Here is a 56,424-nt window from a genome sequence, read left to right as displayed (position 1 = left end):
TCCGGCATCCGGGACGGCTGGGTCGCCGGCGTCGTGGTGGCGGCGGGAGACAAGACCCTGCGTCCCTACCGGTACAACGTCGTCGACCGGACGTTCGAGTCGGTTGCCGGCCGCGACGTCGCGATCTCCGCGATCAACGGCAGCGGCTGGGCGGTCGGTTACCACACCGGTGCGCCGGGAGGATCCGTGCTGTTCGCCGGACCGCGAGAGACGAGACTGCCCGCCGTCCCCGGTGCCGGTGAGCCCGACACCCGCGCGGTGGTGATCAGCGACGACGGCCGGACCGTCGCCGGCGACGGGCGGAACGCCGCCCACCGGACCCAGCCCGTGCTGTGGCACTGCGACGTGGAAACGATGGCGGGCACCGCGGGACACCGGTAGCAGGTGATGAGACCGGACCGGTGGCCGGCGCGCCCGCTCGGGGGGAGGAGCGCGCCGGACCGCGGCTATGGCGCCGGGTTGGCGGCGAGGCGGGCGATGCTGCCCGGCATCGCGTACATGTGGGCGAAGGCCCGGGCCTGCTCGCCGGTCCAGGCCGACGAGCCGTGGCCGTAGACGATGCCGGCCCGGGTGGCGGCGTCCAGCAGGCTGTGCGGGCTGGACGAGCCGAGCAGGACGATGTTGCCCTTGTGCAGCTTCACCCGGACGGTGCCGGTGACCCGGGTCTGGCTGGAGTCGAGGAAGGCGCGGAAGTCGTCCATGATCGGGTCGAAGTAGACGGCCTCGTGCAGCAGGTCGCCGTACGTGTTGCCGAGCTGCGCCTTGGTGGCCTGCTGCCGGTTCGACAGCACCAGCTTCTCCAGTTCGCGGTGGGCGGCGATGAGGATCAGCATGCCGGGGGCCTCGAACCCGACCCGGGCCAGGTTGCCCACCATGGTGGAGCCCATGTGGATGCCGCGGCCGACGCCGTGGGCGCCACCGAGCACGTTGAGCTCGGAGAGGATCGCGTAGTTCGGGGCGTCGGCGGCGACCAGCGGGGCGCCGTCGACGGTCGCGTCGACCACGACGCCCCTGTCGAAGGTCAGGTGCAGCTCGACGCCGGTCTCCGGAGCCTGGTCGATCGACTTCGTGTACGTCCAGGCGTCCTCGGGGAGGTACTCCCAGGAGCCGTAGGTCTCCTCGCCGCCGATCGAGGTGCCGATCAGGCCCTCGTTGATCGAGTACTTCTTGACCTTCTCGCTGACCGCGAAGCCGCGGCTGCGCAGGAACTCGGCCTCCTCCTCGCGGACCAGGCGCTCGTCCCGGACCGGGGTGATGATCTCCAGGTGCGGGGCCAGGGCGCGGATCACCGCGTCGTACCGGACGTGGTCGGCGCCGGCGCCGGTGGAGCCGTGGGCGACGGCGTCCGCGCCGACCCGCAGGGCGACCTCGACGACCTTCTCCGCCTGGATCAGGCGTTCCGCGCCGACGCACGACGGGTAGGCGCCGTTGCGCAGGTAGTTCGCCTTGATCGCGTAGGTGACGACCCGGTCGTACAGCTCGGCGCGGGCGTCGACGACGTGGTGCTCGACCGCGCCCAGTTCCTCGGCGCGGGCCTTGACCGCCTCCGCCTCACCGCTGTGCAGGCCGCCGGTGTCGATGTTGGCGGTGACCACCTCCCAGCCCTTCTCGCGGAAATCCACGAGGGCGTACGAGGTGTCCAGTCCACCGGAGAAGGCGAGCACGATCTTGCGCTTGGTCATCGGGGAAGTTCCTTTTCGAAGATCGGCACGTACGTCCTGCCGTCCTGGACGACGTGGCCGGGTGGAAGCACGTAGAACTCGCTGCTGCCCGCCTCGATCGCCTTCTGCATCGCCTGCTGGCGGTCGTAGTCGAACGGGTCGAGCAGGAACGCCGGCTCGGGCAGCGCCGCGTCGGCCGGCAGGGTCAGATCGGACTGGTACACGAACGAGCCCGGCGAGGTGTGGAACGGGACCGTGGCGACCAGCACCTTCAGCGCGCCGAACTCGGTGTGCACCTTGAGCGCGCTGTTGTCGTACTGGGTGACGCCGTCGAGCTTCTGCGCGCGGTATGCGGACAGGGCCAGCGCCTTGGCCGCCTTGCCCAGCCCGACGGCCGGCATCAGCGACCAGAGCGACCACCCCACCCAGCGCCCGGGTTCCGCGGACGGCGCCGCGCAGTAGCCGCCGACCGGCACCGGGCCGGTGTAGCCACCGGCCCGCATGTCCTCCTGCACCTTGCGCAGCAGCTGCTTCACGTCGGTGTCGAAGCGGAACGTCGAGCGCTCCACCATGGCCGCGAACTCGTCCTGCGGCAGGCCGGCGATCAGCGCCGCGGCCGGCATCAGGATCAGGTCGACCATCACCCACTGCGGCATCGGGATGCCCCGGTCGCCGAACGCGATGCCGTTGATCACGTTGAACAGGTTGAGGAAGTCGCGCACCGACCAGTCCCGCTCACCGGTGTCGGTGAAGTCGAGCCAGCTCAGCTTGTGCCCGTACGGCTGCTCGTTGAGGTGCGGCCGGATCGTCTCGTTGGAGGCGAGGAAGAACTCCACGCCGAGACCGGCGAGCTTGCCGGTGTGGTCGGCGAAGTTCGGGAAGCGGGTCTCCACCGAGGGTGGGAAGGTCATCGGGTCTCCTCACGGTCGGTGTCCGACCGGCTCCAGTTGCCGAGTTTCTCGGCGAGGTCGGCGCCCGCCGTGGGCCCGCTGTCCCGGGCGACCACGAGGATCGTGTCGTCACCGGCGATGGTGCCGACCACGTCCGCGAGACCCGACCGGTCCAGCGCGCTGGCCAGGAACTGCGCGGCGCCCGGCGGGGTGCGCAGCACGGCGATGTTGCCGCTCGAGTCGACGCCGGTGAGCAGCTCCTTGAGCAGCCGGATCAGCCGGGCCGGGCCCTGGCCGGTGGTTTCGCGCAGCGGCCGCTTGCCGTCCTCCGGGATCAGGTAGGCGCCGCTGACCTTGACCGCGTTCAGCTCCTCCAGGTCCCGGGAGAGGGTGGCCTGGGTGACCTGCACGCCCTCGGCGGCGAGCAGGTCGGCGAGCTCGGTCTGTGAGCGCACGGTCCGGCCCCGGATCAGTTCGACGATCCGGGCGTGCCGGCCTGCACGAGTCACCGCGGAAGTCACTTCTCGTTTACCGCCAGCAACCAGGTGAGCAGCGCCTTCTGTGCGTGCAGGCGGTTCTCCGCCTCGTCGAAGACGACGCTCTGCGGGCCGTCCATCACCTCGTCGGTGATCTCGTCGCCGCGGTGCGCGGGCAGGCAGTGCAGCACGATCGCGTCGGGCGCGGCGACCGCCAGCAGGCCGCTGTTGATCTGGTACGGCCGGAACGGGGTGAGCCGGTCCTTGCCGTCCTCCTCCTGGCCCATCGACGTCCACGTGTCGGTGGCCAGCACGTGCGCCCCGTCGGCAGCCTCGCGGGGATCGCGGAACACCTCGACCGACCCGCCGGTCCACGCCGCGATCTCGGACGCGCGGCCGACCACCGACGGCGACGGATCGAAGCCGGACGGCCCGGCCACCCGGACGTGCATCCCGGCGGTGGCGCCCGCCAGCAGGTAGGAATGCGCCATGTTGTTCGCGGCGTCACCGACGTACGCGATGATTCTGCCCCTGGTCGTCCCGAACCGCTCACGGATGGTGAGCAGATCGGCGAGCAGCTGACACGGGTGGTATCCGTCGGACAGTGCGTTGATCACCGGTACGTCGACGCCCGAGGCCAGCTCGGCCAGCCGCTCGTCACCGTGCGTGCGGTAGACCATCGCCGCGACGTAGCGGGAGACGACCCGGCCGGCGTCGGACAGGCTTTCGCCGCGGCCGAAGTGCGTGTTCTGCGTGTCCACGATGATCGGCTGGCCGCCCAGCTCGGCGATGCCCGCCTCGAACGACAGCCGGGTGCGCAGGCTCGCCTTGTCGAAGAAGACCGCGACCGAGCGCGGGCCGGCCAGCGGGGTGAAGGCGAACCGGCTGGCCTTCATCTCGACGGCCAGGTCGAGCACGTCCGACTGCTCCTGGGGGCTCAGGTCGTCGTCGCGGAGGAAGTGGCGCAGGGTCACCGAATACCGTCCAGGGCAGCGATCAGGGCGTCCGCCTGATCGGAGGAGATGATCAGGGGCGGGGCGAGCCGGATCACGTCCGGCTTGGCGGCGTTCACCAGGAAGCCGGCGTCGAGCAGCCGCGCCGCGATCTCCGCGGCGTTCGGCTGGTTCAGCACGATGCCGAGCAGCAGGCCCGCGCCACGAACCTGCTTGACGAACGGGTGCCGCAGCCCCTCGATGCCTCGCCGCAGCTGCTCGCCGACCCGCTTCACGTGATCGAGCAGGCCCTCGCCGGCGATCGTGCGGACCACGGCGAGCCCGGCCGCGCAGGAGACCGGGTTCCCGCCGAAGGTGGTGCCGTGCGAGCCCGGGGTGAGCAGGTCGGCGGCCGTGCCGAAGGCCAGGCAGGCGCCCAGCGGCAGCCCGCCGCCGAGACCCTTGGCCAGGGTGACCAGGTCGGGCTCGACACCCTCGCCCTGGTGGTGGAACCAGTGGCCGGTGCGGCCGATGCCGGTCTGCACCTCGTCGAGGGTGAGCAGCGCGCCGTTGCGGGTGCAGATCTCCCGGGCCGCGGCCAGGTAACCGGGCGGGGGCACGACCACGCCGTTCTCCCCCTGGATCGGTTCCAGGATGACCATGGCGGTCTCACCGGTGACGGCGGCCGCCAGGGCGGCGACGTCGCCGTACGCGATGTGGGTGACGTCGCCGGGCAGCGGCCGGAACGGGTCCTGTTTCGCCGGCTGGCCGGTCAGGGCGAGCGCACCCATGGTGCGCCCGTGGAACGCGCCGTCGGTCGCCACGATGTGGGTGCGCCCGGTCAGCCGGGAGATCTTGAAGGCGGCCTCGTTGGCCTCGGCGCCGGAGTTGCAGAACAGCACCCGGCCGGTCCGGCCGGCCAACGCCAGCAGCAGCTCGGCCAGGGCCACCGGAGGCTCCGCGATGTACAGGTTGGAGACGTGGCCGACCTGCTGGATCTGCTGCGTGACGGCGGCCACCACGGCGGGGTGGGCGTGGCCGAGCGCGTTGACCGCGATCCCGCCGAGGAAGTCGACATACCGTCGGCCGTCCTCGGCGGTGAGCACCGCGCCCTCACCCTTGACCAGAGCGATCGCCGGGGTGCCGTAGTTGTTCATCATGGACTGCTGCCAGCGTTCGACGAGCGTCGTCATGAGGGGACCACCATGGTACCGAATCCTTCTTCCGTGAAGATTTCGAGCAGCGTCGAGTGGGCGACCCGGCCGTCGACGACGTGTGCCGACGGGACCCCGCCGCGCACCGCGCGCAGGCAGGCCTCCATCTTGGGGACCATCCCGGACTCCAGGCCGGGCAGCAGCCTGGCGAGCGCGTCGGCGTCGATCTCGCTGGTCAACGAGGAAGTGTCCGGCCAGTTGGTGTAAAGGCCGGGCACGTCGGTGAGCACCACGAGCTTGCGGGCGCCGAGTGCGACGGCCAGCGCGGAGGCGGCGGTGTCGGCGTTCACGTTGTGCGCCAGCCCGTCGGCGTCCGGGGCGACCGTGGCGATCACCGGGATCCGGCCGGCCGCGATGAGATCGTCGACCGCGGAGGTGTCCACCCGGTCGACGTCGCCGACCAGGCCGATGTCGACCTGCTCGCCGTCGATCGTGGCGCCCCGGCGGACCGCGGTGAACAGCCGGGCGTCCTCGCCGGACAGGCCCACCGCGTACGGCCCGTGCTGGTTGATCAGGCCGACCAGCTCCCGGCCGACCTGGCCGGTGAGCACCATCCGGACGATCTCCATCGTCTCCGGGGTGGTGACCCGCAGGCCGCCGCGGAACTCCGACTCGATGCCGACCCGCTGGAGCATCCGGTTGATCTGCGGCCCGCCGCCGTGGACCACGACCGGCTTGATCCCCACATGCCGCAGGAAGACCATGTCGGCGGCGAAGGCGCGCTGCAGCTCCGGGTCGATCATGGCGTTGCCGCCGTACTTGATCACGATCGTCGCGCCGTGGAAGCGCTCCAGCCATGGGAGCGCCTCGATCAGGATGCCCGCCTTCTCCAGCGGGGTCATGAGCTGTATGCCGAATTCTCGTGGACGTAGGCGTGCGAGAGATCCGTGGTCCAGATCGTCGCGTTCATCTCACCCTCGTGCAGGTTGATCGTCACCCGGACGTCCCGGCCGGACAGGTCGACCTTCGACCGGTCCTCGGCGGCGGCGCCGTTGCGGCACACCCAGACGCCGTTGATCGCCACGTCGATCCGGTCGGCCTCGAACGCCGCGCTGGTGGTGCCGACCGCGGCCAGGATCCGGCCCCAGTTGGGGTCGTTGCCGAAGAACGCGGTCTTCACCAGGTTGTTGCCGGCCACCGTGCGGCCCACCTGTACGGCGTCGGCCTCGCTGGCCGCGCCGGCCACCTCGATCGCGATGTGCTTGGTGGCGCCCTCGGCGTCGGCGATCAGCTGCTGGGCCAGGTCGTGGCAGACCTCGGTGACCGCGGCGGTCAGCTCGGCGAGTGTCGGCTGCCGGTCCGAGGCGCCACTGGCCAGCAGCAGCACGGTGTCGTTGGTCGACATGCAGCCGTCCGCGTCGATCCGGTCGAAGGTGACCCGGGTGGCCGCGCGCAGCGCCGCATCCAGCGTCTCGTTGTCCGCCGACGCATCCGTGGTAATCACCACGAGCATGGTGGCGAGCGCCGGGGCCAGCATGCCGGCGCCCTTGGCGATACCGCCGACCGACCAGCCGTCGCGCTGGGCCACCGCGTTCTTGGCGACCGTGTCGGTCGTCATGATCGCCTCGGCGGCCCGGGGCCCGCCGTCCGTGGCGAGCGCCTTGACCGCGGCGTTCACCCCCGGCAGCAGCCTGTCCATCGGCAGAAGCTCGCCGATCAGGCCGGTCGAGCAGACCGCGATGTCACCGGGGCCGACCATCATCCGCTTGGTGGTACGCAGCACCGTGGCGGTGTGCTCGGCGGTGGTGTGGGTGTCCCGGAAACCCTGCGATCCGGTGCACGCGTTGGCACCACCGGAGTTCAGCACGACCGCGCGGATCACTCCGCCCTTGACCACCTGCTGGCTCCACAGCACCGGCGCGGCCTTCACCCGGTTGCCGGTGAAGACGGCGGCCGCGGTGTAGTCCGGTCCGTCGTTGACGACGAGGGCGACATCCGGGTTTCCGCTGGTCTTGAGCCCGGCGGCGACGCCGGAGGCGCGGAAGCCCCGGGGGTGGGTGACGGTCACGGTGCAACTCCGAAGACGCTGAGGCCGGCCGTCTCCGGCAGGCCGAACATGATGTTGGCGTTCTGCACCGCCTGGCCGGCGGCCCCCTTGCCGAGGTTGTCCAGCGCGCTGACCACGATGATGCGGCCGGAGTCGACGTCCACCGTGGCCTGCAGGTGGCACGAGTTGGAGCCGGCGGTGGCCGCGGTGTGCGGCCAGACGCCCTCGGGCAGCACGTGCACGAACGGCTCGTCCGCGTAGGCCGCCTGCAGCGCCTCACGCGGGTCCCCGCCGTTGCGTCGTTTCGCGGTCACCGTGGCCAGGATGCCGCGTGGCATCGGCGCCAGGATCGGCGTCATCGACAGCGAGTCGGCACCGGTGGCCTGCTTGATCTCGGCGACGTGCTGGTGCGCGCCGACCTTGTAGGGCGACAGGTCACCCATGATCTCGCTGGCCAGCAGGTGCGCCTTGGCGTTGCGCCCGGCGCCCGAGGTGCCGGAGCTGGCGACCACCACGACGTCGGCCGGGTCGGCCACGCCCGCGGCGATCAGCGGGGCGAGCGCCAGGATGATGGTGGCCGCATAACAACCCGTGTTGGCCACCCGGTTGGCGGCCCGGATCGCCGCGCGTGCGCCGGGCAGCTCCGGCAGGCCGTAGGTCCAGGTGCCGGCATGCCCGCCGCCGTAGTAGCGGGTCCACTGCTCGGCGCTCTCCAGCCGGAAGTCGGCGCCCAGGTCGACGACCTTGACACCGGCCGGCAGCTGTCCCGCGACAGCCGCCGACTGACCGTGCGGCAGGGCGAGAAAGACCAGGTCAGCGTCGCCGAGCGTGGCCGCGTCGGTGCTGCCGAGAGTCAGGTCCAGCCCGGTGAGCTGGGGGTGCACCGACGTCACGTGCTGACCGGCCTGGCTGTGCGCGGTCGCCGCGATCAGGTCGAACTCGGGGTGCCCGGCGAGCAGGCGCAGCAACTCGCCGCCCGCGTAACCACTCGCTCCAGCAACCGCGACCCGGATTCCCATAACTACCTCCGCATGACTATGCAGAGAACCGTATCAACTCGCATTGCGCGGGGCAACCGTGTCGTGCCCGGAGTCACCTTCGCGCGCGAGGCCGCTCCGCTGCGGTGTTTTGCCGTATTCCGCGACGTTCGCGTGGTGGTGCTCCCGCCTCCCGGCATCTCTGCCGGGCCCGACACCGGGCGGGATCCATCGCCCGCAGCCGCGCGGGATCCGACCGCGGCCGTCGGTATCGGCGACGCGTCCGGCCCGGCCGGTCGGGCGCATGGAACCTCAGCCGCCTCATCCCATCACGGCCGGGCTCACTTCGTGTCGATGCGACCCGCCGGGTCGGGCGTGGCCCGGACGGCGTCGACCTCGGTGTGCCACGCCGTGGCGTCGATGCCCAGCGCCGTGCGCAGGAACGCGGTCGAGGCGCGGCGGATCAGCTCCACCCGCCGCGGGCTCTCGTCGGTGGTGTCGGCCGCGCGGTAGCCGTGGATGCCGCCCAGCAGATGCTCCCCGCCGAACACTGTCAGCAGACCCTGCGCCCCCGGACTGAGGTGGTAGACGTCGGTGAACCAGTCCGGCCCGCGCGTCGAGAGCGCCGACTGGTCCGCGTCACCCGCCACGACCAGGGTCGGCGTCTTCAGCGTGTCGAAGTCCGGGTTCATGAACGAGAAGTGCTCCCGGGCGAACGGGGCCAGCTGGTCCCCGCCGAGCCCGGTGGTGGCCAGCAGGACACCGGCGCGGACCCGGTGATCGGTCCGGTCCGCGCCGGGCCGGCCGTCGGCGCCGAGGACGCGGGCGCCGAGGAGCATCCCGGCGGACTGCCCGCCCCAGGAGTGGCCGGCGACGGCGAGACGGTCGTGGGCGACCCGGCCGGCCAGTCCGGGCACCGCCTCGACGATCGGGGCGAGGTCGTCGATGACCCGACTCAGGTCGTCGACCCGGGTCTGCCAGATGGTCGGATGGCGCGGATCGGCCGGGGTCACGCCGAGCGTCGCCGAATCCAGGAAGGTGGGCTGGACGACGACGAAACCGTTCGCCGCCCAGTGGTCGACGAGCGGGTCGTACCAGTCCATCGCGCCGCCGAAACCGTGCGCGAACACGATCACCGGCAGGCCGGTGCCGGCGGCCGGTGCGGAGACCCGCACCTGCAGGTCGTCACCGCGGCCGGGTGCGGGCAGGACGACGGGTTTCAGGGACAGGATCGGCATGGTGGCTCCTTCGGGGGCCGCCCCGGACCGGAGCGGCGTTCCGTTTCACCGTACGGAGCGACGCTCCGTTTCGCAAGGGCGAGGGGAGCATTGCTCCGGTTGGCTGTTCGGCATGGCACAATCGGGGGGTGAGCAAGGAATCGGGAGGCGCGCCGCCGAGACGCCGGGCGGATGTCGAGCGCAACGAGAGCGCGCTGGTCACCGCGGCCGCCGAGGTGTTCGCCACCTCCGGTGTCGACGCCACGGTCCGCGAGGTGGCCGCCGCTGCCGGCGTCGGGATGGGCACGCTCTACCGGCATTTCCCGACCCGGGCGGCCCTGATGGTGGCGGTCTTCCGGCACCAGATCGATGCCTGCGCCGAGGCCGGCCCGACCCTGCTCGCCGCCGCGCCCACCCCGTTCGCCGCCCTGCTCGACTGGGTCCACCTGTTCGTCGACTTCCTCGGCACCAAGCACGGCCTGGCGAAGGTGTGGCAGGGCGACGACGCCGGTTTCACCGAGCTGCACCAGCTCTTTCTCGACCGCCTGGTCCCGGTCCTGTCCGAGCTGCTGGGGGCGGCCACCGCGTCCGGCGAGGTGGTCGCCGACATCCGGCCCTACGAGCTGATCCGTGCCGTCGGCGACCTGGTCGCCTGGACCGTGCAGGACCCCAACTACGACGTCCGCCGCATCGTCACGCTGCTCGTCACCGGCCTGCGCCAGATCCAGCCGGAGCGTTCCGGGCCGTCCGGCTTCGATCTCGTCCAGGTTTAGGGCATCGGCCCAGCCGGGACGGCCGGAATCTCCGGCACTTTCGCGGAGCCGGATAGTTGCTGGCCAGCCCTATGCTGCGGGCATGGACAACCAGGCGCGGAAGCTCTCGACCGGGTCGACCGTCGGCGGGCGCATCTTCGGGGCCGCCTTCGGCCTCGTGTTCGCCGGCGCCGGCGTGTTGTTCGCCGCGGCGGACGTGTTCGCCGATTCGTTCGACCCGTTCCGGGCGATGTCGGACTGCGTGACGTCCGGCGACGTCGCCGGGATTCCGGCCGACGCGCTGCCGTCCGGCGTCACCACCTGCGACTGGCTGCACGAGGGCCTCACCGCCTTCCAGATCGCCGGCCTGCTGGCCGGTGGCCTCTTCGCGCTGGTGGGCCTGCTCATCGTGGTGGCCTCGGTGCGCGGGTCGGCGGCCTGGCTCGACGGGTCGAGGCTGCGGGTCCGGCGAACCTTCGGCACCCGCGTCGTCGACCTGGCGACGGCAGACGTCACCGCCGGCATCGTCACGCACACCGACAGCAGCGACTCCGGGCCGGTGCGGGTGCGGCGGGTGCCCACCCTGGTGGCCCGCGAGCCCGCCACCGGGCGCAAGGTGACCCTCGCGCTGCAGGGCATCAGCCTGGACCGCCTGCCACCGGTCGAGCTCCGGGCGCTCGCCGACGCCATCGTGATCGGCCGGCCGGAGTCGGATGTGGACGCGTTCCGGGTCGCCGAGCAGCTGCGAGCGATGGCGGACGACCCGCTGGAGCTGCATCGGCATTGAGCGGCCGGGTGACCCGTGGGCAGCCGCATCGGCACCCGGCGGGGCTTGCCCCGGTCGGGCAGGATGGCCAGGGTGAGTCGTCGCGTCGTGCCGTTCATCGCCCTGGGCCTTCTCGCCGGCTGTGGTCATGCCGCCGAGACCTCCTCCGGAACGGTGGCGACACCGACGCCCCCGGTATCGACACCCTCGTCCGCCCACCCCGGCTCGCGGTGCCCGGCGGAGGGCGTCCGTCTGGAGCTCGACGAGGGCGACGCCGCGATGGGCCTGCGGGTCCGCGGCATCACCCTGGTCAACTGCGGTTCCCGCACCTATCGGCTGAACGGTTACCCGGTGGTGCGTGCACTCGACGAGGACCGCGCGCCGCTCGACCTTCAGGTCCTGCAGGGGGTCACGGAGATCGTCGGCTCCAGCATGCCGTGGGACGGTCCGCCGCGGCCGGTGACGTTGGGGCCGGGTCAGCGTGCCAGCGCGGCGGTGGCCTGGCGCAACACCTACGACGACATCCGCAAGCCCCCGGTCGATGCGACCTTCCTGCGGATCGAGCCGCTCGCCGGCCGCCCGGCCCAGACCGTCGAGGCGGACCTCGACCTCGGCAGCACCGGCCGTTTCGGGATCAGCCCCTGGGTGGCGGTTCCGGACACCACCGCCGCGCCGGCCTCGTCGCCGCCGGCTCCGGCCCCGTCCGACCCGGTCGCATCCGACATCCCGCTGCCGTGACCCGGCCTCGGAAAGCGTCCGGAAGCGCGCGGATGACGGCGTGCCGATCAGCGGATCCGTGACGCTCGCGATCGTCGCGGTGGTGAGCGGATGCGATGACGGCGCCACCGTCGCCACCGCCGATGCAGCCGAGGCTTGCGGATGATCCGAGCGGAAAAGGCAAGATCAACAACAAAATCCCGATTGCGCCGTACGACGGTCGCCCACCCGCCGCGGCGAAGGAAAAGCGTGCCCGCCGGGCGAAGGGAAAGCGTGCCCGCCGCGGCTAAAACTGAGCGTGCCCGCCGCGGCGAAGACGGAACGTGCCCGTCCCCAAGAAGCAGGGGCGACGGCGAACGAACTCAGATCGCCTGCCCGGAAATAAACGGCAACCATCCCGCATACCACCCCGAGAGCAACGCCAACGCCCCCAGCACGATCCCCAGATTCCGGTTCGACGCGCGCGCCAGCAGCATCGCCGGGATCAGCAGCACGGGGAAGGCCGGCATCAGATGCCGCCCGATCATCGAGATGTGTGTGCTGGTCCCGGCGGCCAGGACGAGCATCGCCGCGGTGTAGACGGTCACCGGCCACGGCACCCGGCCGGCCAGCAGCACCAGCAGCACGATGAATCCGGCGAGGAACAGCGCCGACATCACCCGGATCGGTTTGGCGGCGTTGTCGTCGTCCACGCCGAGCAGGATGTCGCTGACCATCTTCCCGGTGTTGGCGCCGTGGTCCCAGCGTGCCCCGAACGTGTTCGCGTGGATGCTGGTGTATTCGTCGAAGCCGCCGAGGCGCGCCGAGGCGAAGGTCAGGTAGGCGATCAGCCCGGCCGGGGCCAGCACGATCGCGGCCCAGGGTCGCCAGCCGTCGCGCCGGCGGGCGGCGGCGATCAGCGCGGCCAGGCCGACGGTGCCGATCAGGGCCGCGGCGGTGGGGCGGCTCAGGCCGCTGAGGCCGGCGAGCGCACCGGCCAGCAGCCAGCGTCTGGTGAGCACGGCCCACAGCGCCCAGGCGGCGAGGGCGGTGAACAGTGATTCGGTGAACGCGCCGTTCTGCGTCATGGCGGCGGGGGCGACCGCCCAGACGCCGGCCAGCATGAGCCCGGTCCGGTGATCGCGGATCAGCCGGCCGACGGCATAGATGCCCCACGCCGCGGCGATCGCCGAGATCAGGGAGACGATCAGGCACGCGGCGACCGGGTTGACGAACGGCAGGAAGGTCAACGGCCGGGCCAGCCACGGGTAGAGCGGGAAGAACGCCAGCCGCAGCTCGTAGGGCACGCCGTCGGCGTCGACCGCGCCGACCGGGCCGCCCAGACCGCTGCCGGCGATCTTGATATACCAGCGGCCGTCCCAGGAGAGCAGCGCGTCCGCCGCGGAGGTGAAGCTGCGCCACTGGTTGCCGATCGACCCGTCCGGGAAGACCTGGCGGCCGGGGGAGCGGCTGTGCGCCTGGGCGGCGAGCGCGTACATCACCTCGAGGCTGAGCACGCGCAGCACCACGTAGAGCCCGATGGCGGACAACGCCCCGGCTCGCGGACCCGGTTCGGTGCCGGCTGGTGCGCGGGGAGCGCGTTCGGTCACGGCTTCCGCAAGGGAACCGGGTTCAGCCACGGGAGCGCCCCCACAGAGACGGATCGATGGAAATCGTTGTGGAGCGTAACGCAAGCCGGCACCGCCGAGGGCGGGGTTCCCGGAGAAACCCCGCCGTCGCGGGGGATCAGCGCGGGACGGCCTTCTCCACCGCCCACTGCCGCCAGGTGTCCAGTTTGTGTTGCACCGTGGCGAGTTGGTCGCGCACCGGGCCCGGTCCGGTCGAGCCGGGCGTGGTGCGGGCGGCCAGGGCCGAGGACACCGACAGGACCTCGCGCACCGACGGGTCGAGGTGCTCGCTCACCGTCTTCAGATCGTCGTCGGTCAGGTCCTCCAGCTCGCACTCCCGGGCCGAGCAGAGCGCCACCAGCTTGCCGGTGATCTCGTGCGCGTCGCGGAACGGCACGCCACGCCGGACCAGCCAGTCAGCCACCTCGGTGGCCAGCGAGAAGCCGACCGGGGCGGCGGCCGCGAGCCGGTCCACCCGGACGGTCATCGTGGAGATCATCCCGGCCAGGGCGGGGAGCAGCAGCTCCAGGGTGTCGACCGCGTCGAAGGCCGGCTCCTTGTCCTCCTGCATGTCCCGGTCGTAGGTGAGCGGCAGGCCCTTGAGCATGGTCAGCACCGCGACCAGGCCGCCGGTCAGCCGGCCGCTCTTGCCCCGGGCCAGCTCGGCGATGTCCGCGTTCTTCTTCTGCGGCATGATCGAGGAGCCGGTGGCGAACGCGTCGTCCAGCTCGACCCACCCGAACTCGGTGGAGGTCCAGAGGACCACCTCCTCGCCCAGCCGGGACAGGTGCACGCCGATCAGCGCGGTGATGAACAGGAACTCGGCGACGAAGTCCCGGTCGGCGACGGCGTCCATCGAGTTCGGCGCGGGGGCGGCGAAACCCAGCTCCTTGGCGACCGCGGCCGGGTCGAGCGGCAGTGACGAGCCGGCCAGCGCGCCGGAGCCCAGCGGACTGATCGCGGTGCGCACGTCCCAGTCGCGCAGCCGGTCCAGGTCGCGCAGCAGCGGTTGCACGTGGGCGAGCAGCCAGTGCCCGAAGCTGACCGGCTGGGCGTGCTGCACGTGGGTCATCCCGGGGGCCGGGGTGCCGACGTTGCGGGCCGCCTGCTCGGTGAGCGCGTCGGCCAGCTCGATCAGCGCGACGGCCACCCCGCGGGCGTGATCGCGTAGGTAGAGCCGCAGGTCGGTGGCCACCTGGTCGTTGCGGGAGCGACCGGCGCGCAGCTTGCCGCCGAGCGCGCCGAGGCGCTCCAGCAGGCCGCGCTCCAGCGCGGTGTGCACGTCCTCGTCCTCGATCGTGGGGCGGAACTCGCCGGTGGTGCAGGCCTGCTCCAGGTCGTCGAGGGCGGCCAGCATCCGGCCGAGCTCCTCGGCGTCGAGCAGGCCGGCGTTGGCCAGCACGCGGGCGTGGGCCCGGGAGGCGAGCAGGTCGTACGGCGCGAGACGCCAGTCGAACTGGACGCTGACGCTCAACCTGGCCAGGGCCTCGGCCGGGCCGCCGGCGAACCGGGCACCCCAGAGCCGGGTCGGCTCGTCACTCTCCGGCACACCCACTCCTTGATCGTTCGGGACTTACCGCTGACTTTAACGCCTGCATAATAATACCTGAGATCTGATAAAGTTGCATCATGGCTGATCTTGATCTCACCGGCGACGTGGTCGCCCTCACCCGGGTGGTCTGCGACATCCCCTCGGTCAGCGGCGACGAGAAGCGGCTCGCCGACGCCGTCGAGAGCGCCCTGCGCGCGTATGCCCACCTGGAGGTGCTGCGCGACGGTGACGCGGTGGTGGCCCGGACGAGCACCGGCCGCCCCACCCGGGTCGTGCTCGCCGGTCACCTCGACACCGTGCCGATCGCCGGCAATCTGCCCGTCGTCGAGGACGGTGACGTGCTGCGCGGTCGCGGCACCGTGGACATGAAGGCCGGCGTCGCCGTCATGCTGCACCTCGCCGCGACCCTGACCGCGCCGCGCTACGACGTCACCTATGTGTTCTACGATCACGAGGAGGTCGCCGCCCGGCTGAACGGTCTCGGCCGGCTGGTCCGCCACCATCCGGAGTGGCTGGCCGGCGACTTCGCCATCCTCGGCGAGCCCAGCGACGGCACGGTCGAGGGCGGCTGCCAGGGCACCATGCGGGTGAGGATCGCCGTCCCGGGCGTCGCCGCGCACGCCGCCCGCTCCTGGCGGGGCAGCAACGCCATCCACAGTGCCGGCGCCGTGCTCGACATCCTGCGAGCCTACGAGCCGCGGCAGCCGATCGTCGACGGTCTGCAGTATCGGGAGGGCCTGAACGCGGTCAAGATCGAGGGCGGCATCGCCGGCAACGTCATCCCCGACCTGTGCACCATCTTCGTGAACTACCGCTTCGCCCCGGACCGCGACCCCGACGCCGCCGAGACCCACCTCCGCGAGGTCTTCGCCGGCTTCGACCTGGAGGTCACCGACCGCGCACCCGGTGCCCGCCCCGGCCTCGACCAGCCGGCCGCCAAGGAGTTCGTCGACCTAGTCGGCCGCGAACCGCAGGCCAAACTCGGCTGGACCGACGTCTCCCGGTTCGCCGCCCTCGGCATCCCGGCGATCAATTACGGCCCCGGAGATCCGCTGCAGGCCCACACCGACACCGAGTTCGTCCCGATTCCCGAGATCCACACCGCCCTCGAGAACCTGAAAACCTGGCTGACCGCCTAACCCTTATTTCGTACGTCATGAGCACGGTGGCACCACGCCCCGCCCCGTCGCGTGGTGCCACCGTGCTCAGCCCCGCTCAGCAGCGTCCCGCCGCGCCGTGCCACCCGATGCAGCAGCGCCCCGCCGCGTGGTGTCGGCCCTTGCCGCCCCCGTTTGGCGGCTCCTCAGCAAACTGAACCGGTTCCGCCACCAACCGCTGCAAGAACCGAGCAGAGCCTGCCCGATAAGTCGTGAAAGCGAACAGAGCAACCGCGCGGGCGATTAACCGGTTCAGAAAAATTTGTGATTTCTATCACTTTCTCGGCATGACCGGATCTAGCAGCGACTTTCTCAGCGCTCAGTGACCGCACCCGCACGCGCAGCGCCGGATGGGCCGCTTCGCGCGCGGATTCTTGCCAGGGATGCTCGCGGACGGCAGGGAAATCGCCGCCTCTTGCAGCGCCGGCCATGCCACCTGCGTGGACGTCGGCCGCTCAAAAGAGGCCGAGAACACGCTCTCTCGCTCGCTACCGCGCCCCTGTCTGACGGATTGCGCAAGAAGTTGCAGCAAGTTTCCCGGGCGGTGCGGGTCAGGCAGCCGAGGCGTCGGCGGTCAGAGCGCGGTGTGCCGGCGCCATCGCGGTCGAGCTGCGGACCACCAGCTCGGGCCGGAAAAGGTACTCTGACCTGGGCGAGCCATGGCCGTTGATGTCGTACACGAGGGACCGGACGGCGGCCACCGCCATCGCCGCGACCGGCTGGCGCAGGGTGGTCAGCGGCGGGTCGGTGAAGGCCATCAGCGGCGAGTCGTCGAAACCGATCACCGACACGTCGTGCGGGACCCGCATGCCGCGCCGGCGAGCCGCCCGGATCGCGCCCAGCGCCATCATGTCGGAGCCGCAGATGATGCCGGTCGCACCCTTGTTGAGCAGTCGCTCCGCGGCCACCTCGCCACCCTCGACACCGAACAGGGTGAGCTCGACCAGGTCGTCGGCGTCGGCCGCCGGGACACCGAGCTCACGCTGCATGGCGGCCCGGTAGCCGTCGAGTTTGCGCTGCACCGGACTGAACCGGTGGGGACCGGAGATCATCCCGATCCGGCGGTGGCCGAGCGAGGCCAGGTGACCCACCGCCAGGTCGCCGGCGAGCTGCTCGTCGCACGACACGAACGGCGCGTCGATGCCGTCGGTGTGCCCGTTGACCAGCACGATCGGCAGCGGGCGGGCGAGCAGGCGGTGATAGCGCTCGACGTCCATGGTGGTGTCGGCGTGCAGGCCGGAGACGAACACGATGCCGGAGACCTGCCGGTCGAGCAGCATCTCCACGTACTCGTCCTCGGTGACCCCGCCGGGGGACTGGGTGCAGAGCACCGGCGTGTATCCGCTCTGGGCCAGCGTGGACTCGATGACCTGGGCGAACGCCGGGAAGATCGGGTTGTCCAGCTCGGGCACGACCAGGCCGACCAGGCCGGCGCTGCGTTTGCGCAGCCGCTCGGGGCGCTCGTAGCCGAGCACGTCGAGGGCGGTGAGAACCGCCTGCCGGGTTTCCGGGGAGACGCCCGGGCGGTCGTTGATGACGCGAGAGACCGTCGCCTCGCTGACCTGGGCTTGACGGGCGATGTCCGCCATCCGTGCACGCATGTTGTCACTGTAGTGCCGAGCCGTTACCGGCCATCAGCCTGCAAGCCCTTCCATTGACTGCAAGAGCTTGCTAACGTCCCGGCAACAAGGACGACACCTTACCGATCTTGTGGGCGCCGAGCTATGTCCGGGCCCAAGACACCCCTTTTAACGCGCTAATCCGTATCTGACGGGAGTATTTTCATGCGCATCCGCACCGCCGGCGTCATCGCGGCGAGCATGCTCTGCCTGGTCGGCGCCGCCGCCTGTGGCGACAAGAAGACCAGCACCTCGGCCGGCCCCAAGGCCAGCGCCGCCACCGGCGAGCTGATCATCTGGGCCGACGACAAGCGCTCCGCCGCGCTCAAGCCGTTCGCCGACAAGTTCGGCCAGGAGAACGGCGTCACCGTCAAGATCCAGGCGATCTCGAAGGACCAGCAGACCACCTTCCTCACCGCCTCGCAGCAGGGCAGCGGCCCGGACGTGATGGTCGGCGCGCACGACTGGATCGGCAACCTGGTGCAGAACGGCGCCATCGACCCGGTGCAGCTGTCCGACGCGCAGAAGAGTGGCCTGCAGCCGGGCGCGCTCAAGGCGGTCACGTTCAACAGCCAGACCTACGGCGTGCCGTACGCGACCGAGAACATCGGCCTGATCCGCAACACCGACCTCGCGCCGACCGCGCCGGCCACCATCGAGGACGTGGTCGCGCAGGGCAAGAAGCTGGTCGCCGAGAAGAAGGCGTCGGAGGTGCTCTGCCTGCAGTCCGGCCCGACCGGCGACGCGTACCACGCCTACCCGCTGTACGCCTCGGCCGGTGGCTACCTGTTCGGCGCCGCCGGCAACGGCGACCTGGACCCGAAGGACCTGGGCGTCGGCAAGCCCGGCTCGGTCGCCGCGTTCGAGAAGCTGCGCGCCTTGGGCGAGAAGGGTGACGGCGCCCTGAAGCGCTCGATCAGCCCGGACAACTCGGTCGCCACCTTCACCGGCAAGAAGTGCGCCTTCCTGGTCTCCGGCCCGTGGGCGACCGCGGACGCCAAGAAGGCCGGCATCAACTACGACATCACCGCGGTTCCGCCGTTCAAGGGCGGCAAGGACGCCACCCCGTTCCTGGGTGTGCAGACCTTCTACGTCGCGGCGAAGGGCAAGAACAAGGCGCTGGCCCAGGAGTTCGTCACCAACTACGTGACCACCCCGGAGCTGGCCGTCGCGCTCTACCAGGCCGACCCGCGTCCGCCGGCGCTGACCAGCGCCCTGGACCAGGTCAAGGCGAACGACCCGGACGTGGCCAAGTGGGCCGAGGCCGGTAAGAACGCCATTCCGCTGCCGGCGATCCCCGAGATGGCCGCCATCTGGGAGCCGTTCGGCAAGGCCGAGGCCGCCGTCATCGGTGGCGCCGACGCCAAGTCGACGGTCGACGCCGCTGCCAAGACCATCTCGGCCGCGATCACCAAGTAATGACGACGCAGCTCGAAGGGCCCGCCGCGACGCGGGCCCTTCCCGCCCCCGAGGCCGAAGTGGAAAAGAGCAGTTCGCTGCGCAGCCAGAGCATCAAGATCGTGCTGCTGGGCCTGGTCGTGGCAATCGCGGTGTGGGCCGCCTTCCCGCTGGCGGGCGGCGAGCACTGGATCGGGCTGGGCATCCTGGCCGCGACCACCGCCGGGCTGCTCTACCTGTATCTGTCGCCGCGGCACATCCCGGCGAAGTACCTGGTGCCGGGCACCATCTTCCTGATCATCTTCCAGATCTTCCCGGTGCTGTACACGGCCGGTACGGCGTTCACCAACTTCGGTGACGGCCACCGGGGCAACAAGGCTGAGGCGATCACCGCGATCCAGACCGCCTCGGTGACCCGGGTGCCCGGCTCCACCGAATACCAGCTCAAGATCCTGGCCAAGGGTGACCAGCTGGCGTTCCTGATCACCGACCCGAAGACCGGCAAGGTCTCGCTCGGCGACGCCGGCGGGCTCAAGCCGGTCGACGGGGTGCCGGCCGGGTACACCGTGCTCAACGCCGGTGAGGCCAGCGCGCGCAGCAGGGAGATCACCGATTTCGCGGTGCCGACCGCGGCGGGCGCGATCCGCTCGGCGGGGCTCTCCCGGGCGTACGAAGGAAAGGCTGTTCGCGCCTTTGATCCGGCGACCGACAGCATCAGGGACACGACGACCGGCAAGGTGTGGAAGGCCGACGACGGTCAGGGCGCGTTCGTCGCGACCGACGGGGAACGCCTGGCGCAGGGCTGGAAGGTCAACGTCGGGTTCGCCAACTTCACCCGGGTGCTCACCGACGACACCATCCGCTCGTCGTTCGTGGGCACGCTGATCTGGGACTTCCTGTTCGCGATCGGCTCGACCGGCGGCACCTTCCTGCTCGGCATGTTCTGCGCGATCGCGCTGCAGTCGACCCGGATGCGCTTCCGCGGGCTGTACCGGATCCTGATGGTGCTGCCGTACGCCATGCCGTCGTTCGCGATGCTGCTGGTCTGGCGGGACATGTTCAACACCGACTTCGGCCTGATCAACAACGTGCTGGGGATCCACGTCGACTGGCTCGGCACGCCGATCACCGCGCAGCTGGCGGTGCTGCTGGTCCAGCTCTGGCTCGGCTACCCGTACATGTTCCTGGTGACCACCGGCGCGCTGCAGGCGATCCCGGCCGAGCTGACCGACGCCACCAAGGTGGACGGCGCCGGCCCGTTCCAGGCGTTCCGGGCGATCAAGCTGCCGTTGCTGCTGGTCGCGCTGACCCCGCTGCTGATCTCGTCGTTCGCGTTCAACTTCAACAACTTCAACGCGATCTACCTGACCACCGAGGGCGGCCCGTTCCCGGCCGACAATCCGAACAGCGGCGCCACCGACCTGCTGATCACCTACACGTACCGGCTGGCCTTCGGTGGGTCCGGCGCCCAGTACGGCTTCGCCGCGGCCATCTCGATCTTCATCTTCCTGATCGTGGCGGTGGTCTCCGCGGTGAGTTTCCGGCGCACCCGGGCTCAGGAAGAGGTGTACTCATGACCGCGAAATGGTTCAAGGACACCGGCTGGCGGCACCTCGTCGCCGTCCTCGCGGTGGTCTTCTCGCTCGGGCCGATCCTGTTCGTGCTCTCCGCGGCGCTGAACCCGCTGGGCACACTGTCGTCGAGCACGCTGATCCCGAGCGGGGCGTCGCTGGACAACTTCTCCCGGCTGTTCACCGACACGAACTTCCCGCACTGGTTCCTCAACTCGGTGATGATCGCCGGGCTGGCCAGCGCGAGCTCGATCTTCCTGTCCGCGCTCGCGGCGTTCGCGTTCAGCCGGCGACGCTTCTCCGGCCGTCGTACCGGCCTGCTGTTCCTGCTGTTGATCCAGATGTTCCCGCAGTTCCTGGCCGTGGTGGCGCTGTTCCTGATCTTCTCGACGATCACCGACCTGTGGCCCGAAATCGGCTTCAACACCTGGTGGGGCATGATCCTGCTCTATCTGGGCGGCGCGCTGGGCGTGAACACCTGGCTGATGAAGGGCTTCTTCGACACCGTGCCGAAGGAGCTGGACGAGTCGGCCACGGTCGACGGTGCCTCGCACACCGGGATCTTCTTCCGGATCCTGCTGCCGCTGGTCTCGCCGATCATCGCGGTCGCCGGCCTGCTCGCCTTCATCGGCACCATCAACGAGTTCCTGCTGGCCAACCTGTTCCTGCGGGACGGCGCCTCGAAGACCCTGGCGGTCGGCCTGTACGGCCTGGTCCAGGGCTCGGACCGGAACACCAACTTCGGCATGTTCTGCGCCGGCACCCTGCTCACCGCCATCCCGACGGTCGGCGTCTTCATGTATCTGCAGCGCTACATCGTCGAGGGACTCAGCGCGGGCGCGGTCAAGGGATAGTTATCTCCACCGATTGATGACCAGAGAGGCATACTGTGGCAGCGAGTAAGACGCGGTGGGGGACCGCGGTGCTCAGCCTTCTTCTCCCACTTCTGACCGTCCCGGCTGCCGAGGCGTCCGCCGCTTCGAATGAGCCCAGCGCCTCGGTGATCGCCAACTGGGGGTCCGACAAGCCGGCGAGCAACGAGCAGTACTACTTCGTCCTGCCGGACCGGTTCGCCAACGGCGAGAAGTCCAACGACAAGGGCGGCCTCACGGGGGACCGGCTGTCGACCGGGTACGACCCCGCCGACAAGGGCTTCTACCACGGCGGCGACCTCAAGGGCGTGATCGACAAGCTCGATTACATCCAGGGGCTCGGCACCACCGCGATCTGGCTCGCGCCGGTCTTCAAGAACCGTCCGGTGCAGGGCACCGGCGCCGACGTGTCGGCCGGTTACCACGGGTACTGGATCACCGACTTCACCCAGGTGGACCCGCACTTCGGCACCAACGCGGACCTCAAGAAGCTGGTCCAGCTCGCGCACCGGCGGGGGATGAAGATCTTCCTGGACATCATCGTGAACCACACCGCTGATGTCATCAAAAACCGGGAGAACAAGTACTCGTACATCGACAAGGCGACCTCGCCGTACACCGACACCGAGGGCCAGCCGTTCGAGGACAAGAACTACGCGACCGGCAGGAACGGCTTCCCGAAGGTCGACGCGACGTCCTTCCCCTACACGCCGACCGTCGACCCGAAAGACAAGAAGGTCAAGGTTCCGGCGTGGCTGAACGACGTCACGATGTACCACAACCGCGGTGACTCCACCTTCTCCGGCGAGAACAGCGAGTACGGCGACTTCTACGGCCTCGACGACCTGTGGACCGAGCGTCCCGAGGTGGTCAGGGGGATGACCAGGATCTACGCCGACTGGATCGGCGCGACCGGCATCGACGGGTACCGCCTGGACACCGTCAAGCACACCGACCTGGACTTCTGGCCGCAGTTCACGGCCGGGATCAACCAGGCCGCGGCCAAGGCCGGCAAGCCGGGCTTCTTCATGTTCGGCGAGGTGTACAGCGCCGACCAGGAGATCGAGTCGACGTACGTCCGCAAGGGCGGGCTGCCGGCCACCCTGGACTTCTCGTTCCAGGCCGCCGCGCAGGCGTTCGTCACCGGAGGCGGCACCGCGGCCGGGCTCTCCGACGTGTACGCCAAGGACGACCTCTACACCACGCCGACCACCAGCGCGGAGCGGCTGCCGACCTTCCTCGGCAACCACGACATGGGCCGGATCGGCTCGTTCATCGCCGCCGCCTCGACCGCCGACACCCAGCTCAAGCGCGACGAGCTCGCGCACGAGCTGATGTTCCTGACCCGCGGCCAGCCGGTCGTCTACTCCGGTGACGAGCAGGGCTTCACCGGCCCGGGCGGGGACAAGGACGCGCGCCAGGACATGTTCGCCAGCAAGACCGCGGACTACCTGAAGGACGACCTGATCGGCACCGACCGCACGCACGCGGTGGACAACTACGACACCGCGCACCCGCTGTACCGGACGATCGCGTCGCTGGCGAAGCTGCGCAAGGCGAACCCGGCGCTGGTCGACGGCGTGCAGGTGACCCGCTACGCGGCGACCGGGGCCGGTGTCCTCGCCGTCTCCCGGATCGACAGGACGAAGCGGACCGAGTACGTGGTGGCCGCCAACAACGCCACCACCACCCAGACGGTCAGCTTCGCCACCTCCTCGCCCGGGGCCACCTTCACCGGGATCTACGGCGGGGCGGCCCCGGTGGTCGCCGGCGCGGACGGCAAGGTCACCGTCACGGTGCCGGCCCTGTCCACCGTCGTACTGCGCTCCAACGCTCCCGAAGCCGTGCCGGCGGCCGCGCCGACCGTGACCCTGAAGCCGGCCGCCGGCGCCAAGGTCGCGACCCGGACCGAGCTGACCGCCGAGACCACCGGCGACCCGCTCGCCACGGTCACCTTCGCGGCCCAGGTCGGCGACGGACCGTGGAAGCTGCTGGGCACCGCCGACAGGGCGCCCTACCGGGTGTATCACGACCTGGACGGGCTGGCCGGCGGCACCCCGGTGAAGTACAAAGCAGTGGTGCGGGACAGTCGCGGACGACTCGCTTCATCGTCGACGAGCATCACGGTGGCCACGCCGACGCCGGCCTCCACGGTGGGCTACGCGATCGTGCACTACCAGCGGCCGGCCGGCGGCTACGCCGACTACGGCCTCTACACCTGGGGTGACGTGGACCCGTCGATGTCGACCTCGTGGCCGAACGGGCAGCCGTTCGTCGGCGAGGACGCGTACGGCCGGTTCGCCTACGTCAAGCTCGCGCCGAACGCCAAGAGCATGGGCTTCATCGTGGTCGGCAAGGACGGCGTGAAGGACACCGACGCGGACCGGTCGCTGGACCCGACGAAGAACCCGGAGGTCTGGCTCAAACAGGGCGATCCCGCCGTCTACACCACGCCGCCCGCGGTGCAGCAGGACCAGGGCAAGGCGATCATCCACTGGCGCCGGGCCGACGGGAACTACGACGGCTGGGGGCTGCACGTCTGGGACGGCGCCGCGACCGGCACCGACTGGGGCAGCCCGCTCAAGCCCACGAAGATCGACTCGTACGGAGCGACGTTCGAGGTGCCGCTGGCCGACGGCGCCGCCGGGCTCAGCTACATCATCCACAACGGCGACGCCAAGGACCTGCCGACCGATCAGCGCCTCACCTTCGCCGACGCGGGCCACGAGGTGTGGCTGCTCGCCGGGCAGCAGGAACGCCTGCTGCCGCTGGTGAAGACGGCCGGCGGCACCGGATCCACCGATGTCACCAAGGAGTCGGCGGTCTGGATGGACCGCTCGACACTGGCCTGGCAGACCGGTGGCAGCACCGACGGCAAGGTCTACGACCTCGTGTGGTCGCCGACCGGCGGGATCGGCGTGGCGAACGGCGAGCTCACCGGCGACTACAAGACCGTGTCGCTGCACGCGAAGGGGACCGGCCTCACCGAGAGGCAGCGGGACCGGTTCCCGCACCTGTGGCAGTACCGCGCCTTCACCACCGACGCCCGGAACGTGGCGGACATCGTGCGAGGCCAGGTCGTGGTCACCGAGCGGAACACCGACGGCAGACTGCTCGCCGCGACCGGCGTGCAGACCGCGGGCGTGCTCGACGACCTCTACCCGAAGGCGGTCGACGCCGAGCTCGGCTACCTGCACGGCCGGGTCGCGGTCTGGGCGCCGACCGCGAGCAGTGTCGAGCTGGAGACCTACGACAACGCGACGGCGTCCAGCGCGACGCTGGCGACCATGAAACGGGATGACCGGACCGGCGTCTGGTCGCTCCCGGTGGCCCGGGGCGACTACGGCAAGTACTACAGGTTCCGGGTCACCGCGTGGCAGCCGGCCGCGCAGAAGGTGGTCACCGCCTCGGTCACCGACCCGTACTCGGTCGCCCTGTCCACCGACTCGAAGCGGAGCCGGTTCCTGGATCTGAACGACCCGAAGCTGGCCCCGGCCGGATGGGACAGGCTGCGCAAGCCCGCCGCCACGGCGCCGGCGAAGATCCAGATCCAGGAATTGTCGGTACGGGACTTCTCCATCGCCGACTCGTCGGTGCCCGCCGCCGAGCGGGGCACGTACGCGGCGTTCACCGAGGCCCGCGCGGCCGGGGTGCGGCATCTCGCGGATCTCGGCAAGGCCGGGGTCACCCACGTACACCTGCTGCCCGTCTTCGACTTCGCGACGGTGCCGGAGAACCGGGCCGACCAGGCGCAGCCCGGCTGTGACCTGGCCGCGCTGCCGGCCGACTCGGATCAGCAGCAGGCCTGTGTGGCCAAGGTGGCCGGCTCCGACGGCTACAACTGGGGTTACGACCCGCTGCACTACACCGTCCCGGAGGGCAGCTACGCCGTCGACCCGGCGGACCGGACCCGGGAGTTCCGCTCCATGGTGGCCGGGATCAACAACGCCGGCCTGCGCGTGGTGATGGACGTCGTCTACAACCACACGTCGGCGGCCGGCACCGACCCGAACTCGGTGCTCGACCAGATCGTGCCCGGCTACTACCAGCGGCTGCTCGCCGACGGCACGGTGGCCGACTCGACCTGCTGCGCCAACACCGCGCCGGAGAACGCGATGATGGGCAAGCTGGTCGTCGACTCGGTGGTCACCTGGGCCAAGCAGTACAAGGTCGACGGCTTCCGGTTCGACCTGATGGGCCACCACCCGAAGGCGAACATCCTGGCCGTGCGCAAGGCCCTCGACAAGCTCACCCTCAAGCGCGACGGGGTGGACGGCAAGAACATCTACGTCTACGGCGAGGGCTGGAACTTCGGCGAGGTGGCGAACAACGCCCGCTTCGTGCAGGCCACCCAGCAGAACATGGCCGGCACCGGGATCGGCACGTTCAACGACCGGCTCCGGGACGCGGTCCGCGGCGGCGGCCCGTTCGACGACGACCCGCGGATCCAGGGCTTCGCCTCCGGTCTGGCCGACTCGGGCACCGACAACGCCCGGCTGCTGCACTACCAGGACCTGATCAAGGTGGGGCTGACCGGCAACCTGGCCGGCTTCGCCTTCACCGGGAACGACGGCAAGGTCGTCACCGGTAAGGACATCGACTACAACGGCGCGCCGGCGGGCTACACCGCGGCGCCGGACGAGGCGATCACGTACGTCGACGCCCACGACAACGAGATCCTGTACGACGCGCTCGCCTACAAGCTGCCGCAGAGCACCACGGCGGCGGACCGGGCCCGGATGCAGTCGGTGGCGCTGGCCACCACGGTGCTCGGGCAGGGTGTCGGCTTCGTGGCGGCCGGCAGCGAGCGGCTGCGCTCCAAGTCGCTGGACCGCAACTCGTTCAACTCCGGCGACTGGTTCAACGCGATCGAGTGGGACTGCACCAAGGGCAACGGGTTCGGCAAGGGCCTGCCGCCGGCCGCGGACAACCAGGCGAAATGGCAGTACGCCAAGCCGCTGCTCGCCGACCCGGCGCTCAAGCCGGACTGCGCGGCGATCAACCTGGCCGACAACCGGTATCGGGAGCTGCTCCGGATCCGGACGTCGTCGCCGGTCTTCGGCCTGGCGACCGGCAAGCAGGTGCAGCAGCGGGTGGCGTTCCCGCTGTCCGGCAAGACCGAGACGCCCGGCGTGATCACGATGACGCTGGACGCCCGCGGCCTCGGCGGGAAGTGGAAGTCGATCACCGTGGTGTTCAACTCCACGTCGGCGACCGCGACCCAGACGCTGCCCGCCCTGGCCGGTAAGAAGGTCGCGCTGCACCCGGTGCAGCAGGCCTCGGCCGACCCGCTGGTGCGGACCGCGTCGTTCGCCGCGGCGACCGGCACGTTCCGCGTCCCGGCACGTACCGTCTCGGTGTTCGTGCAGAACTGACACTGATGGGCTGCCGGCCCCGCTCACCCGATCAGCCCGGGAGGGCGGGGCCGGTTTCAGTTCTGCAGGACCGGAGCCGACAGCCGGTCCTGGAGCTGGGCGACCGGCTCCGGGCGGCCCAGGTGGTAGCCCTGGACGAACCGGCAGCCCATCACGGTGAGCAGGTTGAGCTGGTCCGCGTCCTCGATGCCCTCGGCGACCACCCGCAGGCCCAGCGTGTGCCCGAGCTGGATGACCGCGTTGACCAGTTCCTGCTGGCGCCCGTTGCCGGCCATCCCGTCGATGAACGAGCGGTCGATCTTGAGCACGTCGACCGGGATGTCGCGGAGATAGCCCAGCGACGAGTAGCCGGTCCCGAAGTCGTCGATCGCGATCTTGACACCGAGCTCGCGCAGTTCCTCCAGCCGGGCGGCGGTCACCGCCAGGTCGCGCATCAGCACCGTCTCGGTCAGCTCCAGCACCAGGCAGCTCGGGGCCAGGCCGGTCGCCGAGAGCGCGTACGCCACCTGGTCGGTCAGGTCGGGCATCTCCAGGTGGGTGGCGGACAGGTTGACGCTCACCCAGGCCGGCGCGGTCGCCGGGTCGTCGGTCTGCCACTGCTTGACCGACCGGCATGCCTCCAGCAGCACCCACCGGTCGATCTCCACGATGATCCCGGTCTCCTCGGCCATCGGGATGAACGAGCCGGGCAGCCGCAGCCCAGGTAGCCGATCAGCAGCTTGCGGCGAACACCCACCTCTCAACGATCGGCCGGAACCCGGATCATCTTTGCGGCGCCGGGGTGGCACGTCGGCGTTGCGCCGCGTCTCCTGCCCGGCGAGCGCGGGAGCCGGGTCAGACCGCGACGGTCTCGCGGTGCTGCGGCCCGGTGGCGGTCGTCCGCCTCCTGGCGCGCAGCCCCAGGCCGATCGCGACCAGCAGGGCGCCGCCGGTGATCACGCCGACCAGCTGTGCGGAGAGGTCGAACAGCTTCAGCGAGCTGGCCAGCAGCACGATGATCAGGGCGGAGCGGACCAGGCCGCCCGGGGCCCGCGAGGAGATCCGCGAGCCGATCAGCACGCCGGGGATCGAGCCGAGCACCACCGCGCCGGCGATGTCCAGGTGCAGGTCGCCGAAGAGGGCGTGCCCCAGCGCGGCCGCGGTGACCAGTGGAACGGCCTGCACCAGGTCGGTGCCGACCAGGTCGTTGGCGCGCAGCTTCGGATAGACGGCGAGCAGCGCCACGATGATCAGCGAGCCGGAGCCGACCGAGGTGAGCCCGACCACCAGGCCGCCCATGATGCCGATCAGCAGGGTGGGCAGCGGCCGCACGGTGATCGCGGCGGGCGGGGCGTCGGCGGTGCGCCGGCTCGCCCAGGCCTTGGCGACCATGCCGGCGGCGGCCAGCAGCAGCGCCGCCCCGAGGGCGATCTTGACGGTGTGCTGGACCGCCCTGTCGTCGCCGAGCAGGCGCAGCAGCAGCACGCCGAGGAAGGCGCTGGGCACGCTGCCGGCGCAGAGCCAGCCGACAAGCTTCCAGTTCACCGTGCCGCGCTTGGCGTGCACCGCGCCGCCGAACGGTTTCATCACCGCGCTGGCCGCCAGGTCGCTGCCGATCGCGGCGACCGGGTTGACGTGGAACAGCAGCACCAGGATCGGCGTCATCAGCGCGCCGCCACCCATGCCGGTCAGTCCGACGATGATGCCGACACCCAGCCCGGCCAGCGCCATGGTGAGATCCATGGCCGGAAGTCTGCCTCCGGATAACCCACCTTGTCTACTAAATCAGTTGAGTTTATCGAGATTCCCGACGGCTGGGATCCCCGAGCAGCGGCGCGATGTCCTCGGCCGGCATCGGGCGGGCGAAGTGAAAGCCCTGGGCGAACCGGTAACCGGCCCCGCCGGGGATCAGCACCGCGGCGGCCGGGAGACCGGGGCCGTCGGTCCGGCGCCACGCTGGGGCCCCCATTGATCGGAGGATTCGGCGGTTCGCGCAGGACTCTTCAGTTGCCGGCACGGTTGCCGATCGGGACGGCCGTGGATGAGCTTGTGCTGGAGATGCTGCGCGACGACCTCGACCGCCGGGTGACCGCGGCGGCCGCCACCATGGCCGACACGCTGCGACTGCTCACCGCGGCGCGCGAGCTGGCCGGGGATGCCCCGGGTGGCGAGTCGCTGCGCGCGGCGATCGAGGAGCTCACCGCGGCCCACGCGGATCTGCTGGTCAGGAGTCGGTGAACGACTCCCAGTCGAGGCCGAGCCGGCGCAGGCGGCGCAGCAGGCCGGGATGGCGGACCCCGACGTACATCTCGCACCAGTCGGCGTCGTCCTCGCCGAGCAGCACCACCGTGCCGGGCCCGGCGTAACACCGGGAGAACAGGCATGGCCAGCGCATCGGCCGCAACGGGACGCGGCGCAGCGGGGCGATGATCCGCTGCGCCTGCGGGCGGTCGACGAACGCCATCCCGCCCAGCGGCCCGTCCATCGCGGCCCGGGCCAGCGCGGCGTTGAGCAGGAAACCGGCGAGCCGCTCCCGCTCGGGCAGCAGCCGGTCGCTCAGCCCGTCGTAGAAGACCTCCGGATCGTCCTCGCCGGGCGGCATCGCGAGGGTGAACATGCCGTCGCCCTCATGACCGAAGGTGATCAGACCGTCCGGGCGGTCGGCCAGCGGCTCCGGCAGGATGCGCGAGGAGATTCCGTACACCTCGGGCCGCCCGGCCGCCACCCGGTGGAACGCCCGCAACGCCGTCGGCTGACCCATCGGATCGACATCCGGAACGCGGCGGGCCGGTACGCCGGAATACCACGCCGTGATAAACCGCTCCATCGCGCCGGTCGGGTCGTGGCCCACCATGTCGAGCCACTCGGGGCCGGGCTCCAGCAGACCGGGCGGCAGCGCCTCCTCGAAGCGCAACCGGATGTCGTGCAGCGCCCCGCGCCGGTAGCCGAGCTCGGCGGACCGGGCCACGCCCAGTGCCAGGCAGCCCTGCGGCAGCCGGGCGAACGCCCGCACCGCCGGTCGCAACACCCCGGCCAGGCGCTCCTCGAGGAGTTCGGGGAACGGCCCGGGCAGCACCATCTCGTCGGCCCCGCCACCCGGGGCGATCACCACGACGGCGTCCGGCCCGACCGCGTAGGCGGCGTCCGCGCCGGTGAGCAGCGTCGCCCCCGGACCGGCCAGGGCGAGCGCCTCGGGTTCGGCGACCACCGACCAGAGTCCGATCTCCACCGCCACACGGTAGACGCCGCCGGCCCGGCCGGCTCGGACAGTGACACAGCCCTCAGGGATGGACGACGTCGTCTTCTCGCGCTGTTCGGGGTCCGGCGGGCGCTGGCGGCGACCGGGTCGTGGTCCGCGAACCGACGAATACCGGTACGCCTCGGCCGCCGAGGAGGCGCCGGCCGGGCCGGCATGATCGGTTCCGGCTCTCGTTTCTGGCACATCCGGGGCGCTGCCTGCGGTCTTTCCGGATGTCGGTGGGCGCGCTCCCAGGTCAGCGGGACGTCCCTGATGTCGGCTTCTGTCCCGGGAGTCGGGATGTAACAACGGGCTAACCGCAAGAACAAGAAGTGAACGTAGGCTCGACGCCAAGTAACCGAACGTCGCTCCCGGGCTCGGTGCGGAGCTACGACCCAGCGGTCCGGTCGCAGTGCGTGGCCAGGAGGCACCCACCATGCATGATGAAGTGCTGAACCTGATGGACGACTGTCTGACCAAGCTGATGGTGCTGCGGGCCGAGCTGGCCGCGGCGCGGCGCGTCCGCCTCGGCGAGCGGCGGGTGGCCGTGCTGCGGGCGATCGATGCCGCCGCCGGGTTCGCCGAGGCCGCGGCGCTTGCCATCGGCGAGCCGGTGCCGCCGGCCGTGATCCCGGTCTCGCCGGCCGTCAGGCCCCTCTCCGCGACCGTCGTGCCGATCGTGCCGGTCTCGGCAAGCTACCGGTGAGTTAACTTCGGGCTCCGTCGATGAAGCTCCGCGGAACATCCGCCGGCGTATACCCAAGCGGTCACCAGATTTGATACATAGAACGGCATGACTGTCCTCCCTAGTGCCGCGGAGCTTCCCGGCGTCCCGGTCGGCCGCCGCGCCGTTCTGCTCGCCGGCCTGACCGCCGGTGCCGGCGCGGTCGCCGCGGCCGCGCTGCCCTCGGTCGCCGGCGCGGCCGGTTCCGCCTTCCAGCACGGTGTCGCCTCCGGTGACCCGCTCCCGGGCGGCATCCTGCTGTGGACCCGGGTCACCCCCACCCCCGAATCGGTGCCGGCCTCCGGCCTCGGCCCGCAGGTGGACGTGGACTGGCAGGTCGCCACCGACGCCGGGTTCGCCACGGTGGTGCGGTCCGGCACGGTCAGCACCGGCCCGGACCGCGACCACACCGTCAAGGCCGACATCAGCGGGCTCAGCCCGGCCACCACGTACTGGTACCGCTTCGGCCTGGGCGGCGAGTGGTCGCCGGTCGGTCGCACGATGACCGCTCCGGCCGCCACCGACGCCATCGCCCGGCTCCGGGCCGGCGTGGTCAGCTGCGCCAACTGGGAGGCCGGCTACTTCGCGGCCTACCGGCACCTGGCCGAGCGCGGCGACCTGAACCTGGTGGTGCACCTCGGCGACTACATCTACGAGTACGGCACCGGCCAGTTCGACGCCGGCGGCACGGTGGTCCGCACTGTGGCCCCGCTCAACGAGACGCTCACCCTGGCCGACTACCGGACCCGGCACGCGCTCTACAAGACGGACCCGGACCTCAAGGCCCTGCACGCCTCGGTGCCGTGGATCATCACGTGGGACGACCACGAGGTGGCCAACGACATGTGGAGCGGCGGCGCGGAGAACCACACCCCGGCCACCGAGGGCGACTTCGCGGCCCGGGTCGCCGCCGCCCGGCAGGCGTACGCCGAGTGGATGCCGGTCCGGCTCGCCGCGGACGGCCACATCTACCGCCGGCTGCGCTACGGCGACCTGTTCGAGCTCTCGATGCTGGACCTGCGCACCTACCGTTCGCAGCAGGCGTCGGGTGCCGTCGTCGACGACGAGGACCGGACCATCGCCGGCGCCGCCCAGCTCAACTGGCTCACCGACGGGCTGGTCAACTCCACCGCACTGTGGAAGATCGTCGGCAACCCGGTGATGATCTCCCGCCTCGACGTGCTGGCCCTGCCGGCCTGGCTGCTCGGCCCGCTCGGCGAGCTGATCGGCGTCCCGCAGAACGGCGTCGTGCTCAACGCCGACCAGTGGGACGGCTACAACGCCGACCGGGAGCGCCTCGTCGACACCCTGCGCGCGCACGACACCAGGGACGTCGTCTTCATCACCGGGGACATCCACACCAGCTGGGCCAACGAGCTGACCACCAAGGACACCGGCACCGCCCATCCGGCCGCGGCCGAATTCGTCGTCCCCTCGGTCACCAGCGACAACATCAACGACGCGCTGGGCACCAGCCCGGGCGGGCCGCTCAGCCTGCTCGCCGCCAGCCTGATCCGGGCCACCAACCCGCACGTCAAATGGGTGGAGACCGACGGGCACGGGTTCGGGGTCCTGGACATCACCCGCAGCCGGTGCCGGATGGACTGGTACCACCTCGCCGACCGGACCAGGAAGGACAGCGCCGCCAAGTGGGTGCAGGGCTGGTCGGTCGGCCGCGGCTCCGCCAAGATCCGTAAAGAGTCCGCCCCCGGCTGACCGGACGGGCCGGCCGGCGCCCGGGTGGCGCCGGCCGGCCCGGTCCCGCGGCTCAGCCCAGGGCGTACGCCCGGGCGATGGTGACCTCCCCGTACGCGCCGTTGACCGAGGTGACCCGGCTGCGCAGCCAGACCCGCCCGCTCATCGCGTTGGTGACCGTTCCCTGCCAGGTCGTGCCGCTGCCGGTCACCGGCATCGACGTCCAGGTCCGGCCCTCGTCGAACGACGCCAGCAGCGTCACCGTCCTGATCGCGCTCGCCCGGCCGACCGTGATGTCCGGATTCCCGGAGCGGCGGTCCGGCAGGATCTGCACCACCGTGGTGCCGCCGGCCGTGCCCTGGTTGTTCAGGTTCAGGCCGGCCGGCGCCAGTCGGGGCAGTTGCACGTCGGTGAGGTACGGCCGGGCCTCGGGATCCAGGCTGACCCGGAAGATCGCCTGCGAGCTCGACGAGAGCAGGTCCGCCGGGTAGGTGATGCCGGGCCGGTAGCGGCGGGCGTTGACCTGCAGCGTGTACCAGCCCTTGGCCGGGACCTTGGCGATGAAGCCGGGGTCACCGTCGGCCCAGTTCTGCCGCCACTGCTGCTTCACCACCCGGCTCCGACTGTCGGTGAGCGTGACCAGGGACCGCTCGCTCGCCTCGAATTCGTCGGCGTTACCCGGGTCCCGGAACATCGTCGAGGTGTCGAAGTTGAGGCTGGCGCCCGTCATCATCTCCGGTACGTGGTACGCCGGTCCCCAGGCCGAGGCGAAGAACGTCGTGCTGGAGGTCCGGCCCGCCGCCACGGTCACCTTGCGCCAGTCGAAGCCGAGACCGGCGGTGGCGCCACCGGTCTCCACCGCCGACCAGTCGGCGTCCAGCCGCCACTTCCCGGCGCTCGCGTGCACCTTCGCGGTTCCCGGGGCGGGGCCGCCGAACACCCCGACGCCGTAGCCCGGGTGGCAGTCGTCGTCCTCGTGGAAGGTCAGGCCGGCCTGGTCGCTGCCGGCCGGGCCGCGCCGGACGGCCGCGCTGACCGTGCCCAGCGAGGACACCGCGATCGTGCCGTGCACCCCGGCCGGCACCTTGGGGTGCGGGCCGCCGGCCACCATCCAGGTCTCGTTGCCGCCCTGGCTCTGCCAGATCGAGGACCAGGAGAAGCGCAGGTGGGTGGAATTGTTCGAGAGGACGAACAGCTTGCCGGGCTGGTTGTAGGCGTCCACCTTGATCGGGGCGCCGGTGGCTTCGGAACAGATCGCCGCCCGCACGGTCTGCGCATAGCCGGCGCCCGGGCCCTGGTCCAGCCGCACCCCCACCGGCTGGCCGCCGCGGGCGTCGATGGTCGCGGTCACCGCCCCGGCCGGCACGGTCACCATGGTGGCGCCCAGCGTGTCGGTGCCGTCGCGCTGGTTCCACATGTCGGTGATCACCGCGTACGCCCCCTTCGGCAGTGCCTTCGCCGAGAAGCTGGACGCGGTGTAACTCTGGTTGCTGGACAGGTTGATGATCCGCAGCGAGGTGTGGAAGACCTGGCCCGACCGGTCGTAGGTGTTGACCGTCAACGTTCCGGACGCGGCCGACGCCGACCCGGCGGTGCTCAGGAGGGTGACCGGCAGCAGCGTGACGACCGCCGCGGCCAGGAGAGTGAGCCTGCGCAATGCAACCCCGTTCGGTGTGATGGTGGCGCGGGATGCTAGCAGTGATCCACTCCGGGGCGGCACCCGGCTGAGCGCGCCTGGTGACCGGTGACTCAGGCCCGGTGATCGGCGGCTCAGGCCTGGTGGTCGGTGGCCCGGGCCGCGCACAGGAACGCGCCGCCGACCGCGAAGGCGCCCAGCACGGCCAGCGAGATCTGCTGCTCGTGATCCAACTGCCGGTCATAGGTGGTGCGGTCCACCACGGTCAGCCGGTCGTGGTCGGCCAGCACGTACGTGCCGTCGGCGCGGACCTCCGGATTGCCCTGCAGCGCGACGAAGGCCAGCACGATCGTCAACCAGAAGCCGAAGAAGACCACCCCGGCCGCGATCGCCGCCCAGACCGGCACGTGCGGCGGCACCCAGGACGCCAGGGACCACAGCCGGCGCGGCTGCTGCGTGCGGTAGGCCCGCCGGTTGGCCAGCACGCCGGCCGCGAAACCCGGCACCGTCAACAGCGCGGCGATCCCCACCGCGACCACCTTGTCCACCGGACGATGGCCGAGTGCGAGCGCCACGACCAGGGCGCCCGCCCACAGCACGCCGGCCCCGCACAGCACGCTGTACCAGAGCAGCCCCCGATGCGACATCATCACCGCAGACGCTAGTGCCCGCCCGGCCACCGCGGGCCGGTTTCGGTCCACCGGCGGCCGGCCACGCACGACGTAGCCCCGCGATGCGGGTCCGGGTGGCGGCGGGCGGCTGCTCACCGCGTACCGCCGCAATCGGATTCCTCCCGGGGCCGCGACCGCAAGATCTCAGCGGACCCGCAGCGGCAGGTCGTAGGTTTCGCCGCGGCGCAGCGGATGCACGTTCTCCCGGCAGCGACGCAGATAGTCGCTGAGCGGCGACTTCATCACCCGGTAGTCGTCGTAGTGGATGGGCAGCGCCACCTTCGGCCGGATCAGGCCGGTCAGCGCGGCGCCCTGCCGCCCGTCCATGGTCACCAGCAGCCCCAGGATCCGGGTGCCGCCCAGGTGGATGAGCATCGCGTCGATCTCGCCGCAGCGCTCCCGGATCTCCGAGAGGAACGGGCGGTGCAGCGTGTCACCGGTGATGTAGATGCGGGTCAGCGGCTCGCCGTCGCGCTCCCACTCGATCAGCGAACCCATCACGTCGGGCAGCAACCGGTCGACGAACCCCGGGCCGTGCCGGCCGGGCAGTGCGGTGATCCGCAGGGTCTGGCCGGCCCGCTGCCACTCGGTGGCGTCCCAGACCGGGATCCCGCGGGCCGCGTCCCAGTGCCGCCTGCGCAGCCGGCGTTCGGCCTGCGGGGTGGTGAGGATCGGCAGATCACGCGGGACGCTGCGGCGGGCGGCCCGGTCGAAGTGGTCGCCGTGCAGGTGGGAGAGGAGGACGGCATCCAACGGGGGGAGATCGGCGAACCTCATCGCCGGGTCGATGAGCCGCCTGGTCCACATCCCGTAACCGAGGTGGACACGACTGCCGGCGTGCCCGAACGCGGGGTCGGTGAGCAGGGTGAACTCGCCGAGCCGGAGCAGGGTGGTGGCATTGCCGATGAACGTGACGGTGGCTTGCGGTGTCATCGGGCTCGCATACCCGGTTTTCTGCGGTCCACGTCTCTGCTAGCCTGACAAGTTGACCGTCAATTCTTGTGACGGGCAAAAGCATCCACTTTCAGATTACGTCACGGAGGCACACGTGTCAAGTCTGTCAAGCCTCGCCGAGGAACAATTCCACCTCGGCGTGCTCTACGGCCGTCTCGACGAGCTGCGGGCACAGGCGCGGAATCGGCTCGACGAAGCCCGGCGGCAGGGCGGCGGCCTGCCCTCCTGGCGGTCCCATCGCGACGCCGCCACCCAGGCGTACGCCGAACGCCTCGCCCGGTACGACGCCGTCGAACCGGGCCTCTGCTTCGGCCGCCTCCACCTGCGCGACGGCGACAGCCTGCACATCGGCCGGATCGGCCTGCACGACCCGGACCGGGCGCTGCTCGTCGACTGGCGCGCTCCGGCCGCCCGTCCGTTCTACACCGCGACCGCGATCACCCCGCAGGACGTCACCCTGCGCCGCCACATCCGCACCCGCGACCGCACCGTAGTCGACCTCGACGACGAGATCCTCGACCTCGACACCGCCACCGACCGGTCCCTGGTCGGCGAAGCCGCCCTCATCGCCGCCCTGACCGCCGACCGCACCGGCCGGATGCGCGACATCGTCGCCACCATCCAGGCCGAACAGGACGCGGTGATCCGCTCCGACGCCGGCGGTGTCCTCGTCGTCCAGGGCGGACCCGGCACCGGCAAGACGGCCGTGGCCCTGCACCGCGCCGCCTACCTGCTCTACACCCACCGCGAGCAGCTCGCCGCCCGCGGCGTCCTGATCGTCGGGCCGAACGCCACCTTCCTCCGCTACATCTCCCAGGTCCTGCCGTCCCTCGCCGAAACCGGCGTGCTGCTCGCCACCCTCGGCGACCTGTACCCCGGAACGACCGCGCGGCGGGCCGAACCGGCGGAGGTCGCGGAGATCAAGGGCCGGGCGACGATGCCGGAACTCCTTGCCGGGGCCGTCCGGGACCGGCAGCGGATCCCGGAGACGCCGCTGGAGATCCCGGTGGACGGGCATGTCCTGCGGCTCACCGCCGCGGACTGCGTCACGCCCCGCGAACAGGCGCGCGCATCCGGGCTCCGGCACAATCCGGCGCGGCCGATCTTCGCCGCCGGAGTGCTGACCGCGCTTGCCGGGCAGATCGCCGACCGGATCGGGGACGATCCGTTCTGGGATGATCCGCTGGGTGGGGACGATGCGCTGGCCGGCCCCAACGTCCTCGATGAGGACGACCTGGCGGACATCCGGGCGGACCTTGCCGAAAACCCGCGGGTCCAGGCCGCGCTCGACTCGCTGTGGCCGGTGCTCACCGCCGCTCGACTGCTGACCGATCTGTACGCCTCCCGGCCGGCCCTGCTCTCCGCCGCCACCGACCCCCCACCCGTCGCCGCGCCTGTCCCGGTGTCCGAAGGGCCAGCGGACGGGGGTGGGCCGGTGGCCGGAAGACTGCTGAGCGTTGCCGAGTGTGCGGCGCTGTGGCGGGAGCCGGGCGGCGGCTGGTCGCCCGCGGACGTGCCGCTGCTCGACGAGGCGGCCGAGCTCCTCGGCGAAGACGACCGGGACGCCCGGGCCGCGGCCGCGCGGGAGCAGTCGCGGCGGCTCGCCTACGCGCAGGGCGTCCTGGACATCACGGCCGGATCCAAGTCGTTCGAGCTGGAGGACGACGACGAGGCCGCGATCCCGAACGCCGCCGACATCATGGAAGCCGACATGCTCGCCGAACGCTTCCAGGACCGGGTCCACCTGTCGACCGCCGAACGCGCCGCCGCCGACCGGGAATGGGTCTTCGGCCACGTGATCGTCGACGAAGCCCAGGAACTCTCCCCGATGGCCTGGCGCCTCCTGATGCGCCGCTGCCCGAGCCGCTCCATGACCATCGTCGGCGACCTGGCCCAGGCCGGCAGTCTCGGCGCCCCCACCACCTGGTCGGAAGTCCTCACCCCGTACGTGGCCGACCGCTGGCGCCTGGCCGAACTGACCGTCAGCTACCGCACCCCGGCCGAGATCATGTCCTACGCCGAACGCCTGCTGGCCACCGTCGACCCCACGATCGTCCCGCCTCGCCCGGTCCGCTCCACCGGCGTGGCACCGTGGGAAGCCACCGGCACCCTCACCGACCTGGCCGCCCGGGTCACCGCCGACATCGACGCGTTGGCCGGCGGCCGCCTGGCCGTGATCGCCCCGGCCGGCCACCAGGCAGCCCTGGCCGCCGCCCTGCCGGCCCTCACCACCGGCCCGTCCCCGGACCTGGAGGATCACGCGGTCCTGCTCACCGTCGCCCAGGCGAAGGGCCTCGAATTCGACACCGTTCTCGTCATCAACCCCGCGGAGATCCTCACCGACTCCCGCCGAGGCTCCCACGACCTCTACGTGGCCCTGACCCGCCCCACCCGGAACCTCGGCGTCTTCACTCTCCTACCCCGCTGACCGCGCCACCCGCTACGGGATCGGACAGCAAGGAGGCGGGCCGGGGTGGAGAGGGACGGTCAGCGGGGGAGGGGCCGCACGGCCCGCGGTTTCGGCGTGTGGCGGCGGTAGGCACTGTCCGTCGGATCGTCGGCGAGCCAGAAACGCCAGGGCACATCATGGGCCGAGGTCACGCCCACCCGGGGCCCGGCTGCGACGGCGCCCACCGCGCCGGCCGGCGGGGTGAGGGTGGCCGGCCCGGATCCGTCGATGACCGAGGTGTCGTTGGCGGCCCGGTCGAGGGACAGCACCTGCATGAGCTTGGCCGGGCCGGATGCCAGATCGGTGTCGCGGCGGGCGGCGGGGCGGCGGGCGCGGGCCAGGTCGTGGCCGTCGACGATGGCGGCGGCGCGGAGCAGGACCGCGGCGGCCCGGCCGGATTCGCCGCAGACGATGTTCGCGCAGTAGTGCATGCCGTAGATCTGGTAGACGTAGAGGCGGCCGGCCGGGCCGAACATCACCGCGTTGCGGTTGGTGAGGCCGCGATGGGCGTGGCTGGCCGGGTCCGCGCCCAGGCCGCTGTAGGCCTCGACCTCGGTGAGCCGGGCGGTCACGCCGTTGGCGGTCAGGTGCCAGCCGAGAAGTTGCCGGGCCGCCTCGTCGACGGCTTCGGCCGGTAGGTCCATCCACCCGTACGTCATCGGCCCAGCCAATCACAGCGCCTTCCGGCCGACACGCATGCTCCCGGTGACGGACGTGTTACCGGTCGGTATAGTTCGCCGCCATCGGGACGGCTGGGGAGCGAACGATGGCGCAGGGGCACAACGGGGATGGCGCGCCCGACCCGGAGACGGTCGTGGCGGGGGTGGCCGAGTCGCGGCCGGTCGACGCGGAGGTCATCGAGGCGCTGCGTGCGGCCACCGCGCACCGGGATGGTGCGGCCGAGGTGGCGGATCCGGCGGAGCCGTCCATCCTGGACGCCGAGCCGGAAGCCGCCGAGCCCGAAGCTGCCGAACCCGAAGCTGCCGAGCCCGACGGCGCCGACGCCGCGACGGTGCCGCCGGAGGTCGGCGGCACCGGACTCCCGCGTACCGCCGCGATCGGGAAACGCTGGGGCGCGCTCATCGCCGGCGTGCTGGCGGTCGTCCTGCTGGTTCTGATCGGTCTGGCCTGCAGCGGGGTCTTCACCTCCGCCGCTCCGCCCACCCCGCTGCCGTCCGCGGATCCCCTGACCCCGAGCGCTCCGGGCAGTTCCGGCCTGCCGGCCACGCCGAAGGCCGCGGTCCATCCGGCCCGCACCGCCGGCGACCTGGACCAGGTGTGCGGCGGGACCTTCTTCCCGGCCTCGCCGAAGTATCAGGGCCGGGGTCCACATCCGATTCTGATCAGCGCCCGCGAGCGGCTGGATCTGACCGACCGGGCGACTCGCACGTTGCACCGTTTCGCCTTCGCGGGCGCGGCGAGCGGCAAGCTGACCTGGGCGCCGGCCGTGCCGAAGGTGCAGCTGGTCGCCTGTCTCGATCTGGCCGGTCCGGGTGCCAGGCTCCGGGACTGTCCGGGTGACACGGCGAAGTCCCCGAAGCTGCCACTGGTGGTCGGCAGGTATCGGCTGACCGTGGTCGAGGTGGCGACCGGCCGCACCGTCGCGGAGTCCGAGCTGACCGGGGCCGGGAAGTCCTGCCCGTGGGTGGCGATGACCGGTTCTGACAAGACGCTGTATTCGTCGGTGGACGACAACCAGCTCTATCGGGCGTTGAAAGCCCCGGTCGCTCAGGCGATTCCCGGGTCGGCCCAGCCGAGAAAGCGTTCGTAGAGGTCGGCGGGCGGGCCGCCGGTGCCGGCGGCCCAGTCGTCGATGGCTTCGATCATGCAGGATCCGAGGTAGACCGACAGGCCGTGCGAGAAGTGGTGGTACTGCTCGGCGAGTTCCACTTTGGCGGTGGCGCACGGCCAGGGACGGCCGCAGACCCGGCAGTCCCACGAGGGGCGTTCCCCGACGTGTTCGGTGCGCGGCACCAGCATGTCCACTCCCCGTGACCCTCACCTTCCGCTGTCCGGCGGCTACACATGGGAGCGTCGCCTGCCTTAGGCTCGGGCTCAAGCCGCAGCGGCGAGAATCTCGGATTTGGATTCTCGGCGTCTCGATGCAGCCATCCGGATCGTCTCGTTCGAGACACCGGGAACGCGGGCGGGCCGAGCCAGGAGGAGAGTCCGGATGTCGACGGTACCCAGACGGCAGGTCGGCCGGCTGCTCCGACAGTTGCGCGAGCAGGCCGGCATCTCGCTGATGGCGGCCGCGCAGGAGCTGGAGTTCTCCCGGGCCCGGATGTACCGGATCGAGAACGGTGAGGTCCCGGTCCGCAAGCACGACGTGATCGCCATGTGCGGCGTCTACGGCGCGCCCGGGCACATGACCGAGGTGCTGATCGGCCTGGCGCAGGAGTCGAAGGCGAAGGGCTGGTGGCACGCGTACGGCGATGTCGTCCCGGCCTGGTTCGAGCTCTACGTCGGCATGGAGCAGGGTGCCTGCCGGCTTCGGCAGTACGCGCCGAGCGTGATCCCGGGCCTGCTGCAGACCCGGGAGTACGCGGAGTTCGTCTTCGGTCGCTGGCTCGGCGACGACCCGGTCGCGGTGGAGAACGCGGTGGCGGTGCGGCTGGAGCGCCAGTCCCTGCTGCAGCGCAGTCGCCCCCGGGCGCCGCGCCTGGAAGTGATCATCGACGAGGGGGTGTTGCGGCGCGGCGTGCCGGACACCCTGGGCATGCAGAAGCAGCTCGCCCACCTGGTGAACGTCTCCACCCGGCAGAACGTGAGCGTCCGGGTCCTGCCGTTCGCGGCCGGCCCGCACCAGGCGTCCAGTTCCGGCCAGTTCACCGTGCTGGAGTTCCCGGCGGTCGGCACGGCCTCCCCGGAACCGACGACCATCTATGGCGAGAACCTCACCGGCGCGCTCTACCTGGATAAGCTCGCCGAGGTCGAGACGTACGAGCGGATCTGGTCCGCGCTCGACGCGATCGCCCTGAGCCAGTCCGACTCCGATGACCTCATCGGCACGATCATCAAGGAGAGCGATGGCTGACCTGTCCGGTGCCGTCTGGCACAAGAGCACCCGGAGCGGCGGCAACGGGGGTGACTGCGTCGAGGTGGCCGGCAACCTCCCGGGCATCGTGGCGCTGCGGGACACCAAGGATCCGGACGGGGCGACGCTGATCTTCTCCCGCGAGCAGTGGCACGCCTTCCTGGCCGGGGTCCGGGCCGGCGAGTTCGACCACCGGGCACGCTGACTCTTATGAATCTGTGAGCCCTACCTTAAGCAATCCTTTCCGGTACGCCGTGGGCCGCGACGGTCGCGCATAGTCGGTGGGCGTCGTCCCCTGTCCGCGCTACCGAGGTGAATATCCGTGTCGCTCTCCGCTGCCGCCCGTTTCCGATACACACTGGTGGCGGGCTCGACAGCCGTGGTCATCGGCTCCGGATTCATCCTGATGGGCCTCGGTGGCCCGGACTCCGCGCAGGCCGATTCCCGCTCGGCCGACGTTCCGCTCGCGGCCGCCACGACCGCCACCGCCGCCGCGACCGCCTCCCCGGGCGCCGCCGTCGAGCCGTCGAAGGCCACCCCCGGCCGGACCGCCTCCGCGTCCCCCGCGACGGCGCGGACCTCGGCCACGCCACGTCCGAAGAGCAGCACCATCAAGGTGGCGACCGGCACCACCAGGTCCGACTCGGCGACGGTCCTGGACGCGGTGGTGGCGCACATCAACGCGGCCCGCGCCGACGAGGGACTGCCCCCGCTGACCCTGGACGCGCAGCTCTCGAAGGCGTCGGCGAAGCACAACGCGCTGATGATCGACGGTTGCGGCCTGGAGCACAACTGTTCCGGCGAGGCCGGCATCGGCACCCGGTACGTCGGCGTGCAGTGGCACACCGCGGGGGAGAACATCGGCTACGCCTCCACCCGGAGCGAGGCCGAGACGATCGCCACGGCCAACGGCATCACCGACTCGATGCTCGCCGAGGTGGCCCCCAACGACGGTCACCGCAGGAACCTGCTGAACAAGGACTTCACCAGGATCGGACTGAGCGTCGTCCGCGACGGCAAGGGCCTGGTCTGGGTGACGCAGGACTTCGTCGGCTGAGTTCCCGGACCGTGATAGACATGCGCGGTGAGACGGTCCGCGGCCAAGCGTGTCGAGGTGCTGGCCGCGGCCGGTGAGGTGGTCGCGGCCCGCGGCGCCGATGCCACCCGGTTCGCCGACGTGAGTGCGGCCACCGGGGTCGGTGTCTCCACCCTGCAGTATTACTTCGGCACCCGCGAGGACATGCTGATCGCGGTCTTCCGGCACGCCGCCGAGCGTGACTTCGAGCTGGTCGGCGAGCGTCTGGCCGGGCTGACCGACCCGTGGGACCGGCTGCTGGCCATCGCCCGGCACCTCGGCAGTGACCTCTCCTGGCGGCTCTGGGTGGAGAGCTGGCGCTGGGCGTCACGGGACGCCGAGGTCCGCGCGGACGTGCTCGCCGACTACACCCGGTGGCGGGAGCTGATCGCGGCCACCATCGAGGCGGACAACCCGATGCGGGTGGCCCGGCAGGTGCTCGCCCTGATCGACGGGCTCGCCCTGCCGGTGGTGCTCGGCGACCCGGCCGTCGACCGGGCCGCCGCGAACGAGCTGCTGGAGGAGGCGTTAGCCCGGCTGCTGGGTCGTGCCCCGGCCCTCTAGCAGGGGGGTCGACCGCTTCCACCGGGGCCCGTCGCCGTCCTTGCGGCGCCGCGCCATCCCGGACAGCGCCTCCAGCACCACCCGGTTGCCGAGCATCGCGGTGATCTCCGCGTGGTCGAACGGCGGGGACACCTCGACGATGTCCATGCCCACCACGGGCAGCTCGTGGCAGATCCGGGAGACGCTGTCGAGCAGCTGCCGGGCGGTCAGGCCGCCGGGCTCCGGAGTGCCGGTGCCGGGCGCGTGGCCCGGGTCGCAGACGTCGATGTCGACCGAGAGGAAGACGCCGTCGCAGCCGTCCAGGGCGATGGCGAACGCGCTGTCCAGCACCGCGTCCAGGCCGCGTTCGACGATCTCGCTCATGTGGAACGAGTTCATCCGCTGGTCGGCCATCCAGTCCAGGATGTCCGGACCCGGCCAGTAGCCGCGCAGGCCCAGTTGCAGGAACCGGTCGCCGCGGACCGCGCCGGACTCGATCAGCCGACGCATCGGCTGGCCGTGGCCGTACAGCGAGCCGAACTCGATGTCCCCGGTGTCGGCGTGCGCGTCGAAGTGGATCACCGAGACCCTGCTCGCGGCGTGCGCGCCGGCCACCCCGGTCACGTCCGGCCAGGTGACGGTGTGGTCGCCGCCGAGGACCAGCGGGATCGCGCCGTGCCGGGCGATGAACCCGACCGCCTCCTCGATGCTGCGGCAGCTGCGCTCGATCTCCCCGCTGAACACCTCGACGTCGCCGGCGTCCTTGACGGTCAGGTCGGCGCCCAGCGCGTCGACCCGCATCGCCATGTGCGGGCGGGTGCCGTCGTGGGCCAGGTAGTCGGTGCCGCGGATGACCTGCGGGCCGAACCGCGCGCCGGGGCGGTGCGAGGTGCCCCCGTCGAACGGCGCGCCCACGATCACGACGTCGGCGTCCGCGTAGGTCGACGGCTCCCGCCAGTCGCAGGCGGGGATGCCGAGGAACGTGTAGTCCGGCCCGAACATCGGTCCATAACGCGTCATGGTGTGCATCCTTCCCGGCTCATCATGTCGGCGGGGACTGTATCGCCATACTGTATGGCCGTACAGTTCCGGTCAGGCCGTAAGGTGCAGCGGTGCTCGAAATGCTGATCTCCTTCCTCCGGAAAATCCTCGGCGGCCCGACCGAGGCGCCCACGCGGTCGGGCGTGTCCAAGAAGCCCGCGGCCCCCCGGCCCCCGGCCCCGCAACCTCGCCCCCCGCGTCATCTCCCCACCCGGGACCGCGGCCGCACCATCGACTACGCCCCCGACCTCGACGGCGACGCCGACCCCGGCGAGATCGTCTGGACCTGGGTCCCCTACGAGGACGACCCGTCCCAGGGTAAGGACCGTCCGGTCCTGGTCGTCGGCCGCGACGGCCGCACCCTGCTCGGCCTGATGCTCTCCAGCCAGAGCGAACGCGACGGCCAGCGCAACTGGCTGGCGCTCGGCGCCGGCGACTGGGACCGCACCCAGCGTCCCAGCTGGATCCGCCTGGACCGGGTCCTGGAGGTGGACGAGGACGGCATCCGCCGGGAGGGCGCGATCCTCGACCGGGACCGCTTCAACCGGGTGGCGGCCACGCTGCGGAGCGAATACGGCTGGGCATAATCGGACAACCGGATAGCGTTGCGGCATGGATACGGACGTCATGACCGGTTTCGGCGGCAAACAGGCGTGGCTGGCGGTGCGCGACTCCGAGCCCGAAGCCGTACTGGCCGCCCTCGGGCTGCGCGATCTCGGCCCGATCCGCTGGCGTGACGGCCTCGATCTGGCCCATCTGACCGGCGACCGGGTGGCGGCGACCCCGCCGCTGCCCGGCGCCCGGGACAGCCGGTGGACCCTGGTCGCCGGCCACCATCTGATGACCTCCGCCCCGGACGTGGTGGCGATCTCCGCCACTCTCGGCACCGAGGTGCAGTACTTCGCCACCCACCGGGTAACCGAGTCGCATCGATGGCAGCGGGCCGGGAAGGGTGATCTCCTGCGTGCGTTCGGCTACGTCGGGCAGACCGGCGAGGTCACCTCGTGGTTCGGCGAGCCGGGCCCGGCCGAGCGGGAGGCCGGTCTGCCCGGCGAGTTCGTCCCGGAGGAGACCACCGTGCTGGTCGCCGAGCGCGACGTGTTCCGGGTGGCCGGAGCCTGGAGCATCGACCCGACCACGCTGACCGGTCCCGCCCCCGGCCCCCTGCGGATCGGCGCGGCGGCCTGAACGAGACGGAGGCCGACCACATGCGCAAGTACGTGATCATGGGCGTGCAGGGCAGCGGCAAGGGCACCCAGGGCCAGCTGCTCGCCCGCGACCTGGACCTGGTCCACATCAGCGTGGGCGACATCTTCCGCTGGCACGTGCGCAACCACACCAAGATGGGTGCCCAGGTCAAGCGGATCATGGCGGCCGGCGAGCTGGTCGGCGACGACCTGGTCGAGTCGGTGGTCCGCGACCGCCTGCACCAGCACGACTGGAACTACGGGTTCGTCATCGACGGCTTCCCCCGCAACGGCCCCCAGGCCGAGTTCTTCATGGAGAGCTACGACCTGGACGCGGTGATCCACCTGGAGCTGCCCGACGACGAGGTGCGCCGCCGGGTGCTCAGCCGCCGCCTGTGCCCGAACTGCGGGATGGACTACAACCTGATCGCCGACCGCCCCGAGCAGGAGGGCCGCTGCGACATCTGCGGTCACGAGCTGGTCACCCGGGCCGACGACACGCCCGAGGCGCTCGAGGCGCGGCTGCGCGACTACCACGAGAAGACCCGCCCGGTGCTGGAGCTCTTCCAGCGTAAGGAGGTGGTCCACGACGTCGACGGCCGGCCGCCGGTCGACGAGGTGCAGAACGCGATCCGCAAGACCCTCGGCCTGCCGCCGCACATCCCGCAACCGGACCGCTGACCGCTTGCGGTCCGTGGCCTCCCCGGGCCGCGACTGCCGACGGTGTACGCCGTGAGCCGAGCCGTCCTCAGCGCCGCCGGCCGGCTTCACCGGCCGGGCGGCACGCTCACGCGGCGACGGGCTCCGCGCGGTGTGCCGGGGCCGGCCAGGTGCGGACCACGATCACCGCGGCGGCGGCCAGGATCGCGGCCAGGATCCGGTAGCCGACGGTCAGGCCGCTCACCAGGTCGGCCGGGGACCGCAGCGCGTGGTGCTCGGCGAGGACCGTGCCGATCAGCGCCACCCCGAGCGCCGCGCCGACCTCCCGGGCCGCCGAGTTCAGCCCGGAGCCGAGCCCGGCGTTCGCCGCCGGCAGCCCGGCCAGGATCCCGCCGGTCAGCGCCGGCGCGCACAGTCCCATGCCGGCCGCCATCAGCAACAGATATCCGGCGTAGACCGGGTACGCCGTCGCCGCGTCCACGGTGGAGAGCAGCAGGAGCCCGGCCACGATCGCACCGAGCCCGATCGCGATCATCGGCCGCGGCCCGTAGCGCTGGGTGAGCGGGACCGCCCGCCGGGACACGACGCCCATGCCGATCGCCAGCGGCCCGATCGCCAGCCCGGTCAGCAGCGGCGAGTACCCCTTCACGTCCTGCAGGAACTGCGCGTTGACGTAGAAGAGGCCGAACAGCGCGAAGAAGGTCGCGCCGACCCCGAACGCGCCGGCCCGGACCGTGCGGACCCGGAAGACCCGCGGGTCGATCAGCGGCCGCGCGGCCCGCAGCGCGTACCCGGTGAACGCGGCCAGCGTCAGCGCCCCGGCGGCGAACGAGGACAGCACCACGGTGTCGGCCCAGCCCCGCTCCGGCCCCTCGACGATGCCGTACAGCCAGGCGAAGAGACCGCCGGTGAGCAGCGCCGTGCCCAGCGGGTCGATCGACGCGTCGTGCCGCGGCGCCCGCGGGACGCACACCGCGACGCCGGCCGTCAGCAGCGCGGCCACCGGGACGAAGACCAGGAACAGGACCGGCCAGCCGGAATACTGCAGGACCACGCCGGCGATCAGGTTGCCGGCCATCCCGCCCAGTCCCATGCAGGCGGTCCACAGGGCGATCGCGTGCGGCCGGCGTTCCGGCCGGGTGGCGTGCAGCAGCAGGGCCAGGGTGGCCGGCTGGGCCAGCGCCGCGGCGACCCCGCCGAGCGCCCGGCCGGCCTGCAGCACCGCGACGTCCTGCGCCGACGCGCTGATCAGGTTGGCGACGCCGAACAGGACCAGCCCGGCGAGCAGCACGCCCTTGCGACCCAGCCGGTCGCCGAGCGCGCCGGCCGGGATCAGCAGGCCGGCGAAGGCCAGCACATACGCGTCGACGATCCAGACCAGATCGCCCGGGCCCGGGTGCAGGCTGCTCGCGGCGAGCCGCGGGATGGCCAGGTTGATGCCCGCGACCAGGGCCTGCAGGGCCAGCACGGTCGCGCACATGAGGACCAGGGTGAATCTCTCACGTCTCATGGAAACGACGCTAAGATCGACCGTATCTAACGTCAAATGCATGCTTCACAAGGAAAGATTGCGTCGTACGCAATGAATCTGGATCTGAATCTTCTGACCGCCCTGGACGCCCTGCTGGAGGAGGGCAGCGTCGGTGGCGCGGCCCGGCGCCTGCACCTGTCCGAGCCCGCCACCAGCCGTGCCCTGGGCCGGATCCGCGCCGCGATCGGCGACCCGATCCTGGTCCGCTCCGGCCGCCGGATGGTCCTCACCCCACGCGCCGTCGAACTGCGCACCGAGGTGCGCGCCCTGGTCGAGCGCGCCCAGGCGGTCTTCACTCCGCCCGGCCCGCCCGATCCGGCCACCCTGCAGCGGGTCTTCACCGTGCTCGCCGACGACGTGGCCACCGCCCTCGGCCCCGAACTGCTGGCCCGGGTTCAGAGCCTGGCTGCTGGCGTCACCCTGCGGTTCCTCGGCGAGGACCCGGCGTCGGACGGCACCGTGCAGCTCCGCGACGGCCGGGCCGACCTGGACATCGGCGTGGTCGACGACGCCCCACCGGAGATCACCGTCGAACCGCTGTTCACCGACCGGATGACCGCGGTCGTCCGGGCCGGCCACCCGCTGCTGCGCGGCCCGCTGACCCCGCGCCGCTACGCCGAGGCGGTCCACGTCAGCGCCTCCCGTCGCGGCAGACTCACCGGCCCGATCGACGAAGCCCTGGCCGAACACGGCCTGACCCGCCGGGTGGCGCTGGCCGTCCCCACCTTCGGCGCCGCCCTGATCGTCGTCGCCCGCACCGACCTGGTCGGCCTGATGCCCGCCCGCCTCGGCCGCCCCGCCATCGACGCGCTCGGCCTGATCGCCGTCGACCCCCCGATCCCGCTCCCGCCCAAGGAGATCGCCATGGCCTGGCACCAGCGCTACACCGCCGACGGCACCCACGCCTGGCTCCGGGCCCGCGTCCGCGAAACCATCGCCAGCCTCGCCGCCACCTGAGCCGACGCCCCGGACCCGGCCGCGGCCCCGCCACCCCACACCGCACCCTGACTCCGCGCGCCACCAGCGCCGCCGGTCATCAGCGCCGCCGGTCATCAGCGTCGCAGGCCATCAGCGCCGCGCCCGCCCGTTGCGCGTCGGCCCGCCTCGACTTGCGCCGCGCCGGCACGCTCGGCCTGGGCGCCCCGTCCGGTCCTACCGCGCCGCGCGTCGGCACGGCTCGCCTCACGGCGCCCCCCTTGTCATGCGGCGGCGCCCCACGCGCAGGCGCCGCGCCTGCGCGTGGCGCGTCGGCCCGCCCCTCGCTGGCCGCGCTGCGCTGCGCCGCGCCGGCTCCGGTCGGTCTGTCCGCGTGCGGCGAGGGTGGCGGTCGAAAACCACACAAGCGGGCATCGATGGTTCTTCTGAGGCTTACGCCGGGACCGTGTGGTGTGCCAATTATGCGGAGAATGCGGAGCAGAACTTTGCCGGCAAGGAGACCGAAATCTCTTTGACATCTTGTGCTCAGGCATAAGCGGGCGTAAACAAAGACAAAGCCAAATCGACAGGGCGGTGCACGGATGTACGCGGAGGAACGCCAGCAGGAGATCGTGCGGCGCGCCCGGGCCGAGGGGCGGGTCGACGTGGTGACGCTGGCGGACAGCTTCGCGGTCACCGCGGAGACCATCCGGCGGGACCTGACCGTGCTGGAGCGGGCCGGGGTGCTGCGCCGGGTGCACGGCGGGGCGATCCCGGTGGAGCGGCTCGGCTTCGAGCCCGCGCTGGCCACCCGGGACGCCGTGCTGATCAGTGAGAAGGAGCGGATCGCCAAGGCCGCGCTGGCCGAGGTGCCGCAGGACGGTGCCATCATCCTGGACGCCGGGACGACCACCGCCCGGCTGGCCCAGCTGCTGCCCGCCGACCGGGAGCTGACCGTGGTGGTCAACTCGCCGGTGCTGGCCGCCATGCTCGGTGTCAAGCCGAACCTGTCGGTGCTGCTGCTCGGCGGCCGGGTGCGCGGCAAGACACTGGCCACCGTGGACGACTGGGCGCTGCGGCCGCTGTCCGAGATGTATGTCGACGTCGCCTTCATGGGCACCAACGGCTGCACCGTCGAACGCGGCATGACCACCCCCGACCCGGCCGAGGCGGCGGTCAAGCGGGCGATGATCGCCGCGGCGCGCCGGGTGGTGCTGCTCGCCGACCACACCAAGATCGGCAACGACTATCTGGCCCGTTTCGGCGGCCTCGCCGACCTGGACCTGCTGATCACCGACAGTGGCCTGGACCACGAGCTGGCCGCCGAGGTCGAGGCGGCCGGTGTGCGGATGGTGCGGGCATGATCCTCACCGTCACCCTGAATCCGAGCGTCGACCGGGCGCTGGAGGTCGATGCCCTGCTCCGCGGTGAGGTGTTGCGGGCGGTGGATTCGCACATCGACCCGGGCGGCAAGGGGGTCAACGTGTCACGCGCGCTGCTGGCCAACGGCGTCCGGTCGACCGCGGTGGTGCCGACCGGGGGCGCGGAGGGGGAGCAACTGGTCGACCTTCTGCGAGGCGAGGGGGTGGACCTGGTGGCCGTCCCGATCGTCGGGCGGACCCGTTCCAACATCACGCTGGCCGAGCCGGACGGCACGGTCACCAAGGTGAACGAGGCCGGCCCGACCCTGTCGGCGGCCGAGTTCGGGCAGGTCAGCGATGCGGTGCTGACCGCCGCCCGGTCGGCCGGCTGGGTGGTGATCTGCGGCAGCCTGCCGCCCGGGCCGTCGGTGGCCGACTTCCAGGCGCTCTGCGAGCGGCTGGTGGCGGCCGGGGTGCGGCTGGCCGTCGATTCCAGCGGCCCGGGGCTGCGGGCCGGGGTGACCGCCGGCGCGGCCCTGGTGAAACCGAACCGGGAGGAGCTGGCCGAGGCGGCCGGCACCGAACTGGCGACGTTCGGTGACGTGCTGGAGGCCTGCGAGCGGCTGCGCAAGGCGGGCGCCGGCGCGGTGCTGGCCAGCCTCGGCGCGGACGGTGCGGTGCTGGTCGAGGAGTCCGGTGTGCTGGCCGGCCGGTCCCCGGCCGGTGTGCCGCGCAGCACGGTCGGCGCCGGGGACGCCCTGCTGGCCGGTTTCCTGGCAGCCGGCGCACGGGGGGCGGACGCGCTGATCGAGGGCCTGGCCTGGGGTGCGGCGGCGGTCAGCCTGCCGGGCAGCCGGATGCCGGGACCGCGCGACCTGGACCGTTCCACCATCCACATCGACCACGATCCGGACCCGGCCCGGCCCCTCGGCCGGGACTGAGCGGCACGACGCGGCTCCGGCCGGGGCCGCCCGGCGCCGACAAGCAGCGAGCGGCCCGGTGGCCGCGGCAGAAGTGGCACCAGGGGCGGCCCGTTGAGCGCGGCGGGGGACCCATCGACGTACCGCCGCAATCGCATTGACCGTCATCGTCAGCGGCCGTGAGGCCGTCGCTCACCGCTACCCGAAAAGAATCTAAAAAGTCTGAAATGCGGGGGACTGGCACGAGCCCAGTCAAGGAATGGAGATCTCATGGCCTCTACGTACACCCCCGAGGTCACCGGCGGTGGTTTCCGTGCCGCGGTGCAGAAACTCGGCGGCCACCTGGCCGGCATGGTGATGCCGAACATCGGCGCCCTGATCGCCTGGGGCCTGATCACCGCCCTGTTCATCCCGGTCGGCTGGATCCCGAACGCGAACCTGGCGCAGCTCGTCGACCCGATGATCAAGTATCTGCTGCCGGTCCTGATCGGTTACACCGGCGGCCGCCTGGTGCACGGCCAGCGCGGCGCGGTGGTCGGCGCGATCGCCACCTTCGGTGTGGTGGTCGGCGCGGACGTGCCGATGTTCCTCGGCGCGATGATCATCGCCCCGCTCACCGCGTACGTGCTCCGGCTCTTCGACGGCGCCATCGAGGGCCGGATCAGGCCCGGCTTCGAGATGCTCGTCGACAACTTCTCGGCCGGCATCATCGGCGCGGGCTTCGCGATCCTCGGCAAGCTGGCGATCGGCCCGGTCGTCGACGGGCTGACCAAGGCGGCCGGGAACGCCGTCGACTGGCTGCTCGCGCACAGCCTGATGCCGCTCGCCTCGATCCTCGTCGAGCCGGCCAAGGTGCTGTTCCTGAACAACGCGATCAACCACGGGGTGTTCGGCCCGCTCGGCGTGCAGCAGGTGCAGGAGCACGGCAAGTCGATCCTGTTCATGATCGAGTCGAACCCCGGGCCGGGGCTCGGGCTGCTCACCGCGTATCTGTTCTTCGGCCCGAAGTCGCTGCGGCCCAGCGCGCCGGCCGCGATGATCATCCACTTCCTCGGCGGGATCCACGAGATCTACTTCCCGTACGTGCTGATGAAGCCCCGCCTGATCCTCGCGATGATCGCCGGTGGGATGTCCGGGGTGGCGACCTTCATGATCACCGGGACCGGGACGGTGGCGACGCCGGCGCCGGGCAGCATCTTCGCCTACTTCGCGGTGACCGCCAAGAGTGGCTATCTCGGAATGATCCTCGGCGTGACGATCGCCGCGGCGGTGACCTTCGCGGTGGCGTCCGCGCTGCTCGGCTTCGGCAGGCTGAAGTCCGACCAGGAGCTCGACGAGCAAGCCGAACCCGCGCCGGCGGAAGTCGCCCCTCAGCAAGCCTGACCAGAACGGAGAGCCACCCGTGGCCACCATCAACGGCAAGGACATCCACAAGCTGGTCGTCGCCTGCGACGCCGGCATGGGCAGCAGCGTCATGCTCGCCAGCACGCTGCGCAAACAGCTCGGCAAGACCGGCGTGACGGTCGAGCACACCCCGGTCAACTCCATCCCGGCCGACGCCGACCTGGTCGTCTGCCACAGCGGCCTGGCCGCGCGGGCCCGGTCCATCGCCCCCGGCAAACCGATCGTGCCGTTCCAGATCTTCCTCGGCGACCCGGCGGTCACCAAGGTGGTCAAGGCCATCCAGCAGGGCACCGATCTCCATGTCTGAGCTGCTGGACCGCCGGGCGATCCGGCTGGCCGAGACGGCGGCGGACCGCGACGACGCGGTCCGCCGCACCGGCCGGGCGCTGGTCGAGATCGGCGCCGCCGACCCGGGCTACGTCGACACGATGCTGGCCCGGGAGCGGTCGATCTCCACGTACGTCGGTGCCGGCGTCGCCATCCCGCACGGCACCCTCGACGGCAAGAACCTGGTCCACCGGGACGCGCTGGCGGTGCTGCGGTTCCCGGAGCCGGTCGACTGGGACGGCGAGCCGGTCACCCTGTGCGTCGGCATCGCCGCCAAGGGGGACGGGCACGTCGAGCTGCTCGCCGCCCTCGCCGAGATCCTGCTCGACGAGGACCGGGCCCGCGACCTGCGGGACGCCACCGACCCGGACACGGTGATCCGGCTGCTCGCTTCGATCAAGGAGGAGTCTGAGTGAAGGTCGTACGATTCCACGCTCCCGGCGACGTCCGTTTCGAGGATGTCCCCGAGCCGCAGGCCGGGCCGGGCGAGGTGAAGATCCGGGTCCGGAACTGTTCCACCTGCGGCACCGACGTGAAGATCGCCAAGTTCGGGCATCACCACATCCACCCGCCGCGGGTGATGGGTCATGAGATCGCCGGAGAGGTGGTGCAGGGTACGGGTGACTGGGTGCCGGGCGACCGGGTCCAGGTGATCGCGGCCATCCCGTGCGGCGAGTGCCCGGACTGCCGGCGCGGCCGGATGACCATCTGCCCGAACCAGGTGTCGATGGGCTACCACTTCGAGGGCGGCTTCGCGCAGTTCATGGTGGTGCCGCAGGAGGTCCTCAAGGTCGACGGCCTGAACCGGATCCCGGACGGCGTCACGTTCGCCGAGGCGTCGGTGGCCGAGCCGCTCGCCTGCGCCCTGAACGCGCAGAACCTGGCCCGGGTCGGCGACGGTGACGACGTCGTGGTGATCGGTTCCGGCCCGATCGGCTGCCTGCACGTACGGCTGGCCCGGGCCCACGGCGCCGCCCGGGTGTTCCTGGTCGAGCTCAGCCGCCAGCGGCTGGACATGGCCGCGAACCTGGTCAAGCCGGACGCCGCGATCTGCGCCGCCGAGGTCGACCCGGTCGAGGCGATCCTCGGGCTCACCGGCGGGCGCGGCGCCGACGTGATCATCACGGCCGCGGCCTCCGGCACGGCGCAGGAGCAGGGCATCCAGATGGCCGCCCGGCAGGGCCGGATCAGCTTCTTCGGCGGGCTGCCCAAGGACAAGCCGACCATCACCTGCGACTCGAACCTGGTGCACTACCGCGAGCTGACCATCGTGGGCGCCAACGGGTCCAGCCCGGCGCACAACCGGCAGGCCCTGGAACTCCTCGCCTCCGGCGCGGTCCCGGTCGCCGACCTGATCACCCACCGGCTGCCACTGGACGGCGCGATCGACGCGTTCGGCATCGTCGAGCGCGGCGAAGCCATCAAGGTCACCATCGAGCCCTAGGAGGCGTCATGCCCACACGTACGGTCGCGGTCGGTTCCGCCAGCGGACTGCACGCCCGGCCCGCCAAGATCTTCGTGGCGGCGGCCGCGGCGGCGCCGGTCAGCGTCACCATCCGGGTCGGTGAGCGCAAGCCGGTGCCGGCGAGAAGCATGCTGTCGGTCCTGGCGCTCGGTGCCCGGCGGGGCACCGAGGTGACCCTGGAAGCCGACGGGGACGGCGCCGAGCAGGCCCTCGACACGCTCGCCGCACTGCTGGCGAAAGACCTGGACGCGGACGATGCCTGAGGTGACGGTGCTCACCGGGATCGGCGTCTGCCCCGGCGTCGCCGCCGGGCCGCTGCTGCGCATCGCCACGGCGCCGGCGCTTCCCGCACCGGTTGCGGTCGCCGATCCCCGGGCCGAGACGATTGCCGCGTACGCCGCCATCGCCGAAGTCGTCGCGGACCTGACCCGGCGAGCGGACCGCGCCACCGAGGCCACCGTGGCCGACGTGCTCCGCGCCGAGGCGGCCATGGCGGACGACGAGGAGTTGCGCGACGCCGTCCGGGACCGGATCGAGGGCGGGGCCGACGCGCCGCACGCGATCCACGCCGCGTTCGCGACGTTCCGCGAGATGTTCGCCGAGGCGGGCGGCTATCTCGCGGAACGGGTCGCGGACCTGGAGGACCTGCGGAACCGGGCGGTGGCGGTGCTGCTCGGGCTGCCGATGCCGGGGGTGCCGCAGCCGGGGCATCCGTTCGTGCTGGCGGCGCGGGACCTGGCGCCGGCGGACACCGCGGATCTCGATCCGTCGCAGGTGCTGGCGCTGGTGACCGAGGTCGGCGGGCCGACCAGTCATACGGCGATCCTGGCCCGGGCGCTGGGGCTGCCCGCGGTGGTGGCGTGCCGGGGGGTGCTCGACCTGCCCGGGAACAGTGTGGTGGAGGTGGACGGCGGGACCGGGCGCGTGACGACCGGCGACTTCGACGTCCGATTCGCGCCCGGAAACGCGGAGAAATCGATGCTGAGCGGCCCGGGGGCCACCTCGGACGGGCACGCGGTGACACTGCTGGCGAACGTGGGATCGGCGAAGGACCTGGCCGCCGCCGGGGAGGCGCACGCCGAGGGGATCGGGCTGTTCCGCACCGAGCTGCTCTTCCTCGACCGCACCGCGGAGCCCACGATGGACGAGCAGGTGACCGCGTACCGCGACGTCTTCCGCGGGATGGCCGGGCGGCGCGTGGTGATCCGCACCCTGGACGCCGGCGCCGACAAGCCGTTGCCGTTCCTGCACCAGGACGGCGAGCCGAACCCGGCGCTCGGGATCCGCGGCCTGCGCGTCGCCCGGCAGCGCCCACAGGTGCTGACCACCCAGCTCGCTGCGATCGCCGCGGCCGCCGCCGACACCGGGGCGGACGTGTGGGTGATGGCCCCGATGGTGTCCACGGTGGCCGAGGCGACCGGGTTCGCGGCCGCCGTGCACGCGGCCGGGCTGCCGAAAGCGGGCGTGATGATCGAGGTGCCGGCCGCCGCGCTGCGCGCCGCCGACCTGCTGCGGGTGGTCGACTTCCTGAGTATCGGGACGAACGACCTGAGCCAGTACACGTTCGCCGCCGACCGGATGTGCGGCGACCTGGCCGAGCTGCTCGACCCGTGGCAGCCGGCACTGCTGCAGCTGATCGGGATGTGCGGGGAGGCCGGGCGGGCGACCGGGAAACCGGTCGGCGTGTGCGGCGAGGCGGCGGCCGATCCGCGGCTCGCGCCGGTGCTGGTGGGCCTGGGCATGACCAGCCTGTCGATGTCGCCGCGGGCGCTTCCCGCGGTGCGCGCGGCGCTGGCGAATCACACGTACGCCGCATGCCGTGCCCTGGCGGAGAAGGCCGGGTGAGACGGGGACGGCCGGGCGGCCGCCCCCCGGTCGTCAGTTGAACGGGAAGCCGGGCGGGAACTGGACCGGCAGGTGGGACAGGTCGGGGGCGGGCACGTCGACCATCATCCGGATCACGTCGAGTGCGACCTTCGGCGTGCCCGGCGTGCCCTCCACGACGAGCACCCGCTTCTTGGTCTTGTCGCGGTAGCCCGCCTCGATCCGGTACGTGTACCGGCCGCTCGCCGGGTGCGCCGGCGCGTACCTCGGCCGCAGGGCCTGGAACTCCGGCGTGGAGGCCAGGTGCAGCACCTCGGCCTCCTCCCGGTTGGCCGCGCCGACCAGGGTGAACACGGACTGGCCGCCGTGGCCGCCGCCGGTGCGGACGACGACGACCGCGACCGCCTGCTTCGTCGTGACGGCGGTCTGCGGCGCCGTCGCCCGGGTCGCCGCGGGTGCGGCTGTGGTGGTCGGCGCCGGCTCGGTCGCGAGGGCTGCCCCGGCGGTGCCGGCCAGCCCCAGCACCACGGCGGCAGCGCTGATCAGATACTTGCTCATGCCTCCAGAATATCGGGCATAAGTGGGCGAATCAGGATAACCGCCCTAGCTTGGCGAGCCGCTTCTCCACCACGTGACACACCCGCTCCACCACGGCGAAGCGCGCGTACTGCTTGTCGTCACCCGGAATCACGTGCCAGCGCGCCTTCGGCCGGTCGGTGCGTTCCAGCATCTCCTCGATCGCCTCCGCGTAGGCGTCCCGCTTCTCCCGGTTGCGCCAGTCCTCGTCGGTGAGCTTCCAGGCCCGCAGCGGGTCACCGGCCCGATCCTGGAACCGGTCCAGCTGCTCTCTGTCCGAGACGTGCATCCAGAACTTGATCAGGATCATGCCCTCGGCGGTCAGCGTGCGCTCGAACTCGTTGATCTCGTCGTACGCCCGCTGCCACTGCTCCCCGGTGGCGAACCCCTCGACCCGTTCGACCAGCACCCGCCCGTACCAGGAACGGTCCAGCACGGTCATCCCGCCGGACCCGGGCAGCACGGTCCAGAA

Annotated in this window: 55 protein-coding genes (2 of these 55 only partly in view); 30 read left to right on the top strand and 25 right to left on the bottom strand. The window is 71.5% G+C overall.

Annotated elements, in window-relative coordinates; genetic code table 11:
* Nucleotides 1–381: the final stretch of a hypothetical protein gene (locus tag ACSP50_RS31565; RefSeq protein ID WP_014693368.1), read on the top strand. 867 nt of this gene lie to the left of the window's left edge; only the last 381 of its 1,248 coding nucleotides appear in the window; its start codon lies beyond the left edge, outside the window; it ends in the stop codon at nt 379–381.
* A gap of 65 nt (nt 382–446) precedes the next feature.
* On the opposite strand, the gene argG is transcribed toward ACSP50_RS31565, so the two are convergent.
* The 9 genes from argG to ACSP50_RS31520 form a co-directional block, all read right to left on the bottom strand.
* On the bottom strand, nt 447–1,682 hold the full coding sequence (gene argG, locus ACSP50_RS31560) for an argininosuccinate synthase (RefSeq protein ID WP_014693367.1): 1,236 nt from the start codon (nt 1,680–1,682) through the stop codon (nt 447–449).
* Nucleotides 1,679–2,572 carry a hypothetical protein gene (locus tag ACSP50_RS31555; RefSeq protein WP_014693366.1) on the bottom strand — a complete coding sequence of 298 codons (894 nt, stop codon included), beginning with the start codon at nt 2,570–2,572 and terminating at the stop codon, nt 1,679–1,681. The genes argG and ACSP50_RS31555 overlap by 4 nt, the downstream gene beginning before the upstream one ends.
* Nucleotides 2,569–3,072 (bottom strand): arginine repressor, encoded by a 504-nt coding sequence (locus tag ACSP50_RS31550; RefSeq protein WP_014693365.1) that lies wholly within the window; start codon nt 3,070–3,072, stop codon nt 2,569–2,571. Before ACSP50_RS31550 ends, ACSP50_RS31555 begins: the two co-directional genes overlap by 4 nt.
* Nucleotides 3,069–4,001, bottom strand: a complete 933-nt coding sequence (argF, locus tag ACSP50_RS31545; protein ID WP_014693364.1) for an ornithine carbamoyltransferase — start codon at nt 3,999–4,001, stop codon at nt 3,069–3,071. Before argF ends, ACSP50_RS31550 begins: the two co-directional genes overlap by 4 nt.
* Nucleotides 3,998–5,152: an acetylornithine transaminase gene (locus tag ACSP50_RS31540; protein ID WP_014693363.1), complete on the bottom strand. Its 1,155-nt coding sequence runs from the start codon at nt 5,150–5,152 to the stop codon at nt 3,998–4,000. The genes argF and ACSP50_RS31540 overlap by 4 nt, the downstream gene beginning before the upstream one ends.
* Complete coding sequence (gene argB / locus ACSP50_RS31535) at nt 5,149–6,015, bottom strand: acetylglutamate kinase (protein WP_014693362.1); 867 nt, start codon at nt 6,013–6,015, stop codon at nt 5,149–5,151. The genes ACSP50_RS31540 and argB overlap by 4 nt, the downstream gene beginning before the upstream one ends.
* Nucleotides 6,012–7,181, bottom strand: coding sequence for a bifunctional glutamate N-acetyltransferase/amino-acid acetyltransferase ArgJ (argJ, locus tag ACSP50_RS31530; protein WP_014693361.1), 1,170 nt, complete (start codon nt 7,179–7,181; stop codon nt 6,012–6,014). Before argJ ends, argB begins: the two co-directional genes overlap by 4 nt.
* Nucleotides 7,178–8,179 (bottom strand): N-acetyl-gamma-glutamyl-phosphate reductase, encoded by a 1,002-nt coding sequence (gene argC, locus ACSP50_RS31525; protein ID WP_014693360.1) that lies wholly within the window; start codon nt 8,177–8,179, stop codon nt 7,178–7,180. Before argC ends, argJ begins: the two co-directional genes overlap by 4 nt.
* Nucleotides 8,180–8,478: 299 nt before the next feature.
* Nucleotides 8,479–9,375 carry an alpha/beta hydrolase gene (locus ACSP50_RS31520; RefSeq protein ID WP_014693358.1) on the bottom strand — a complete coding sequence of 299 codons (897 nt, stop codon included), beginning with the start codon at nt 9,373–9,375 and terminating at the stop codon, nt 8,479–8,481.
* 128 nt (nt 9,376–9,503) lie between these two features.
* Between ACSP50_RS31520 and ACSP50_RS31515 the strand changes: the two genes are divergently transcribed.
* The 3 genes from ACSP50_RS31515 to ACSP50_RS31505 all read left to right on the top strand — a co-directional run bounded on the left by ACSP50_RS31515 (nt 9,504) and on the right by ACSP50_RS31505 (nt 11,610).
* Entirely contained in the window at nt 9,504–10,127 is a 624-nt protein-coding gene (locus ACSP50_RS31515; RefSeq protein WP_014693357.1) for a TetR/AcrR family transcriptional regulator, read from the top strand.
* Nucleotides 10,128–10,209: 82 nt separating this feature from the next.
* The gene (locus tag ACSP50_RS31510) at nt 10,210–10,893 is read left to right on the top strand and encodes a hypothetical protein (RefSeq protein ID WP_014693356.1); all 684 of its coding nucleotides are present in this window, start codon (nt 10,210–10,212) and stop codon (nt 10,891–10,893) included.
* Between the two features lie 72 nt (nt 10,894–10,965).
* The gene (locus ACSP50_RS31505; protein WP_014693355.1) at nt 10,966–11,610 is read left to right on the top strand and encodes a DUF4232 domain-containing protein; all 645 of its coding nucleotides are present in this window, start codon (nt 10,966–10,968) and stop codon (nt 11,608–11,610) included.
* A gap of 341 nt (nt 11,611–11,951) precedes the next feature.
* Here the strand turns inward: ACSP50_RS31505 and ACSP50_RS31500 are convergent, their stop codons facing one another.
* Both ACSP50_RS31500 and argH read right to left on the bottom strand, forming a co-directional pair.
* A complete protein-coding gene (locus tag ACSP50_RS31500) occupies nt 11,952–13,118 on the bottom strand; it encodes a glycosyltransferase family 39 protein (RefSeq protein WP_014693354.1) in 1,167 nt (388 codons plus the stop codon).
* Between the two features lie 196 nt (nt 13,119–13,314).
* On the bottom strand, nt 13,315–14,751 hold the full coding sequence (gene argH / locus ACSP50_RS31495) for an argininosuccinate lyase (RefSeq protein ID WP_043512562.1): 1,437 nt from the start codon (nt 14,749–14,751) through the stop codon (nt 13,315–13,317).
* 74 nt (nt 14,752–14,825) lie between these two features.
* Between argH and dapE the strand changes: the two genes are divergently transcribed.
* Nucleotides 14,826–15,887: a succinyl-diaminopimelate desuccinylase gene (gene dapE / locus ACSP50_RS31490; RefSeq protein ID WP_014693352.1), complete on the top strand. Its 1,062-nt coding sequence runs from the start codon at nt 14,826–14,828 to the stop codon at nt 15,885–15,887.
* A 569-nt stretch (nt 15,888–16,456) separates the two neighbouring features.
* Here dapE and ACSP50_RS31485 read toward each other — a convergent pair.
* The gene (locus ACSP50_RS31485; protein WP_043512559.1) at nt 16,457–17,506 is read right to left on the bottom strand and encodes a LacI family DNA-binding transcriptional regulator; all 1,050 of its coding nucleotides are present in this window, start codon (nt 17,504–17,506) and stop codon (nt 16,457–16,459) included.
* Between the two features lie 183 nt (nt 17,507–17,689).
* Between ACSP50_RS31485 and ACSP50_RS31480 the strand changes: the two genes are divergently transcribed.
* From ACSP50_RS31480 to pulA, 4 genes are read left to right on the top strand one after another with little or no spacing between them, the layout of a single operon-like run.
* On the top strand, nt 17,690–18,943 hold the full coding sequence (locus ACSP50_RS31480; protein WP_014693350.1) for a maltose ABC transporter substrate-binding protein: 1,254 nt from the start codon (nt 17,690–17,692) through the stop codon (nt 18,941–18,943).
* Complete coding sequence (locus ACSP50_RS31475; RefSeq protein WP_014693349.1) at nt 18,943–20,499, top strand: ABC transporter permease subunit; 1,557 nt, start codon at nt 18,943–18,945, stop codon at nt 20,497–20,499. Before ACSP50_RS31480 ends, ACSP50_RS31475 begins: the two co-directional genes overlap by 1 nt.
* Entirely contained in the window at nt 20,496–21,347 is an 852-nt protein-coding gene (locus ACSP50_RS31470) for a sugar ABC transporter permease (RefSeq protein ID WP_014693348.1), read from the top strand. The genes ACSP50_RS31475 and ACSP50_RS31470 overlap by 4 nt, the downstream gene beginning before the upstream one ends.
* 35 nt (nt 21,348–21,382) lie before the next feature.
* Nucleotides 21,383–26,740, top strand: a complete 5,358-nt coding sequence (pulA, locus tag ACSP50_RS31465) for a pullulanase-type alpha-1,6-glucosidase (RefSeq protein WP_014693347.1) — start codon at nt 21,383–21,385, stop codon at nt 26,738–26,740.
* A 56-nt stretch (nt 26,741–26,796) separates the two neighbouring features.
* On the opposite strand, the gene ACSP50_RS31460 is transcribed toward pulA, so the two are convergent.
* The 3 genes from ACSP50_RS31460 to ACSP50_RS42670 all read right to left on the bottom strand — a co-directional run bounded on the left by ACSP50_RS31460 (nt 26,797) and on the right by ACSP50_RS42670 (nt 28,688).
* Nucleotides 26,797–27,411 (bottom strand): EAL domain-containing protein, encoded by a 615-nt coding sequence (locus ACSP50_RS31460; RefSeq protein ID WP_014693346.1) that lies wholly within the window; start codon nt 27,409–27,411, stop codon nt 26,797–26,799.
* Between the two features lie 163 nt (nt 27,412–27,574).
* A complete protein-coding gene (locus ACSP50_RS31455; RefSeq protein WP_052311781.1) occupies nt 27,575–28,462 on the bottom strand; it encodes a sulfite exporter TauE/SafE family protein in 888 nt (295 codons plus the stop codon).
* A 52-nt stretch (nt 28,463–28,514) separates the two neighbouring features.
* Nucleotides 28,515–28,688: a hypothetical protein gene (locus tag ACSP50_RS42670; RefSeq protein ID WP_014693344.1), complete on the bottom strand. Its 174-nt coding sequence runs from the start codon at nt 28,686–28,688 to the stop codon at nt 28,515–28,517.
* A 68-nt stretch (nt 28,689–28,756) separates the two neighbouring features.
* Between ACSP50_RS42670 and ACSP50_RS31450 the strand changes: the two genes are divergently transcribed.
* Entirely contained in the window at nt 28,757–28,957 is a 201-nt protein-coding gene (locus ACSP50_RS31450) for a hypothetical protein (protein WP_155123693.1), read from the top strand.
* On the opposite strand, the gene ACSP50_RS31445 is transcribed toward ACSP50_RS31450, so the two are convergent.
* Entirely contained in the window at nt 28,944–29,948 is a 1,005-nt protein-coding gene (locus ACSP50_RS31445) for a hypothetical protein (protein ID WP_155123692.1), read from the bottom strand. The two genes, ACSP50_RS31450 and ACSP50_RS31445, sit on opposite strands and share 14 nt — an antisense overlap.
* A gap of 445 nt (nt 29,949–30,393) precedes the next feature.
* Between ACSP50_RS31445 and ACSP50_RS31440 the strand changes: the two genes are divergently transcribed.
* Complete coding sequence (locus tag ACSP50_RS31440) at nt 30,394–30,663, top strand: hypothetical protein (protein ID WP_014693341.1); 270 nt, start codon at nt 30,394–30,396, stop codon at nt 30,661–30,663.
* A gap of 87 nt (nt 30,664–30,750) precedes the next feature.
* On the top strand, nt 30,751–32,397 hold the full coding sequence (locus ACSP50_RS31435) for an alkaline phosphatase (protein ID WP_014693340.1): 1,647 nt from the start codon (nt 30,751–30,753) through the stop codon (nt 32,395–32,397).
* Nucleotides 32,398–32,449: 52 nt separating this feature from the next.
* Here the strand turns inward: ACSP50_RS31435 and ACSP50_RS31430 are convergent, their stop codons facing one another.
* The 3 genes from ACSP50_RS31430 to ACSP50_RS31420 all read right to left on the bottom strand — a co-directional run bounded on the left by ACSP50_RS31430 (nt 32,450) and on the right by ACSP50_RS31420 (nt 35,616).
* On the bottom strand, nt 32,450–34,033 hold the full coding sequence (locus tag ACSP50_RS31430; RefSeq protein WP_043512553.1) for a hypothetical protein: 1,584 nt from the start codon (nt 34,031–34,033) through the stop codon (nt 32,450–32,452).
* 113 nt (nt 34,034–34,146) lie between these two features.
* Entirely contained in the window at nt 34,147–34,662 is a 516-nt protein-coding gene (locus ACSP50_RS31425; RefSeq protein WP_014693338.1) for a hypothetical protein, read from the bottom strand.
* Nucleotides 34,663–34,827: 165 nt separating this feature from the next.
* Nucleotides 34,828–35,616: an MBL fold metallo-hydrolase gene (locus ACSP50_RS31420; RefSeq protein WP_014693337.1), complete on the bottom strand. Its 789-nt coding sequence runs from the start codon at nt 35,614–35,616 to the stop codon at nt 34,828–34,830.
* A gap of 115 nt (nt 35,617–35,731) precedes the next feature.
* Between ACSP50_RS31420 and ACSP50_RS31415 the strand changes: the two genes are divergently transcribed.
* On the top strand, nt 35,732–38,065 hold the full coding sequence (locus ACSP50_RS31415; protein ID WP_014693336.1) for an AAA family ATPase: 2,334 nt from the start codon (nt 35,732–35,734) through the stop codon (nt 38,063–38,065).
* A gap of 59 nt (nt 38,066–38,124) precedes the next feature.
* Here ACSP50_RS31415 and ACSP50_RS31410 read toward each other — a convergent pair whose 3' ends face one another.
* Nucleotides 38,125–38,745 (bottom strand): DNA-3-methyladenine glycosylase, encoded by a 621-nt coding sequence (locus ACSP50_RS31410; RefSeq protein WP_014693335.1) that lies wholly within the window; start codon nt 38,743–38,745, stop codon nt 38,125–38,127.
* 107 nt (nt 38,746–38,852) lie between these two features.
* Between ACSP50_RS31410 and ACSP50_RS31405 the strand changes: the two genes are divergently transcribed.
* Nucleotides 38,853–39,857, top strand: a complete 1,005-nt coding sequence (locus ACSP50_RS31405) for a hypothetical protein (RefSeq protein WP_014693334.1) — start codon at nt 38,853–38,855, stop codon at nt 39,855–39,857.
* On the opposite strand, the gene ACSP50_RS31400 is transcribed toward ACSP50_RS31405, so the two are convergent.
* Complete coding sequence (locus ACSP50_RS31400; protein ID WP_014693333.1) at nt 39,815–40,066, bottom strand: hypothetical protein; 252 nt, start codon at nt 40,064–40,066, stop codon at nt 39,815–39,817. The two genes, ACSP50_RS31405 and ACSP50_RS31400, sit on opposite strands and share 43 nt — an antisense overlap.
* Nucleotides 40,067–40,259: 193 nt before the next feature.
* Between ACSP50_RS31400 and ACSP50_RS31395 the strand changes: the two genes are divergently transcribed.
* The 4 genes from ACSP50_RS31395 (at nt 40,260) to ACSP50_RS31380 (ending at nt 42,762) form a co-directional block, all read left to right on the top strand.
* Nucleotides 40,260–41,123: a helix-turn-helix transcriptional regulator gene (locus tag ACSP50_RS31395; protein ID WP_014693332.1), complete on the top strand. Its 864-nt coding sequence runs from the start codon at nt 40,260–40,262 to the stop codon at nt 41,121–41,123.
* Nucleotides 41,116–41,328, top strand: coding sequence for a DUF397 domain-containing protein (locus ACSP50_RS31390; protein ID WP_014693331.1), 213 nt, complete (start codon nt 41,116–41,118; stop codon nt 41,326–41,328). The genes ACSP50_RS31395 and ACSP50_RS31390 overlap by 8 nt, the downstream gene beginning before the upstream one ends.
* A 117-nt stretch (nt 41,329–41,445) precedes the next feature.
* A complete protein-coding gene (locus ACSP50_RS31385; RefSeq protein WP_014693330.1) occupies nt 41,446–42,180 on the top strand; it encodes a CAP domain-containing protein in 735 nt (244 codons plus the stop codon).
* Between the two features lie 27 nt (nt 42,181–42,207).
* On the top strand, nt 42,208–42,762 hold the full coding sequence (locus tag ACSP50_RS31380) for a TetR/AcrR family transcriptional regulator (RefSeq protein ID WP_014693329.1): 555 nt from the start codon (nt 42,208–42,210) through the stop codon (nt 42,760–42,762).
* Here the strand turns inward: ACSP50_RS31380 and speB are convergent.
* A complete protein-coding gene (speB, locus tag ACSP50_RS31375; protein ID WP_014693328.1) occupies nt 42,727–43,761 on the bottom strand; it encodes an agmatinase in 1,035 nt (344 codons plus the stop codon). The genes ACSP50_RS31380 and speB overlap by 36 nt on opposite strands.
* A gap of 101 nt (nt 43,762–43,862) precedes the next feature.
* Here speB and ACSP50_RS31370 point away from each other — a divergent pair, with 101 nt between their 5' ends.
* Genes ACSP50_RS31370 through ACSP50_RS31360 form a run of 3 tightly spaced genes read left to right on the top strand, consistent with a single transcriptional unit; the run spans nt 43,863 to nt 45,650 of the window.
* Entirely contained in the window at nt 43,863–44,369 is a 507-nt protein-coding gene (locus ACSP50_RS31370) for a type II toxin-antitoxin system PemK/MazF family toxin (RefSeq protein WP_014693327.1), read from the top strand.
* Between the two features lie 25 nt (nt 44,370–44,394).
* Nucleotides 44,395–44,970 carry a hypothetical protein gene (locus ACSP50_RS31365; RefSeq protein ID WP_099343913.1) on the top strand — a complete coding sequence of 192 codons (576 nt, stop codon included), beginning with the start codon at nt 44,395–44,397 and terminating at the stop codon, nt 44,968–44,970.
* A 20-nt stretch (nt 44,971–44,990) separates the two neighbouring features.
* Nucleotides 44,991–45,650, top strand: coding sequence for a nucleoside monophosphate kinase (locus ACSP50_RS31360; RefSeq protein WP_014693325.1), 660 nt, complete (start codon nt 44,991–44,993; stop codon nt 45,648–45,650).
* Between the two features lie 106 nt (nt 45,651–45,756).
* On the opposite strand, the gene ACSP50_RS31355 is transcribed toward ACSP50_RS31360, so the two are convergent.
* Nucleotides 45,757–47,139: an MFS transporter gene (locus ACSP50_RS31355; RefSeq protein WP_014693324.1), complete on the bottom strand. Its 1,383-nt coding sequence runs from the start codon at nt 47,137–47,139 to the stop codon at nt 45,757–45,759.
* Nucleotides 47,140–47,211: 72 nt separating this feature from the next.
* On the opposite strand from ACSP50_RS31355, the gene ACSP50_RS31350 reads away from it, so the two are divergent.
* The 9 genes from ACSP50_RS31350 to ptsP all read left to right on the top strand — a co-directional run bounded on the left by ACSP50_RS31350 (nt 47,212) and on the right by ptsP (nt 55,397).
* Nucleotides 47,212–48,117, top strand: coding sequence for a LysR family transcriptional regulator (locus tag ACSP50_RS31350; RefSeq protein ID WP_014693323.1), 906 nt, complete (start codon nt 47,212–47,214; stop codon nt 48,115–48,117).
* A gap of 560 nt (nt 48,118–48,677) precedes the next feature.
* On the top strand, nt 48,678–49,439 hold the full coding sequence (locus tag ACSP50_RS31345; RefSeq protein ID WP_014693322.1) for a DeoR/GlpR family DNA-binding transcription regulator: 762 nt from the start codon (nt 48,678–48,680) through the stop codon (nt 49,437–49,439).
* Entirely contained in the window at nt 49,436–50,377 is a 942-nt protein-coding gene (locus ACSP50_RS31340; RefSeq protein ID WP_014693321.1) for a 1-phosphofructokinase family hexose kinase, read from the top strand. Before ACSP50_RS31345 ends, ACSP50_RS31340 begins: the two co-directional genes overlap by 4 nt.
* 249 nt (nt 50,378–50,626) lie before the next feature.
* Nucleotides 50,627–51,739: a PTS mannitol transporter subunit IICB gene (locus ACSP50_RS31335; RefSeq protein WP_014693320.1), complete on the top strand. Its 1,113-nt coding sequence runs from the start codon at nt 50,627–50,629 to the stop codon at nt 51,737–51,739.
* A gap of 19 nt (nt 51,740–51,758) precedes the next feature.
* Nucleotides 51,759–52,067: a PTS lactose transporter subunit IIB gene (locus tag ACSP50_RS31330; RefSeq protein ID WP_014693319.1), complete on the top strand. Its 309-nt coding sequence runs from the start codon at nt 51,759–51,761 to the stop codon at nt 52,065–52,067.
* Entirely contained in the window at nt 52,060–52,503 is a 444-nt protein-coding gene (locus ACSP50_RS31325; RefSeq protein ID WP_014693318.1) for a PTS sugar transporter subunit IIA, read from the top strand. Before ACSP50_RS31330 ends, ACSP50_RS31325 begins: the two co-directional genes overlap by 8 nt.
* A complete protein-coding gene (locus tag ACSP50_RS31320; protein WP_014693317.1) occupies nt 52,500–53,531 on the top strand; it encodes a zinc-dependent dehydrogenase in 1,032 nt (343 codons plus the stop codon). Before ACSP50_RS31325 ends, ACSP50_RS31320 begins: the two co-directional genes overlap by 4 nt.
* Nucleotides 53,532–53,539: 8 nt before the next feature.
* Complete coding sequence (locus tag ACSP50_RS31315) at nt 53,540–53,815, top strand: HPr family phosphocarrier protein (RefSeq protein WP_014693316.1); 276 nt, start codon at nt 53,540–53,542, stop codon at nt 53,813–53,815.
* Nucleotides 53,808–55,397 (top strand): phosphoenolpyruvate--protein phosphotransferase, encoded by a 1,590-nt coding sequence (gene ptsP / locus ACSP50_RS31310; protein WP_014693315.1) that lies wholly within the window; start codon nt 53,808–53,810, stop codon nt 55,395–55,397. The genes ACSP50_RS31315 and ptsP overlap by 8 nt, the downstream gene beginning before the upstream one ends.
* Before the next feature lie 33 nt (nt 55,398–55,430).
* Here ptsP and ACSP50_RS31305 read toward each other — a convergent pair whose 3' ends face one another.
* Complete coding sequence (locus tag ACSP50_RS31305) at nt 55,431–55,934, bottom strand: hypothetical protein (RefSeq protein ID WP_014693314.1); 504 nt, start codon at nt 55,932–55,934, stop codon at nt 55,431–55,433.
* Nucleotides 55,935–55,965: 31 nt separating this feature from the next.
* On the bottom strand, nt 55,966–56,424 hold the 3' portion of the coding sequence (locus ACSP50_RS31300) for a polyphosphate kinase 2 family protein (protein WP_014693313.1). 294 nt of this gene lie beyond the right edge of the window; 459 of the gene's 753 nt are visible here — the last part of the coding sequence; its start codon lies beyond the right edge, outside the window; its stop codon occupies nt 55,966–55,968.

The organism is Actinoplanes sp. SE50/110 (assembly GCF_900119315.1).
Lineage (GTDB): Bacteria > Actinomycetota > Actinomycetes > Mycobacteriales > Micromonosporaceae > Actinoplanes.
The sequence above is the reverse complement of the archived record's forward strand: the minus strand, read 5'-3'. Positions and strand labels throughout refer to the sequence as shown.

Coding starts and splice junctions, on each gene's coding strand:
- ACSP50_RS31420 (WP_014693337.1), bottom strand. CDS start 35,616: ATGACACCGCAAGCCACCGTCACGTTCATCGGCAATGCCACCACCCTG.
- ACSP50_RS31315 (WP_014693316.1), top strand. CDS start 53,540: ATGCCCACACGTACGGTCGCGGTCGGTTCCGCCAGCGGACTGCACGCC.
- ACSP50_RS31460 (WP_014693346.1), bottom strand. CDS start 27,411: ATGGCCGAGGAGACCGGGATCATCGTGGAGATCGACCGGTGGGTGCTG.
- ACSP50_RS31335 (WP_014693320.1), top strand. CDS start 50,627: ATGGCCTCTACGTACACCCCCGAGGTCACCGGCGGTGGTTTCCGTGCC.
- dapE (WP_014693352.1), top strand. CDS start 14,826: ATGGCTGATCTTGATCTCACCGGCGACGTGGTCGCCCTCACCCGGGTG.
- ACSP50_RS31475 (WP_014693349.1), top strand. CDS start 18,943: ATGACGACGCAGCTCGAAGGGCCCGCCGCGACGCGGGCCCTTCCCGCC.
- argG (WP_014693367.1), bottom strand. CDS start 1,682: ATGACCAAGCGCAAGATCGTGCTCGCCTTCTCCGGTGGACTGGACACC.
- ACSP50_RS31520 (WP_014693358.1), bottom strand. CDS start 9,375: ATGCCGATCCTGTCCCTGAAACCCGTCGTCCTGCCCGCACCCGGCCGC.
- ACSP50_RS31395 (WP_014693332.1), top strand. CDS start 40,260: ATGTCGACGGTACCCAGACGGCAGGTCGGCCGGCTGCTCCGACAGTTG.
- ACSP50_RS31355 (WP_014693324.1), bottom strand. CDS start 47,139: ATGAGACGTGAGAGATTCACCCTGGTCCTCATGTGCGCGACCGTGCTG.
- ACSP50_RS31435 (WP_014693340.1), top strand. CDS start 30,751: ATGACTGTCCTCCCTAGTGCCGCGGAGCTTCCCGGCGTCCCGGTCGGC.
- ACSP50_RS31480 (WP_014693350.1), top strand. CDS start 17,690: ATGCGCATCCGCACCGCCGGCGTCATCGCGGCGAGCATGCTCTGCCTG.
- ACSP50_RS31555 (WP_014693366.1), bottom strand. CDS start 2,572: ATGACCTTCCCACCCTCGGTGGAGACCCGCTTCCCGAACTTCGCCGAC.
- ACSP50_RS31370 (WP_014693327.1), top strand. CDS start 43,863: ATGCTGATCTCCTTCCTCCGGAAAATCCTCGGCGGCCCGACCGAGGCG.
- ACSP50_RS31350 (WP_014693323.1), top strand. CDS start 47,212: ATGAATCTGGATCTGAATCTTCTGACCGCCCTGGACGCCCTGCTGGAG.
- ACSP50_RS31405 (WP_014693334.1), top strand. CDS start 38,853: ATGGCGCAGGGGCACAACGGGGATGGCGCGCCCGACCCGGAGACGGTC.
- ACSP50_RS31410 (WP_014693335.1), bottom strand. CDS start 38,745: ATGACGTACGGGTGGATGGACCTACCGGCCGAAGCCGTCGACGAGGCG.
- ACSP50_RS31305 (WP_014693314.1), bottom strand. CDS start 55,934: ATGAGCAAGTATCTGATCAGCGCTGCCGCCGTGGTGCTGGGGCTGGCC.
- ptsP (WP_014693315.1), top strand. CDS start 53,808: ATGCCTGAGGTGACGGTGCTCACCGGGATCGGCGTCTGCCCCGGCGTC.
- ACSP50_RS31440 (WP_014693341.1), top strand. CDS start 30,394: ATGCATGATGAAGTGCTGAACCTGATGGACGACTGTCTGACCAAGCTG.
- ACSP50_RS31325 (WP_014693318.1), top strand. CDS start 52,060: ATGTCTGAGCTGCTGGACCGCCGGGCGATCCGGCTGGCCGAGACGGCG.
- ACSP50_RS31400 (WP_014693333.1), bottom strand. CDS start 40,066: ATGCTGGTGCCGCGCACCGAACACGTCGGGGAACGCCCCTCGTGGGAC.
- argB (WP_014693362.1), bottom strand. CDS start 6,015: ATGACCCCGCTGGAGAAGGCGGGCATCCTGATCGAGGCGCTCCCATGG.
- ACSP50_RS31485 (WP_043512559.1), bottom strand. CDS start 17,506: ATGCGTGCACGGATGGCGGACATCGCCCGTCAAGCCCAGGTCAGCGAG.
- ACSP50_RS31365 (WP_099343913.1), top strand. CDS start 44,395: ATGGATACGGACGTCATGACCGGTTTCGGCGGCAAACAGGCGTGGCTG.
- ACSP50_RS31340 (WP_014693321.1), top strand. CDS start 49,436: ATGATCCTCACCGTCACCCTGAATCCGAGCGTCGACCGGGCGCTGGAG.
- ACSP50_RS31540 (WP_014693363.1), bottom strand. CDS start 5,152: ATGACGACGCTCGTCGAACGCTGGCAGCAGTCCATGATGAACAACTAC.
- ACSP50_RS31390 (WP_014693331.1), top strand. CDS start 41,116: ATGGCTGACCTGTCCGGTGCCGTCTGGCACAAGAGCACCCGGAGCGGC.
- ACSP50_RS31345 (WP_014693322.1), top strand. CDS start 48,678: ATGTACGCGGAGGAACGCCAGCAGGAGATCGTGCGGCGCGCCCGGGCC.
- argC (WP_014693360.1), bottom strand. CDS start 8,179: ATGGGAATCCGGGTCGCGGTTGCTGGAGCGAGTGGTTACGCGGGCGGC.
- ACSP50_RS31425 (WP_014693338.1), bottom strand. CDS start 34,662: ATGATGTCGCATCGGGGGCTGCTCTGGTACAGCGTGCTGTGCGGGGCC.
- ACSP50_RS42670 (WP_014693344.1), bottom strand. CDS start 28,688: ATGGGGGCCCCAGCGTGGCGCCGGACCGACGGCCCCGGTCTCCCGGCC.
- speB (WP_014693328.1), bottom strand. CDS start 43,761: ATGACGCGTTATGGACCGATGTTCGGGCCGGACTACACGTTCCTCGGC.
- ACSP50_RS31455 (WP_052311781.1), bottom strand. CDS start 28,462: ATGGATCTCACCATGGCGCTGGCCGGGCTGGGTGTCGGCATCATCGTC.
- ACSP50_RS31360 (WP_014693325.1), top strand. CDS start 44,991: ATGCGCAAGTACGTGATCATGGGCGTGCAGGGCAGCGGCAAGGGCACC.
- ACSP50_RS31470 (WP_014693348.1), top strand. CDS start 20,496: ATGACCGCGAAATGGTTCAAGGACACCGGCTGGCGGCACCTCGTCGCC.
- ACSP50_RS31510 (WP_014693356.1), top strand. CDS start 10,210: ATGGACAACCAGGCGCGGAAGCTCTCGACCGGGTCGACCGTCGGCGGG.